The organism is Pseudazoarcus sp. NS34, assembly GCF_059703725.1.
The window spans coordinates 1-55,646 of the sequence record NZ_BAAKIZ010000003.1 but is presented as its reverse complement, the minus strand read 5'-3'; the positions used below and the strand labels follow the sequence as shown (position 1 = coordinate 55,646).

Annotated in this window: 52 protein-coding genes (1 of these 52 running past the window's edge); 20 read left to right on the top strand and 32 right to left on the bottom strand. The window is 63.6% G+C overall.

The window, feature by feature from the left end:
• The 6 genes from AC6H0N_RS10380 to pmbA form a co-directional block, all read right to left on the bottom strand.
• Window positions 1–596: the 5' portion of a TRAP transporter substrate-binding protein gene (locus AC6H0N_RS10380; RefSeq protein ID WP_497574040.1), read on the bottom strand. Its footprint begins 490 nt before the window's first position; the window shows 596 of its 1,086 coding nt (coding positions 1–596); its start codon is at window positions 594–596; its stop codon lies off the left edge, out of view.
• Between the two features lie 91 nt (window positions 597–687).
• The gene (locus tag AC6H0N_RS10375) at window positions 688–1,335 is read right to left on the bottom strand and encodes a histidine phosphatase family protein (protein WP_497574039.1); all 648 of its coding nucleotides are present in this window, start codon (window positions 1,333–1,335) and stop codon (window positions 688–690) included.
• A gap of 31 nt (window positions 1,336–1,366) precedes the next feature.
• Entirely contained in the window at window positions 1,367–3,154 is a 1,788-nt protein-coding gene (locus AC6H0N_RS10370; protein ID WP_497574591.1) for a TRAP transporter large permease, read from the bottom strand.
• Window positions 3,151–3,741 (bottom strand): TRAP transporter small permease subunit, encoded by a 591-nt coding sequence (locus AC6H0N_RS10365; RefSeq protein ID WP_497574038.1) that lies wholly within the window; start codon window positions 3,739–3,741, stop codon window positions 3,151–3,153. The genes AC6H0N_RS10370 and AC6H0N_RS10365 overlap by 4 nt, the downstream gene beginning before the upstream one ends.
• Before the next feature lie 136 nt (window positions 3,742–3,877).
• Window positions 3,878–4,906, bottom strand: a complete 1,029-nt coding sequence (locus AC6H0N_RS10360) for a TRAP transporter substrate-binding protein (protein ID WP_497574037.1) — start codon at window positions 4,904–4,906, stop codon at window positions 3,878–3,880.
• Window positions 4,907–5,046: 140 nt separating this feature from the next.
• Window positions 5,047–6,387, bottom strand: coding sequence for a metalloprotease PmbA (gene pmbA / locus AC6H0N_RS10355; RefSeq protein WP_497574036.1), 1,341 nt, complete (start codon window positions 6,385–6,387; stop codon window positions 5,047–5,049).
• A gap of 60 nt (window positions 6,388–6,447) precedes the next feature.
• Here pmbA and yjgA point away from each other — a divergent pair, with 60 nt between their 5' ends.
• The 3 genes from yjgA to aroG all read left to right on the top strand — a co-directional run bounded on the left by yjgA (window position 6,448) and on the right by aroG (window position 8,772).
• Entirely contained in the window at window positions 6,448–7,014 is a 567-nt protein-coding gene (yjgA, locus tag AC6H0N_RS10350) for a ribosome biogenesis factor YjgA (protein ID WP_497574035.1), read from the top strand.
• Window positions 7,011–7,601 (top strand): molybdopterin adenylyltransferase, encoded by a 591-nt coding sequence (gene mog, locus AC6H0N_RS10345; protein ID WP_497574034.1) that lies wholly within the window; start codon window positions 7,011–7,013, stop codon window positions 7,599–7,601. The genes yjgA and mog overlap by 4 nt, the downstream gene beginning before the upstream one ends.
• Before the next feature lie 82 nt (window positions 7,602–7,683).
• Window positions 7,684–8,772 carry a 3-deoxy-7-phosphoheptulonate synthase AroG gene (gene aroG, locus AC6H0N_RS10340; protein WP_497574590.1) on the top strand — a complete coding sequence of 363 codons (1,089 nt, stop codon included), beginning with the start codon at window positions 7,684–7,686 and terminating at the stop codon, window positions 8,770–8,772.
• 85 nt (window positions 8,773–8,857) lie between these two features.
• On the opposite strand, the gene AC6H0N_RS10335 is transcribed toward aroG, so the two are convergent.
• The 5 genes from AC6H0N_RS10335 to AC6H0N_RS10315 all read right to left on the bottom strand — a co-directional run bounded on the left by AC6H0N_RS10335 (window position 8,858) and on the right by AC6H0N_RS10315 (window position 14,771).
• Entirely contained in the window at window positions 8,858–9,865 is a 1,008-nt protein-coding gene (locus AC6H0N_RS10335) for a TAXI family TRAP transporter solute-binding subunit (protein ID WP_497574033.1), read from the bottom strand.
• Window positions 9,866–9,919: 54 nt separating this feature from the next.
• Window positions 9,920–12,103: a TRAP transporter permease gene (locus tag AC6H0N_RS10330; protein ID WP_497574032.1), complete on the bottom strand. Its 2,184-nt coding sequence runs from the start codon at window positions 12,101–12,103 to the stop codon at window positions 9,920–9,922.
• A gap of 114 nt (window positions 12,104–12,217) precedes the next feature.
• Entirely contained in the window at window positions 12,218–12,775 is a 558-nt protein-coding gene (locus AC6H0N_RS10325) for a cob(I)yrinic acid a,c-diamide adenosyltransferase (RefSeq protein WP_497574031.1), read from the bottom strand.
• Between the two features lie 26 nt (window positions 12,776–12,801).
• Window positions 12,802–14,088: a sensor histidine kinase gene (locus AC6H0N_RS10320; protein ID WP_497574030.1), complete on the bottom strand. Its 1,287-nt coding sequence runs from the start codon at window positions 14,086–14,088 to the stop codon at window positions 12,802–12,804.
• Window positions 14,085–14,771, bottom strand: a complete 687-nt coding sequence (locus AC6H0N_RS10315; protein WP_497574029.1) for a response regulator transcription factor — start codon at window positions 14,769–14,771, stop codon at window positions 14,085–14,087. Before AC6H0N_RS10315 ends, AC6H0N_RS10320 begins: the two co-directional genes overlap by 4 nt.
• A gap of 169 nt (window positions 14,772–14,940) precedes the next feature.
• Between AC6H0N_RS10315 and alaS the strand changes: the two genes are divergently transcribed.
• The gene (gene alaS, locus AC6H0N_RS10310) at window positions 14,941–17,565 is read left to right on the top strand and encodes an alanine--tRNA ligase (RefSeq protein ID WP_497574028.1); all 2,625 of its coding nucleotides are present in this window, start codon (window positions 14,941–14,943) and stop codon (window positions 17,563–17,565) included.
• A gap of 34 nt (window positions 17,566–17,599) precedes the next feature.
• Here the strand turns inward: alaS and AC6H0N_RS10305 are convergent, their stop codons facing one another.
• From AC6H0N_RS10305 to AC6H0N_RS10250, 12 genes are all read right to left on the bottom strand, one after another.
• Window positions 17,600–18,847 (bottom strand): EAL and HDOD domain-containing protein, encoded by a 1,248-nt coding sequence (locus tag AC6H0N_RS10305; protein WP_497574027.1) that lies wholly within the window; start codon window positions 18,845–18,847, stop codon window positions 17,600–17,602.
• 14 nt (window positions 18,848–18,861) lie between these two features.
• Complete coding sequence (locus tag AC6H0N_RS10300; RefSeq protein WP_497574026.1) at window positions 18,862–20,244, bottom strand: phosphomannomutase/phosphoglucomutase; 1,383 nt, start codon at window positions 20,242–20,244, stop codon at window positions 18,862–18,864.
• A gap of 47 nt (window positions 20,245–20,291) precedes the next feature.
• Window positions 20,292–21,251, bottom strand: a complete 960-nt coding sequence (locus tag AC6H0N_RS10295) for a hydrolase (protein WP_497574025.1) — start codon at window positions 21,249–21,251, stop codon at window positions 20,292–20,294.
• Window positions 21,252–21,267: 16 nt separating this feature from the next.
• Window positions 21,268–22,188: a branched-chain amino acid transaminase gene (locus tag AC6H0N_RS10290; protein ID WP_497574024.1), complete on the bottom strand. Its 921-nt coding sequence runs from the start codon at window positions 22,186–22,188 to the stop codon at window positions 21,268–21,270.
• Between the two features lie 135 nt (window positions 22,189–22,323).
• On the bottom strand, window positions 22,324–22,719 hold the full coding sequence (locus tag AC6H0N_RS10285; RefSeq protein WP_497574023.1) for a CBS domain-containing protein: 396 nt from the start codon (window positions 22,717–22,719) through the stop codon (window positions 22,324–22,326).
• A 22-nt stretch (window positions 22,720–22,741) separates the two neighbouring features.
• On the bottom strand, window positions 22,742–22,942 hold the full coding sequence (gene nqrM / locus AC6H0N_RS10280) for a (Na+)-NQR maturation NqrM (protein ID WP_497574022.1): 201 nt from the start codon (window positions 22,940–22,942) through the stop codon (window positions 22,742–22,744).
• 57 nt (window positions 22,943–22,999) lie between these two features.
• Entirely contained in the window at window positions 23,000–24,220 is a 1,221-nt protein-coding gene (gene nqrF / locus AC6H0N_RS10275; RefSeq protein WP_497574021.1) for an NADH:ubiquinone reductase (Na(+)-transporting) subunit F, read from the bottom strand.
• 19 nt (window positions 24,221–24,239) lie between these two features.
• Window positions 24,240–24,848, bottom strand: a complete 609-nt coding sequence (gene nqrE, locus AC6H0N_RS10270; protein WP_497574020.1) for an NADH:ubiquinone reductase (Na(+)-transporting) subunit E — start codon at window positions 24,846–24,848, stop codon at window positions 24,240–24,242.
• Window positions 24,848–25,504 carry an NADH:ubiquinone reductase (Na(+)-transporting) subunit D gene (locus tag AC6H0N_RS10265; protein WP_497574019.1) on the bottom strand — a complete coding sequence of 219 codons (657 nt, stop codon included), beginning with the start codon at window positions 25,502–25,504 and terminating at the stop codon, window positions 24,848–24,850. The genes nqrE and AC6H0N_RS10265 overlap by 1 nt, the downstream gene beginning before the upstream one ends.
• Window positions 25,505–25,507: 3 nt before the next feature.
• Window positions 25,508–26,338 carry a Na(+)-translocating NADH-quinone reductase subunit C gene (locus AC6H0N_RS10260; protein ID WP_497574018.1) on the bottom strand — a complete coding sequence of 277 codons (831 nt, stop codon included), beginning with the start codon at window positions 26,336–26,338 and terminating at the stop codon, window positions 25,508–25,510.
• On the bottom strand, window positions 26,325–27,536 hold the full coding sequence (locus AC6H0N_RS10255; RefSeq protein WP_497574017.1) for an NADH:ubiquinone reductase (Na(+)-transporting) subunit B: 1,212 nt from the start codon (window positions 27,534–27,536) through the stop codon (window positions 26,325–26,327). The genes AC6H0N_RS10260 and AC6H0N_RS10255 overlap by 14 nt, the downstream gene beginning before the upstream one ends.
• On the bottom strand, window positions 27,536–28,900 hold the full coding sequence (locus AC6H0N_RS10250) for a Na(+)-translocating NADH-quinone reductase subunit A (protein ID WP_497574016.1): 1,365 nt from the start codon (window positions 28,898–28,900) through the stop codon (window positions 27,536–27,538). Before AC6H0N_RS10250 ends, AC6H0N_RS10255 begins: the two co-directional genes overlap by 1 nt.
• Before the next feature lie 301 nt (window positions 28,901–29,201).
• Here AC6H0N_RS10250 and AC6H0N_RS10245 point away from each other — a divergent pair, with 301 nt between their 5' ends.
• From AC6H0N_RS10245 to mnmA, 3 genes are read left to right on the top strand one after another with little or no spacing between them, the layout of a single operon-like run.
• Window positions 29,202–29,654: an NUDIX hydrolase gene (locus tag AC6H0N_RS10245; RefSeq protein ID WP_497574015.1), complete on the top strand. Its 453-nt coding sequence runs from the start codon at window positions 29,202–29,204 to the stop codon at window positions 29,652–29,654.
• Window positions 29,651–30,199: a hypothetical protein gene (locus AC6H0N_RS10240; protein WP_497574014.1), complete on the top strand. Its 549-nt coding sequence runs from the start codon at window positions 29,651–29,653 to the stop codon at window positions 30,197–30,199. The genes AC6H0N_RS10245 and AC6H0N_RS10240 overlap by 4 nt, the downstream gene beginning before the upstream one ends.
• Window positions 30,200–30,215: 16 nt before the next feature.
• Window positions 30,216–31,313 carry a tRNA 2-thiouridine(34) synthase MnmA gene (gene mnmA, locus AC6H0N_RS10235; protein WP_497574589.1) on the top strand — a complete coding sequence of 366 codons (1,098 nt, stop codon included), beginning with the start codon at window positions 30,216–30,218 and terminating at the stop codon, window positions 31,311–31,313.
• 87 nt (window positions 31,314–31,400) lie between these two features.
• Here mnmA and AC6H0N_RS10230 read toward each other — a convergent pair whose 3' ends face one another.
• From AC6H0N_RS10230 to glnE, 5 genes are all read right to left on the bottom strand, one after another.
• Window positions 31,401–32,330 carry a hypothetical protein gene (locus AC6H0N_RS10230; RefSeq protein ID WP_497574013.1) on the bottom strand — a complete coding sequence of 310 codons (930 nt, stop codon included), beginning with the start codon at window positions 32,328–32,330 and terminating at the stop codon, window positions 31,401–31,403.
• A gap of 67 nt (window positions 32,331–32,397) precedes the next feature.
• Window positions 32,398–32,970, bottom strand: coding sequence for a DUF2062 domain-containing protein (locus AC6H0N_RS10225; RefSeq protein WP_497574012.1), 573 nt, complete (start codon window positions 32,968–32,970; stop codon window positions 32,398–32,400).
• A gap of 70 nt (window positions 32,971–33,040) precedes the next feature.
• Entirely contained in the window at window positions 33,041–33,493 is a 453-nt protein-coding gene (locus AC6H0N_RS10220) for a SixA phosphatase family protein (RefSeq protein WP_497574011.1), read from the bottom strand.
• 59 nt (window positions 33,494–33,552) lie between these two features.
• Complete coding sequence (locus AC6H0N_RS10215; protein ID WP_497574010.1) at window positions 33,553–35,085, bottom strand: CYTH and CHAD domain-containing protein; 1,533 nt, start codon at window positions 35,083–35,085, stop codon at window positions 33,553–33,555.
• Window positions 35,075–37,771, bottom strand: a complete 2,697-nt coding sequence (gene glnE / locus AC6H0N_RS10210) for a bifunctional [glutamate--ammonia ligase]-adenylyl-L-tyrosine phosphorylase/[glutamate--ammonia-ligase] adenylyltransferase (protein ID WP_497574009.1) — start codon at window positions 37,769–37,771, stop codon at window positions 35,075–35,077. Before glnE ends, AC6H0N_RS10215 begins: the two co-directional genes overlap by 11 nt.
• Window positions 37,772–38,064: 293 nt before the next feature.
• Here glnE and AC6H0N_RS10205 point away from each other — a divergent pair, with 293 nt between their 5' ends.
• The 4 genes from AC6H0N_RS10205 to AC6H0N_RS10190 all read left to right on the top strand — a co-directional run bounded on the left by AC6H0N_RS10205 (window position 38,065) and on the right by AC6H0N_RS10190 (window position 45,028).
• Window positions 38,065–41,829: a YhdP family protein gene (locus tag AC6H0N_RS10205; protein WP_497574008.1), complete on the top strand. Its 3,765-nt coding sequence runs from the start codon at window positions 38,065–38,067 to the stop codon at window positions 41,827–41,829.
• Window positions 41,826–42,653, top strand: coding sequence for a carbon-nitrogen hydrolase family protein (locus AC6H0N_RS10200; protein ID WP_497574007.1), 828 nt, complete (start codon window positions 41,826–41,828; stop codon window positions 42,651–42,653). The genes AC6H0N_RS10205 and AC6H0N_RS10200 overlap by 4 nt, the downstream gene beginning before the upstream one ends.
• 64 nt (window positions 42,654–42,717) lie before the next feature.
• The gene (gene tldD / locus AC6H0N_RS10195) at window positions 42,718–44,163 is read left to right on the top strand and encodes a metalloprotease TldD (RefSeq protein ID WP_497574006.1); all 1,446 of its coding nucleotides are present in this window, start codon (window positions 42,718–42,720) and stop codon (window positions 44,161–44,163) included.
• Between the two features lie 259 nt (window positions 44,164–44,422).
• The gene (locus tag AC6H0N_RS10190; protein WP_497574005.1) at window positions 44,423–45,028 is read left to right on the top strand and encodes a bactofilin family protein; all 606 of its coding nucleotides are present in this window, start codon (window positions 44,423–44,425) and stop codon (window positions 45,026–45,028) included.
• Here AC6H0N_RS10190 and AC6H0N_RS10185 read toward each other — a convergent pair whose 3' ends face one another.
• On the bottom strand, window positions 45,029–45,670 hold the full coding sequence (locus AC6H0N_RS10185; RefSeq protein WP_497574004.1) for a transglycosylase SLT domain-containing protein: 642 nt from the start codon (window positions 45,668–45,670) through the stop codon (window positions 45,029–45,031). It abuts the gene before it with no gap.
• A gap of 2 nt (window positions 45,671–45,672) precedes the next feature.
• The gene (locus tag AC6H0N_RS10180) at window positions 45,673–47,385 is read right to left on the bottom strand and encodes a proline--tRNA ligase (protein WP_497574003.1); all 1,713 of its coding nucleotides are present in this window, start codon (window positions 47,383–47,385) and stop codon (window positions 45,673–45,675) included.
• On the opposite strand from AC6H0N_RS10180, the gene AC6H0N_RS10175 reads away from it, so the two are divergent.
• The 4 genes from AC6H0N_RS10175 (at window position 47,363) to coq7 (ending at window position 49,304) form a co-directional block, all read left to right on the top strand.
• Window positions 47,363–47,515 (top strand): hypothetical protein, encoded by a 153-nt coding sequence (locus tag AC6H0N_RS10175; RefSeq protein WP_497574002.1) that lies wholly within the window; start codon window positions 47,363–47,365, stop codon window positions 47,513–47,515. The two genes, AC6H0N_RS10180 and AC6H0N_RS10175, sit on opposite strands and share 23 nt — an antisense overlap.
• Window positions 47,516–47,534: 19 nt before the next feature.
• On the top strand, window positions 47,535–48,065 hold the full coding sequence (locus tag AC6H0N_RS10170) for an RNA pyrophosphohydrolase (protein WP_497574001.1): 531 nt from the start codon (window positions 47,535–47,537) through the stop codon (window positions 48,063–48,065).
• 86 nt (window positions 48,066–48,151) lie between these two features.
• Window positions 48,152–48,676, top strand: a complete 525-nt coding sequence (locus AC6H0N_RS10165) for a CNP1-like family protein (RefSeq protein ID WP_497574000.1) — start codon at window positions 48,152–48,154, stop codon at window positions 48,674–48,676.
• The gene (coq7, locus tag AC6H0N_RS10160; protein ID WP_497573999.1) at window positions 48,651–49,304 is read left to right on the top strand and encodes a 2-polyprenyl-3-methyl-6-methoxy-1,4-benzoquinone monooxygenase; all 654 of its coding nucleotides are present in this window, start codon (window positions 48,651–48,653) and stop codon (window positions 49,302–49,304) included. Before AC6H0N_RS10165 ends, coq7 begins: the two co-directional genes overlap by 26 nt.
• 4 nt (window positions 49,305–49,308) lie before the next feature.
• Here coq7 and AC6H0N_RS10155 read toward each other — a convergent pair whose 3' ends face one another.
• Window positions 49,309–49,728 carry an OsmC family protein gene (locus tag AC6H0N_RS10155; protein WP_497573998.1) on the bottom strand — a complete coding sequence of 140 codons (420 nt, stop codon included), beginning with the start codon at window positions 49,726–49,728 and terminating at the stop codon, window positions 49,309–49,311.
• Window positions 49,729–50,145: 417 nt separating this feature from the next.
• On the opposite strand from AC6H0N_RS10155, the gene rplM reads away from it, so the two are divergent.
• The 4 genes from rplM to erpA all read left to right on the top strand — a co-directional run bounded on the left by rplM (window position 50,146) and on the right by erpA (window position 52,571).
• A complete protein-coding gene (gene rplM, locus AC6H0N_RS10150; protein ID WP_497573997.1) occupies window positions 50,146–50,574 on the top strand; it encodes a 50S ribosomal protein L13 in 429 nt (142 codons plus the stop codon).
• A gap of 13 nt (window positions 50,575–50,587) precedes the next feature.
• Window positions 50,588–50,980 carry a 30S ribosomal protein S9 gene (gene rpsI, locus AC6H0N_RS10145; protein WP_497574588.1) on the top strand — a complete coding sequence of 131 codons (393 nt, stop codon included), beginning with the start codon at window positions 50,588–50,590 and terminating at the stop codon, window positions 50,978–50,980.
• 92 nt (window positions 50,981–51,072) lie between these two features.
• On the top strand, window positions 51,073–52,101 hold the full coding sequence (gene argC, locus AC6H0N_RS10140) for an N-acetyl-gamma-glutamyl-phosphate reductase (protein ID WP_497573996.1): 1,029 nt from the start codon (window positions 51,073–51,075) through the stop codon (window positions 52,099–52,101).
• Window positions 52,102–52,220: 119 nt separating this feature from the next.
• Window positions 52,221–52,571, top strand: coding sequence for an iron-sulfur cluster insertion protein ErpA (erpA, locus tag AC6H0N_RS10135; protein WP_497573995.1), 351 nt, complete (start codon window positions 52,221–52,223; stop codon window positions 52,569–52,571).
• Window positions 52,572–52,637: 66 nt separating this feature from the next.
• Here erpA and AC6H0N_RS10130 read toward each other — a convergent pair whose 3' ends face one another.
• Window positions 52,638–53,996, bottom strand: coding sequence for a peptidoglycan DD-metalloendopeptidase family protein (locus AC6H0N_RS10130; RefSeq protein ID WP_497573994.1), 1,359 nt, complete (start codon window positions 53,994–53,996; stop codon window positions 52,638–52,640).
• 91 nt (window positions 53,997–54,087) lie between these two features.
• Here AC6H0N_RS10130 and tyrS point away from each other — a divergent pair, with 91 nt between their 5' ends.
• Window positions 54,088–55,287, top strand: coding sequence for a tyrosine--tRNA ligase (tyrS, locus tag AC6H0N_RS10125; protein WP_497573993.1), 1,200 nt, complete (start codon window positions 54,088–54,090; stop codon window positions 55,285–55,287).
• Window positions 55,288–55,646 lie beyond the last annotated feature (359 nt).

The following is a 55,646-nucleotide window of genomic DNA, read 5'->3' as shown; positions in this document are numbered from 1 at the left end:
CCGGCCGGGATGTTTTGCGGCAGCAGTCCGAGCTTGGACAGCACGCGCCCGCCGAAGCCGCCGATGCGCATGCGCAGGCCGTTCAGGTCGGCGGCCGATTTGATCTCCTTGCGGTACCAGCCGCCCATCTGCGCGCCGGTGTTGCCCATCGGGAAGTTCACGATGTTGTACTGCGCGTAGAACTCGCGCATCAGCTTCATGCCGTTGCCGTCGTACATCCACGACGTCATCTGGCGCGAGTTCATGCCGAAGGGGATGGCCGTGTCGAAGGCGAAGGTCTCGTCCTTGCCGAAGAAGTAGTAGGGCGCGGTGTGGGCGCAATCGACGGTGTGGTTCTGCACCGCGTCGACCACGCTGAAGGCCGGCACCAGCTCACCAGCGGCATACAGCGACACCTGGAAACGCCCGCCGGTGGCTGCGGCCACATTGCGCGCGAACAGCTCGGACGGCCCGAACAGGTTGTCGAGCGACTTCGGAAAACTCGAGGCCAGCCGCCAGCGGATGTTCTGTTGTGCCATGACGATGGCGGGCGCGGCGCCGGCGGCAAGGATGCCGGCGAGGCCGGAGCCTTTCAGGAACTGGCGGCGGTGGGTCATACGAGGTTTCCTCCAATGCATTCCGGGTGCGCGGCGTGCGCGATGGGCCGCAAGCCTACCGGAAACGCGGAAGGGCGCGAAGCGCGACGCCCTAGCTGCGCGGTAATTCGTCGCGAGTGTGGGTGAGGTGGTCCCGGTCGCCCCACACCAGCAGCCGCCAGCCGTTCGGCTCATGCTCGATCCAGTTCAGCGCGGCATTCGGGATGGTGAAGTCGCGCGGCTGCGACAGCGCTTTGCCGGTGGCCAGGCGATGGAGGATGTCGAGCACGCCGCCGTGCGTGACGATCAGCACGCGGCCGCCGGCGTGGGCGGCGGCAATGCGCCCTATGACGGCATGAATGCGCGCCGAGAACAGCGCAAGGCTCTCGCCGCCGGCGGGGAAGGCGTAATCGGGATCGCGCGCCCGATGGCGGGCAAAGTCCTGCGGGTGCTGCTGCTCGGCCTCGGCGTAGGTCAGCCCCTGGAAGATGCCGTAGTGGCGCTCGCGCAACTCCGGCTCGGCATTCAACGTAATGCCGAGCTGGCTGGCGGTGGCTTGAGCAGTGGCGTGGGCGCGGCTGAGGTCGCTGCTGAAGGCGGCATCAAAGTGCTGTGTCTGCAGCGCTGCCGCCGTGGCCAGCGCCTGGGCTTCGCCAATGGCGTTGAGTGGAATGTCGATCTGGCCCTGGATGCGGCGCTCGGCGTTCCAGGCGGTTTCACCGTGACGAATCAGGCAGAAGGTGGTCGGTAGTGTGCTCATCTACGCAATGGTAAATGAGCACACGTAAAGATCACCAGGCGCTGCGACCCCAGTTGTCGTCGGCCGGTGCAGCCGGAGCTTCCTCGCCCGGTGTGGCAGGAGCCTCGGGGGAGGCGCCCCAGCCGCTGCCGCTATCGCCCCATCCGCCTGAACCGCCGCCGCTGTCGCCCCAGCCGCCACCGCCCTCGGGGGCGATCTGGATGGTGTCGAGATCGACCTCGACCTTGGCGTCGAGGTTGCCGGTGACCAGTTGCGGGAAGGCCATCAGCAGGCCCAGCAAGGTGAGCTGGATGACCACGAAGGCGATCGAGCCGCGGTAGATGTCGGAGGTACGCATGCCTTCGATGCGCTTCTTGGTGATGCGGTCGAGGTAGGACGTGACCGGCGACACGCTGCGCAGATAGAACAGCGCGAAGCCGAAGGGCGGCGTCAGGAACGAAGTCTGCAGGTTGATCGCGATCATGATGCCGAACCAGATCAGGTCGATGCCGAGCTTGTCGGCAATCGGCGCGAGCAGCGGGATCAGGATGAAGGCGATCTCGAAGAAGTCGAGGAAGAAGCCGAGGAAGAAGATCACCACGTTCACGAAGATCAGGAAGCCGAGCTGCCCCCCCGGCAACTGATCGAACAGGTGCTCGACCCACTCCTTGCCGTCGGCCGCGGTGAAGGTGAAGCTGAACACCGTCGCGCCGATCAGGATGAACATCACGAACACCGACAGCCGGGTGGTCGATTCGAGTGCGTCGCGCAGGCGCTGCCAGCTCATGCGGCGGCGGGCCCAGGCCATCAGCAGGGCGCCAACCGCGCCCATGGCGCCGCCTTCGGTCGGCGTGGCAACGCCGATGAAGATGGTGCCGAGCACCAGGAAGATCAGCGCCAGCGGCGGGATCAGCACGAACACCACGCGTTCGGCGATGAGCGACAGCAGGCCGAGCTTGAGCGCCTTGTTGAGCAGCGCCAACACCAGGCCCAGCGCGGTGGATACCGTCAGCGCGACCACCACGGTTTCGTCGGTTGCCGGGGTGACTGCCGTGCCCTGCATCCAGCTGGCGATGTCGGCGTAGAAGTGACCGAAGCCGACACCGGTGACGGCCAGCAAAGCCATCAGAATGCCGAGCGAACGCATGCCGGCGCTGCCGTCGGGCTCCTTGTACTTGAGCGCTTCGGGCGGCAGTGCAGGTGCCGACTTGGGCGAGAAGATCGACAGCGCAACGACGTACAGCACATACATGCCGACCAGGATGAAGGCCGGCAGGAAGGCGCCCTTGTACATGTCGCCGACGCTGCGGCCGAGCTGGTCGGCCAGCACGATCAACACGATGGACGGCGGCAAGGCCTGCGCCAGCGTGCCGGAAGCCGTGATGACGCCTGCCGCGAGCGAACGCGAATAGCCGTAGCGCAGCATGATCGGCAGCGAGATGAGGCCCATCGAGATCACCGAGGCGGCAACCACGCCGGTGGTGGCTGCGAGCAGGGCACCGACGAAGATCACGGCCAGCGCCAGACCACCGCGCACCGGGCCGAACACCTGGCCGATGGTGTCGAGCAGGTCTTCGGCCATGCCGGAGCGTTCGAGAATCAAGCCCATCAGCGTGAAGAACGGAATCGCCAGCAGCGTCTCGTTCTGCATGATGCCGAACACGCGCAGCGGCAGGGCCTGGAACATGGAGCCGGGCAGCAGGCCGAGTTCCATGCCGATGAAACCGAAGAACAGGCCGCAAGCGGCCAGCGCGAAGGCCACCGGGAAGCCCGACAGCAGGAACAGCACGACGGCGCCGAACATGATCGGCGCGAGGTTGGCGGCGAGGAATTCCATCAGCGGCTCCCCCCGTCAGTGTCGTCTGCGGCGACGTCGGGAACAGCGGGTGCGCCGTGGGCTTCATCCAGCGCAAGCGGGTCAGGCGACTGCCCGGTCAGAAAGCCGAGGCGCTTGATCAGTTCGGAGATGGCCTGCAGCCCGAGCAGCGCGAAGCCGGCCGGCAGCATGGCGTACACCGGCCAGCGGATGAGGCCGCCAGCGTTGGAGGACATTTCCCCCGTTTCATAGGCGCGCATCACGAGCGGCATCGAGAAATCGACCATGAACCAGCACAGTGGCAGTAGGAAGATCAGGATGCCGCCGATGTCGATGAGGGCACGCTTGCGGCCCGAGAGCTTGCCGGCCAGCACGTCGATGCGTACGTGGCCATTGTTCAGAAAGGTGGCTGCCGCGCCGAGCATGAAGGCGGCTGCGAACAGATACCACTGGATCTCCAGCCAGGCGTTGGAGCCCAGGCTGAAGGCCTTGCGCGCGATGGCGTTGCCGGCACTGATCACGGCAGCAGCAAGGATCAACCAGATCATGGTCTTGCCGACCAGACGGTTGAGCGAATCAATCAGCGCGGAAATCTTGAGCAGAAATCCCATCGGGACTCCCTGATGAGGGCTGGATGGCCCGGCGGCAAAAAAAAGCCGCCCGCGCTGGTGAGCGCGGGCGGCCGGGTGACGCTTACAGCTTCTGGGCGGCCATGTACTGGTTGTAGCTGCCTTCAGCGATGCCTTCCTACTGGTACGCGTCGCGCATGAAGGCCTGATAGTCAGCGTAGATCTTGCGCCACTTCGGGTTCTTCTCGTTGAGCTCGGCGTACACCTCGTTGCGAGCCTTGAAGGCGGCGTCCATGACGTCCTTGGGCAGGCGGTTGAGCTTGGCGCCTTCGGCGATCAGCTGCTTGAGCGAGGTCGGGTTGAGCGCGTCGTAGCGGGCCTGCACGCGAACGTGGGCGTCGCTGGCAGCCTGACGGACGATGGCCTTGTATTCCGGCGACAGTGCGTTGAAGGCCTTGTCGTTCACGAACAGCGTGAACTGCGTGCTGCCTTCCCACCAGGCCGGGAAGTAGTAGTACGGCGCGACCTTGTGCAGGCCCAGACGCAGATCGTCGTAGGGACCAATCCACTCGGCAGCGTCGATCGTGCCTTTTTCCAGGGTCTGGTAGATCTCGCCGGCCGGGATGTTCTGCGGCAGGGCGCCGAGCTTGGCCAGCACGCGGCCGCCGAAGCCGCCGATACGCATTTTCAGGCCGTTGAAGTCGGCAACCGACTTGATTTCCTTGCGGTACCAGCCGCCCATCTGAGCGCCCGAGTTACCCATCGGGAAGTTCATGATGTTGTATTCGGCGTAGAACTCACGGAACAGCTTGAGGCCGTTGCCCTCGTACATCCACGCGGTCTGCTGGCGCGAGTTCATGCCGAAGGGGATGGAGCAGTCGAGCGCGAAGGTCTCGTCCTTGCCGAAGAAGTAGTACGGCGCGGTGTGCGCGCACTCGACGGTGCCGGACTGGGTGGCGTCGAGCACACCAAAGGCGGGCACCAGCTCGCCAGCGGCGTGAACGGAAACCTCGAACTTGCCGCCGGTGGCTTCCGAGACGTTCTTGGCGAAGGCTTCAGCACCGCCGTACAGCGTGGCGAGCGACTTCGGAAAGCTGGAGGCGAGGCGCCAGCGAATGTTCTGCTGGGCACTGACGATGGCCGGCGCGCTGGCGCTGGCGACGATGCCGGCGATGCCGGCCTGCTTCAGAAATTTGCGACGTTCCACTTCGACTCCTTCCCGTATCGGGTTGAATGGTGCGCCGGATTATAGGGACCACATCAGACGCAGGAACCTCGGATAACCCGTATTGCGCAGCTTGCAGGGCGATATTGAATCCTGCTCACGAAAGTGAACCGGAGAAAGCCTCAGCTTCCAGCCACCGTCATGCGCTCGATCAGCACCGAGCCGCAGCGTTTGGCGCTGCGCGGCAGGGCATCATTGCCGACCGCCACGATGTTTTTGAAGATGTCGCGAAGGTTGCCGGCGATGGTCACTTCCTCGACCGCATGCTGGATTTCGCCGTTCTCGACCCAGTAGCCTGCGGCACCGCGCGAGTAGTCGCCGGTGACGTAGTTGACGCCCTGGCCAAGCAGTTCGGTGACGACCAGGCCGCGGCCCATGCGGCGCACCAGCGCGTCGAAACCTTCATCGCCGCCGGCCATCACCAGATGATGCGAGCCGCCGGCGTTGCCGGTGGTCTGCATGCCGAGCTTGCGGGCTGAGTAGCTCGACAGGAAGTAGCCCTGCAGTACGCCATTGGCCACCACGTCGCGCGCATGAGTCGCCACGCCCTCGCTGTCGAACGGGGAAGAGCCGAAGACCTTGCGGTCATGCGGACGCTCGGAGATCGACACCAGCGGCGAGAAGATCTGTTCGCCGAGCGAATCGAGCAGGAAGCTGGACTTGCGGTACAGCGCGCCGCCGCTCACGGCGTGTGTGAAGTTGCCGAGCAGGGTCAGCGCCACCGGCGCCTCGAACAGCACCGGCACCTCGCAGGTGGACAGCTTGCGCGCGCCCAGACGGGCAATGGCGCGCTCGCCGGCCTTGCGGCCGATGGATTCGATACTGTCCAGCTCGGTCGCGTCGCGGCGCGAGTCATACCAGAACTCGCGCTGCATGCCGTCACCCTTGCCGGCGATGACCGAGCACGAAGCGCTGTGGCGCGACGAGGCGTAACCACCCAGGAAACCGAGACTGTTGGCCAGCACGAAATGCGCCTGCTGCGTTGATACGCTGGCGCCTTCGGAATTGGTGATCTGCGAGCCAGCCGCATAGGCGGCCTGCTCGCAACGACGTGCCAGTTCGATGGCCTCTTCGATGCTCAGCGGCCACGGGTGGTGCAGGTCGAGATCGGGCCAGTCTTTGGCCAGCAAGGCGGCCTCGGGCAGGCCGGCGGCGGGGTCGGGGGCGGTGAAGCGCGCGATGGACAGCGCCGCCTCGACGGTCGAGGCCAGCGCCGCGTCGCCGAAATCCGACGTGCTGGCGTGGCCGCGGCTCTGCCCCAGGTACACCGTGATGCCGACACCCTTGTCGCGGTTGTATTCGATGGTATCGACTTCGCTCTTGCGCACGCTGGCGGTCTGGCCGCAGCCTTCGGAGACCTCGACCTCGCAGGCGTCGGCGCCGCGGGCGCGGGCGAGTTCGACCACGCGGGCGGCGATCTCGCGCAGACGATCGTGGGAGAAGGAGAAACCTGAGTCGGACATGGGCGGTCTGCTGACGGTGAAAGGCTATAATCTTAACCCGATCCAGCCCCAGACCCCCCGATGAGCAACGCCTGGCGAGACCATGACGACGCGGCCGAAGATGAATTCGACGGCCCCCCCAGCAAGAGTGAGCGCAAGCGCGAGATGCATGCGCTGCAGGAAATCGGCGTGGAACTGGTCGAGCTTCCGGCAGACCGGCTCAAGCGTCTGGAGCTGCCCGAAGACCTGCGTGCAGCGGTGATGGACGCGCGTCGCATCACCAAGCACGAGGCGCGGCGACGCCAGATGCAATACATCGGCAAGCTGATGCGCAGCGTCGAGGCCGAGCCCATCCGGGCGGCGCTCGATGCCTTCAAGAACGTGTCCAAGGAAGAGATCGCGCGCCATCACCGGCTCGAACGCCTGCGCGACGAATTCCTGGCCGACGAGAAGGTGGCCGGCCGCATTGTTGAACTATGGCCGCAAGTCGACCTGCAGCATCTGCGGACGCAGCGCCGCAATGCGCTGAAAGAGCGCGAACAGAACAAGCCGCCGCGTGCCTACCGCGAGATCTTCCGCATCCTGCGGGACCTCGATGGCGCGCCGAAGCGCGACGACGAAGAACCCGACGAAACGGAGACTGAATGACCGATCACATCACTATCGGGCTGGTTTCGATCAGCGACCGCGCGTCCGAAGGGACCTACGAAGATCAGGGCATTCCGGCCCTGCGTGACTGGCTCGGCGGTGCGCTGACCTCGCCGTGGAGCGCCGAGACGCGCCTGATCCCGGACGAACGCCCGATCATCGAGGCGACGCTGAAGGAACTGGCCGACACCCACAATTGCTCGCTGATCCTGACCACCGGCGGCACCGGCCCGGCGCTGCGCGATGTCACGCCGGAAGCCACGCTGGCGGTTGGTGACAAGGAAATGCCGGGTTTCGGCGAAGAGATGCGCCGCATCAGCCTGAACTTCGTGCCGACCGCGATCCTGTCGCGTCAGGTGGCGGTGGTGCGTGGTTCGTGCCTGATCGTGAACCTGCCCGGCCAGCCGCGCGCCATTCGCGAAACGCTGGAAGGTCTGCGCGATGCCGACGGCAAGGTGGTGCACACCGGCGTGTTCGCCGCGATCCCGTATTGCATTGACCTGATCGGCGGGCCGTATGTCGAGGCCGACGAGAAGGTCATCAAGGTGTTCCGACCCAAGCACGCGCTGCGCCCCAAGGCCGGTTGATGCATTGCGGAAAACCCGGTTCGCGCCGGGTTGTGCCGACGGAGTAGAATCCGTCTTCCCCGAAATTGTGTTGGTGCACATGATGTCTGCAACGTCCAAGACCCCGATCGACGATACCCGCATCCAGGAAATCAAGGAGCTGGTGCCCCCGACGCACGTGCTGCGCGAGTTTCCGGCGACCGACGCCGCTGCGCAGACCGCGTACGAAGCGCGTCAGGCCATCCATCGCATCCTGTATGGCGCGGATGATCGCCTGCTGGTGGTGATCGGGCCGTGCTCGATTCACGATACCGAAGCGGCCATGGAGTACGCCCGCCGCCTCAAGGCCGAGGCCGATCGCCTGTCCGATGATCTGCTGATCGTGATGCGCGTGTATTTCGAGAAGCCGCGCACCACGGTGGGCTGGAAGGGGCTGATCAACGATCCCTTCCTCGACAACAGCTTCCGCATCAATGAAGGCCTGCGCATCGCGCGCAAGCTGCTGTGGGAAATCAACGAGATGGGCCTGCCGGCCGGCACCGAGTTCCTCGACATGATCACGCCGCAGTACGTGGCCGATCTGATCTCGTGGGGTGCCATCGGCGCGCGTACCACCGAGAGCCAGGTGCACCGCGAGCTGGCTTCGGGTCTGTCGTGCCCGGTCGGCTTCAAGAACGGTACGGACGGCAACGTGCGTATCGCCGTGGATGCGATCAAGGCTGCGCAGTCGCCGCACCATTTCCTGTCGGTGACCAAGGCCGGGCATTCGGCCATCGTGTCGACCAAGGGCAACGAGGATTGCCATGTGATCCTGCGCGGTGGCAGCGGCGGCCCGAACTTCGACGCGGGCAGCGTCGACATCGCCTGCAAGGCGCTGGCTGCCTCGGGCGTGCCGGCCAAGTTGATGATCGACTGTTCGCACGCCAACAGCCGCAAGCAGCACGCGCTGCAGATCGAGGTCGCGGAAGACGTGGCCGGCCAGATGTCCGCAGGCGAGGATCGCATCATCGGTCTGATGATCGAGTCGCATCTCAAGGAAGGTCGTCAGGATTTGGTGCCGGATCAGACGCTGGAGTACGGCAAGAGCATCACCGATGCCTGCATCAGCTGGGAGGACACCGTGCCGGTGCTCGATACGCTGGCCGAAGGCGTGCGCAAGCGTCGCGTGCGCAAGGCCTCCGAACTGGAGTGAGGGGCGAACAACCCCACGTAAAAAAAGCCCGACCGTGAGGTCGGGCTTTTTTTTGGCTGCTGGCGGGGCGATGCCCCGCGCAGGCTTAAGGCTTCTGCTTGTCGTCCAGCTTGAGGCCTTTTTCTTCCCAGAACTTGGCCGCACCGGCGTGCACCGGGGTGACGACGCCGAGCAGGGCGTTGTCGGCGACCATGGATTTGGCTGCCTTGGACACCGAGTGCATGAACTTCAGGCCAGCGTCCGAATAGACCTCGGACGTGTACTTGTACATGTCGTCAGCCGAAATGTGACGGCCAGCCACCCACAGAGCGGAGTCGGAAATGGAGTGCACGTCATAGTCGACGCCCGGGTAAGTGCCGGCCGGGATGGTCGTCTTGGCGTAGTACGGGTGGTCGGTCGGCAGGGAGCCTTTCTGAGCGGCGTCCCACACTTGCAGCAGGCGGATCTTGTTGCTGGTGGCAGCCTGGATCACCGAAGCGTTCGGGAAGCCGGCGAAGACCCACAGCGCGTCGATCTGCTTGTCGCCAAGGGCGGAAGCGCCCTGCGAGTAGCCGATGAACGAGGGCTTCATCTTGTCCCACAGACCAACGCTCTCGAAGAAACGCTGGGCCGAGGCGGCTGCGCCGGAGCCAGCGGGGCCTACGGCAACTTGCTTGCCTTCGAGTTGCGAAACTTCGGTGATGCCGGAGTCTTCGCGCACGATCAGGTGACCCGGAGCGCCGTACAGGTGGGCGACCACGTGCACGTTGCGGTACTTGTTGGTGTCGTTGGTCAGACGGCCGTTCATGCCGAGGAACAGGTCGCCCGAGTAAACGATGCCGAAGTCGGCGTCCTTGGAGTTCACGCGGCGCAGGTTCTCGACCGAGCCGGCCGACACCATGTTCGACACCTGGGTGTTCGGCAGGGCGCGCGACAGGTGCGTGGCCACGCCGTTCGAGAAGTACTGGAAGGTGCCGCCGTCCGGGCCGCCGGAGAAGCCGAGGCGGGTGGTCTGAGCGTCAGCCGTCGGCGAGACGGTCAGGGTGGCTGCTGCGACGGCCGCAACGGCGAAGCTGCCGAGCGTGGCCGGAAGTTTGAAGAATTTGCTCATCATGTTGATGGTCTCCTCTGGGTTTGTAGTGCTAGGGGTAAAAAGGGTGCAGGCCGGTCAGGCCGTAGCGCGTTTAACGGGCAAAGCGTCACGCTGCAGCCACCACACCAGTGCGACCATTGCAACGCCCGCAATATCTGTAATGAATGTGGGCCAGTAGAGCAGCAGGGTGGCCAGCGCCAGTACGATCCACTCATGCATGCGTGTTCTGCGGCGCAGGAAGCCCATGGCCAAGGCACCGAAGGCGATGGTGCCGAGCGTAGCCGAGAAGAAGGCCGAGAAGATGTCGAAGCCCGAACCTTCCAGCAGGATGCCTGGAACGTAGGCAAACAGCAGCGGCGTGACGTAGAGCATCTTCGCGAACTTGAACGATGTCCAGCCGGTTTTCCATGGATCGGCCTTGGCAATCGCGGCGCCAGCGTAGGCTGCCACGCACACCGGCGGGGTGATGTTCGAATCCTGTGACAGCCAGTACACGATCATGTGGGCGGCGATGATCGACACACCGTATTCGCCCAGCGCCGGCACGGCCAGCACCGCGATGATTAGATAGGAGGCGGTAACCGGCACGCCCATGCCCAGCACCAGCGAGGCGATGGCGATTAGCGCGATGGCCAGCAACAGGCTGTTGCCCGCCATCTGGATGATGAGGTCGGAAAACTTCAGGCCCATGCCGGTCAGCGAGATGACGCCGACGATGATGCCGATCACGCCCACGGTGGAGCCGATCACCAGTGTGTTGCGCGCGCCGACCAGGATGGCTTCCCAGATCTCCTTGGGCCCCATGCGCGTGTCCTTGTGCACCCAACTCACGGCAATGCACGACAGCGTGGCCCAGAAGGCGGCGTTGCCCGGTGAGCGGCCCATCATCATGAGGGCCGTGATGACCACCAGCGGCAGGGCGTAGAACCAGCCGTGCCGCAGTACGCCGCGCCAGTCCGGTACGTCATCGAGGCCATGCAGGCCGTTCTTGGCGGCATCGAAGTGCACCATGCAGAACACGGCCAGGAAGTAGAGGACCGCCGGGCCCAGCGCATACAGCATGATCTGGGTGTAGGGCAGGCCGGTCAGCTCGGCCATCAAGAAGCCGCCGGCCCCCATGATCGGGGGCAGGAAGGCACCACCGATGGAGGCCGCCGGCTCGATGGCGCCGGCCACGTGCGGCTTGAAGCCGGCGCGCTTCATCATCGGGATGGTGAAGGCACCGGAAGCCACGGTGTTGGCGATGGCGCTGCCGGAAACCGAGCCGAACAGCGCGGAGGACATCACCGCGACCTTGGCCGGACCACCGGTGGAGCGGCCGGCGATGGCCAGCGGCAGATCGATGAAGAACTTGCCGGCGCCGGATTTCTGCAGAAAGGCGCCGAAGAAGATGAACAGGATGACGTAGGTCGCCAGCACCCCGGCCATCACGCCGAACACGCCGTTGGTGGTGATGAACAGCGAGATGGCGAGGCGGTCGAACGAGAAGCCGCGGTGCGCGAACAGCTCCGGCAGATAAGGGCCGAACAGTGCGAAGGCGATGGCGCCAATGCCGACCAGCGTGATCGACCAGCCCAGCACGCGGCGGCACACCTCCAGCGACAGCAGCACACCGACAACGCCGATCAGCTTGTCGAGCTGGTTCTCGGCACCGGCGCGGTAGTTGAGCGCCTCAAACTGGCTGAGCCAGTAGATGATCGATACGACGGTGGCCGCGACGAGGATCAGGTCGCTGGCGGTCGGGGCCTGGGAAAAGCGGCTGGCCAGTTTCTGGTCGAGCGGCACCAGCACCGCAATGAAGGGCAGGGCCAGCACCAGCGGCACCCACAGCAGGCCGACATCCTGTGTCAGCGCCTGGCCGAGGCCGTCGTAGTCCCAGGTCTCGCGGAAAAGTGTGAGTTGATCCCACAGCGCAAAGGGCGAGTCGAATACCAGATAGCTCGACGCCAGCACCGACAGCAGCAAGCCGGCAAAGACTGACATCACACACAGGGCGGTGCGACTGCCGGCCGGGTAGAGCAGGAACACCAGCATGAAAGTGATCAGCACATACACGCCGAGGTGGTACTCGGTCGGCAGCGCCTGAAAGCCAGCGCCGTAGAAGTAGATCAGTACCAGCGCGGCGCCGAGCAGGGAGACGACCCACTGCCAGATGCCGGGCGGTTGCCGCTCGGCCTTGGCTTCCTTCTCGGCCAGTTCCTTGATCTGCTTGCGCTGCTCTTCGTCGAGCGCGTCGAGCGACTTGTCGTCGTCCGCCATGAATTCTCCAGGATTCGATTTTGACGCGCATGCGGATGCGCGTCAGATGCCGGGAGAATAGGGCGCGGGCTGCAGCCCGGATATTGTGGATTGTTCGGACTGCAAGCCTGGCTTTCAGGCGTTACGGCCCTTCTGCCACAGTACGTCTGGATGTCCGTCGGCGCGGTTGAGCACGCGGGCAAGCACGAACAGCAGGTCGGACAGTCGATTCAGATAGTGACGCGGCGCGTCATTGACTGGCTCATCTACGCCTTCGGCCAGCGCCACCACCATGCGCTCGGCGCGCCGGCAGACGGTGCGTGCCTGATGCGTCAGCGCCGCAGCGCGGGTGCCACCGGGCAGGATGAAATCCTTGAGCGGTGCGAGTGGTTCGTTGAGGCGGTCGAGCGTCTGTTCGAGGCGTTCGACGTGGTGCGTGGTGATCAGGCTCATGTCGGGAATGCACAGCTCGCCACCCAGATCGAACAGGTCGTGCTGCACGCCGGTCAGCAATTCGCGTATGTCTTCAGGCAGCGTTTCGCACAGCAGCACGCCGACCAGGGCGTTGAGCTCGTCAACGTCGCCCATGGCATGCACGCGCTGATTGTTCTTCGAGACGCGTTCGCCGTTGCCGAGGCCGGTGGTGCCGGCATCGCCGGTGCGGGTGTAGATCTTGCTGAGGCGATTGCCCATGAGGCTTCTCCGTTCGGGGAGCGAAATTATAAGGGGGTGGTTGGCGCCAGCGCATCGAACCGCAGTTCGATGTTGGTACCCGAGGGCCCGCTGCTGTCTGCCGCGATACGCCAGCCCAGGCGTTCGCAGATGAGACGCACGATGAACAGCCCGAGCCCGTCTTCAGGGACCGGTTGAACGGAAGATGGTTCTCCGAGGCGCGCTCGCGCCTGTTCCGGCAGGCCTTCGCCGTGATCGCAGATCAGCAGCCGGTCAGCCCGAATATGTACTTCCACGGTCGCGCGCGTGTGGCGCACGGCGTTCTGGACCAGGTTGCGCAACAGCATGCGCACCAGCGCCGGGTCGGCCATGACGAGGACCGGCTTGGCCGGCGCATGGCACGCGACGCGCTCGCTGGTGTCGGGCGCGAAGGTCTTGATGTCGGCCACCACTTCGCCGACACAGGCGGCCAGGTCGACGGCGCTGCTCTCGTCCTGATCGGTGTTGCGGCGGGCCAGCTTGAGCAGGGCGTCGACGTCGCTGCGCATTTCGTTGGTGGCACGCCGGATGCGCGTCAGCGTGCGGCGGTCGGCGTCGCCGAGCAAGTCGCGCTGCTCCAGCACGTCGAGCGCGCCGGTGATCACCGCGATCGGGGTGCGCAGTTCGTGGCTGGCCAGGCTGATGAGCGATTTCTCGCGCCGGATGTAGGCATCGAGTGCGCCGAGCAAGTCATTCAGCGTGCTGGCGATCTCGGCCAATTCGAGATCGCTGTAGGCGGATTCGATGCGGTTGATGTGTGAGCCCGGCTCGATGCGTCGGATGTCCTGCGTCAGCGTGTGCAGGGGGCGTACGACGCGGCGCGTGCCCTGGCGGGCGAGCAGCAGGCCGAGCAGCAACATGCCGGCGCACAGCAGCGCTGTGGCGATCTGCACGAAGTCCTCACGGTCTTCGAGGATGGAGATGTCCTGGGCGAGATACAGCACGCCGGGGTGGTGGCCAGCGCGCTCGATGGAGATCAGATAGCTCTTGTCGCCCTCAATGACTTCGGCCGAGAACGGAATCGGACGCCCGACGAACAACTCGGGCATGTTCTCCGGCGTTTGGCCGTCCGGAACGTACAGTCCGGTCAGCAAGGCGGTCTTCCAGACGTAGGGGCTCCCGCCTTCGATGCGCTCTTCGATGAAGGCGCGCTCCTGGGCCAGTTCAAGGCTGAGGATGGTGTCTTCGACGTCCTCGTAGATGACTTCGGTGGCGATCATGGTCACCGCCACGTTGATCGCCCCGATGGCGAAGATGATGCGGAATATCCGCCGGGCGAGTGAGCGGCTGCTCATGCTTCGGGCAGCTTCAGGCGGTAGCCGCGGGCGTGCACGGTGTCGACCAGCGAGCTGCCCAGCGCGGTATCGAGGGTGCGGCGCAGCACGTAGATGTGCGTGCGCAGGGTGTGCGGGTCGCCCTCGTCCGTGCCCCAAATGCTGCGGTTGAGCATTTCGTGCGTGACGATGCGCGGGTGACTGCGCACCAGCTGCTCGAAGATGCGTGCCGCCGTGCCACCCAGCATGACCTCACCGTGGCCGTCGAGGCGGGCCATCTGCGTGCCGGGGTCGTAGCTCACCGCACCGGCACGCACGGCGCCGTCGCGGCTGGCGCCCTCGCGCCGGGTCAGGGCGTCGATGCGCAGTTGCAGCTCGCGCAGGGCAAAGGGTTTGACCAGGTAGTCGTCACCGCCCAGGGAAAAGCCTTCTTCCTTGTCGGAGAGGTCGCCACGCGCCGTCATGAAGATCACCGGCACGCTGCTGCCCAGATCTGCGCGGATGCGGCGGCAGATCTCGAAGCCGTTCACGCCCGGCAGCATCACGTCGAGCACGATCACGTCGTATTCGTGCGTGGCGAGCAGATGCAGAGCGGTCAGGCCGTCGGCAGCGAAGTCCAGGACGTAGCGATGCTCGTCGAAGAATTCTTCGAGGTTGGCGGCAAGTGCGGACTGGTCTTCGACGATGAGAACGCGCGTGGTCATGAACTCGGATGAAGAATGCGTTGATGCAAGCCTAGCGCAGCGCACCTCAAGAAGGTGTCAATCGGGCCGCTTGCGGTTTGCACGAAGGCTCCGGAAGGCCTGCTCATGCTAGACTTCTGCGCTTTCCAGCATACTCCGGAATGCCTCGTCCACCGGGCCAGAATCCGCCATGAAAAGCGCCGAAATCCGCCAGAAATTCCTCGACTTCTTTGCCTCCAAAGGGCACCAGATCGTCGCATCGAGCTCGCTCGTGCCGCACGAGGATCCGACCCTGTTGTTTACCAACGCAGGCATGAACCAGTTCAAGGACGTGTTCCTGGGCTTCGACAAGCGCAGCTACACGCGCGCCACGACCTCGCAGAAATGCGTGCGTGCCGGCGGCAAGCACAACGACCTCGAAAACGTCGGCTACACCGCGCGCCACCACACCTTCTTCGAGATGCTGGGCAACTTCAGCTTCGGCGATTACTTCAAGCGCGATGCCATCACCTACGCCTGGGAGCTGCTGACTGAAGTCTTCAAGCTGCCGAAAGACAAGCTGTGGGTCACCGTGTATGCCGAGGACGACGAGGCCTACGACATCTGGACCAAGGAAGTCGGCGTGCCGGCCGAGCGGGTGATCCGCATCGGCGACAACAAGGGCGCGCGCTACGCATCCGACAACTTCTGGATGATGGGCGACACCGGCCCCTGTGGCCCGTGCACCGAGATCTTCTTTGATCACGGCGAGCACATCTGGGGTGGCCCGCCGGGTTCGCCCGAGGAAGACGGCGACCGCTACATCGAGATCTGGAACAACGTTTTCATGCAGTACAACCGCGACGACAAGGGCGTGATGCATCCGCTGCCCAAGCCGTCGGTGGACACCGGCATGGGCCTGGAGCGCGTTTCGGCCGTGCTGCAGGGCGTGCATGCCAACTACGAGATCGACCTGTTCCAGACGCTGATCGCCGCGGCTGCACGCGAGACCTCCGCTGCCGACATGGATTCGCCGTCGCTGAAGGTGCTGGCCGACCACATCCGCGCCTGTTCCTTTCTGATCGCCGACGGCGTGATTCCGGGCAACGAAGGCCGCGGCTATGTGCTGCGCCGCATCATCCGCCGCGCCATCCGCCACGGCTGGAAGTTGGGCGCCCGCGGCCCGTTCTTCCACCGCATGGTGGCTGATCTGGTGGCCGAGATGGGTCAGGCCTATCCGGAACTGGTGGCCGAACAGCAGCGCATCACGGCCGTGCTGCGTCAGGAGGAAGAGCGCTTCTTCGCCACCATCGAGAACGGCATGGCCATTGTCGAAGGCGAGCTCGATGCCATCGCCAAGGCCGGCGGCAAGACCTTCAATGGCGAAACCGCCTTCAAGCTGCACGACACCTATGGCTTCCCGCTCGATCTGACCGCCGACATCTGCCGCGAACGCGAAGTGGCGGTGGATGCCGCGGCCTTCGACGCCGCGATGGCGCGCCAGAAGGCGCAGGCCCGCGCCGCCGGCAAGTTCCGCATGGCTACGGCGCTGGAATACGCCGGCCCGGAGACGCAGTTCCATGGCTACGAAAGCCTGGAAGAGCAGGGCAAAGTGCTGGCCTTGTACCGCGACGGGGCCGAGGTCGACGCCCTGAACGAGGGTGAGCTGGGCGTGGTGGTGCTCGACGAAACGCCGTTCTACGCCGAATCGGGCGGTCAGATCGGCGACTGTGGTGAGCTGCGTGGTGGCGGAGGCATCTTCGTGGTCGAAGACACGCTGAAGATCCAGGCGGCCGTGTTCGGTCACCATGGCACTGTCACCACCGGGCGTATCGTAAAAGGGCAGAGCGTTGCGGCGCGCGTGGATGTCGCGGCGCGTGCGGCCACGGCGCGCAATCACTCGGTCACCCACATCATGCACAAGGCGCTGCGCGAAGTGCTGGGCGCGCATGTGCAGCAGAAGGGTTCGCTGGTCGACCCTGACAAGACGCGCTTCGACTTCACGCACAACGCACCGATGACGGCCGAGGAAATCCGCGAGGTCGAGGAAATCGTCAATCGCGAAGTGCTCGCCAACACCGCGACCAATGCCGAGAAGATGGCGCTCGATGCCGCGCAGCAGTCCGGTGCCGTGATGCTGTTCGGCGAAAAATACGCCGACGAGGTGCGCGTGCTCTCCATCGGGTCGTCCAAGGAGCTGTGCGGCGGCACCCACGTTGTCCGCACCGGCGACATCGGTCTGTTCAAGATCGTGTCCGAAGGCGGTGTGGCGGCTGGTATCCGCCGCGTGGAGGCCATCACCGGCGAGAACGCGCTGCGTTACCTGCAGGAGCAGGAGCGCCGTGTGCAGGGGCTGTCGGCAACGATGAAGGTTCAGCCCGATGAGGTCGTGGCGCGGGTGGCCGGCATCATGGACAACGTGCGGGCGCTGGAGAAGGAAATCGCACGTCTGAAGTCCAAGCTCGCGTCCAGCCAGGGCGACGACCTTGCCTCACAGGTAGTGGAGGTCAAGGGTATCAAGGTGCTGGCCGCGACGCTGGAAGGTGCCGACGTGGCGACCCTGCGCGAGACCATGGACAAGCTCAAGGACAAGCTCGGCTCGGCCGCCGTCGTGCTGGGCTCTGCCAGCGAGGGCAAGGTCAGCCTGATCGCGGGTGTGACGGCCGACCTGACCGGCAAGGTCAAGGCCGGAGAACTGGTCAACATGGTGGCCCAGCAGGTCGGCGGCAAGGGCGGCGGCCGTCCGGACATGGCGCAGGCCGGTGGTACGCAACCGGAGAATCTGGCGGCAGCGCTGGCCTCGGTGGCTGATTGGGTGGCTCAGCGCATCGGCTGATGCGGCGCGTTGCGGATGAAACAGGCGGGGCGGCTCAGGCCGCCCCGTTTTCGTCGTCGACGCGTGCGGCCCAGGCCATGGCGCGAGTCTGGGCCTGATTCAAGGCAGCGGCGCTGATGTTCAGTTCGTCCATGATTGCGCCGATGCCCGCAAGCTCTTCGCCTTCGCTGCTCTCACTGAGGTCGAGCAGCTTGCCCAGCCGGCCTTTGCGCCCACACAGAGCTTCTTGTACCGGGTCGGGGAGATTCAGCGGGGCGATGATCTCGTCGATGAGTACCCCGAACACCGCCGGCATCAGCGAAATGACGCCGACCATGAATGCGTGGTCACTCAGCGCGGAGTCGGCCGGGTCTGCGTGCGCAGCCAGCAGTTCCATCATGTGGCCACGGGCTGCGGCCATCATCAGCAGCGGGTTGCCCTGACCCGCGCTGCCGCCCGACGCGAAGATCAGCAATTGCAGCCAGCGTTGCAACTGGCGTCTGCCCAGCAGGGTGATGGCGTGTCGCAACGAGGTGATGCGCGCCGTGTTGCCCGAGCCGGCCGAGTTGATCATGCGCAACAGCTTCACGACCAGCGCCGGTTCATGCTTGAGTTCGTTCTCGAGCTCGGCGGTTTCGGCTTCACTGATGGCCATGCCGAGCAGCCGTACCAGCGTCAGCCGCGCGTAGTCGACGCGCTTGCCGGCGAGAACCGACGGGCGCGCGAAGAAATAGCCCTGAAACAGCGTAAACCCCAGCTCGCTGCAGAAATCGACGTCTTCCTGGGATTCGACCTTCTCGGCCAGCAACTGTTTGCCGAGCGGCACCAGCCGAGCTGCCAGGCTTGCCAGTTCGTCGCGATCGAGCGGGGAGACATCGACCTTGATGATGTCCACCAGTTCGACGAGCGCCTGATAGTCCGGGCGCACCTGGGTCACGTCGTCGAGGGCCAGGGTGTAACCGGCGGCCTGCAGTTCCCTGCAGCGTTCGATGACCTCGGGTGAAGCCGCAACGGTTTCGAGGATTTCGAGTACCACGGCCTGAGGTGGCAGCAACTCGAGGGTGTCGCTGAACAGGAAGGCTTCGTCGACGTTGATGAAGCCGCGCCGGTCACCCAGCGCAGCGTCCACACCCAGGCCGTTGAACGTGTTGACGATGACGGTGGCGGTGGCCTGAACGTTATCTTCTATCTCGGCGTAATCCAGCCGTCCGTTGCGGAACAGCAGTTCGTAGGCGAACAGGTGCTGACGCAGGTCCAGAATCGGCTGGCGGCCAAGAAAGATTTCGTCGTTGAGGTCATCCACTCGCGTCGTTCCGGTCAAAAGGGCAGGCTCACACCGGGCCAGGCGGTTTGTAGTGCTGAGCGGAATCCGGCCTGGATGCGCTGCAGCGCGGCTTCGTCATCGGCCTCGAAACGCAGGACGACGACGGGGGTGGTATTGGAGGCGCGGGCCAGTCCGAAGCCGTCGGGGTACTCAACGCGCACGCCATCAAGCGTGATGACTCGATCCGAGCCATCAAAGCGGGCATTTTCGCGCAGTCGGCGCACCAGCTCGAAAGGCTCGCCTTCCTGCATGCGGATGTTCAGTTCGGGCGTGCTCAGGGCGTCGGGCAGGGCGCTCAGCACCGCACTCGGGTCGTCGTAGCGCGAGAGGATTTCGAGCAGGCGTGCGGCGGCGTAAATGCCGTCGTCGAAGCCGTACCAGCGCTCCTTGAAGAACACGTGGCCGCTCATCTCCCCGGCCAGCGGCGCGCCGGTTTCGGCGAGCTTGCCCTTGATCAGCGCGTGGCCGGTGTTCCACATCGTCGGCTTGCCGCCGTGCTCGCGGATCCAGCTATCGAGCAGGCGCGTGCATTTGACGTCGTAAATGACCTCGCCGCCCGGCACGCGCGACAGCACGTCAGCGGCGAACAGCATGAGCTGGCGGTCAGGGTAGATGATGTGACCATCGCGGGTGACCACGCCGAGGCGGTCACCGTCGCCGTCGAAGGCCAGCCCGAGCTCAGCATCCGAGTTGCGCAGGGCCTCGATGACGTCTTGAAGGTTCTCGGGCTTGGACGGATCCGGGTGATGGTTCGGGAAGGTGCCGTCCACGTCGCAGAACAGCTCGATCAGTTCGCAGCCCAGGCCACGCAGCAGCTGCGGCGCGGTCGCGCCGGCAATGCCATTGCCGCAGTCGACGACGATCTTCATCGGGCGCGCGAGCTTGACGTCCGACAGCACGCGTTCGATGTAGGCAGCGCCCACCTCGGCACGGGAAAAGGCGCCGTTGCCGTGGGTCAGGTCATCCTCGGCGATGCGGCGGCGCAGGTCCTGGATCAGTTCACCGTGCAGCGTCTTGCCGCCCAGCACCATCTTCAAGCCGTTGTAGTCGGGCGGATTGTGGCTGCCGGTGACGCTGACGCAGGAATGCACGCCGAGGTGATGCGCGGCGAAGTAGGTGAGCGGCGTGGAAACGGCGCCGACATCAATGACGTCAACGCCGGCGGCGCGGATACCGTCTGCCAGTGCGCCAGCCAGTTCGGGCCCGGACAGGCGGCCGTCGCGGCCGATGGCAATGGCCTTCTGGCCTCGTGCGACGGCTTCCGAGCCGAGTGCATGGCCGATGGCCTTGACGGAGGCAGCGGTGAGACTGTGATCGACAATCCCCCGGATATCGTAGGCCTTGAAGATTTCAGGGGCTGGCAATGGGTAGGTCATGGGGCGCCTTTGCGGAAGTGGAAATGATAATCGCAGATGGCCCGGACTTAGGAAGTGCGACCGAAAAAGTCGAGTGCGCGTAACCCAAGCCAGGCAAGGCTTCCGGGGAAGGCGCCAGTTACGAAGCCTACGTGTCCGCCGGAATTGGTGTGATGATGCTGCAAGTGCAAAGAGTATTCCGTCACGGTTGGTAACGCCGCAGGCGGCACGAAGGGGTCGTTGGCTGCCGTCAGCAGCAAGGTCGGCACGGCGATGCCACGCAGCCAGGGGCGGGAAGAGGCGCGGCGCCAGTAGTCCTCGGCGCCCTGGAAGCCGTGCACAGGACCGGTGTACACCTCGTCGAAGTCATACAGCGTGCGTGCCGCCACCATGCGCTGCCGGTCGAACAGCGTCGGGAAGCGTTCAAGCTTGGCGAGTGTCTTGGGCTTGAGTGTTTCGAGGAAGTGCCGCGTGTAGACGCGGTTGAAACCGCGCGCGAGCGCATGGCCGGAGACGCTCAGATCGAGCGGCGGACAGATCGCCATGGCGGCGGCGATGTGCCGACTGGCGGCATGTTCCTGTTCGCCGAGCCATTTGAGCAGGGCATTACCGCCCAGCGATACGCCGGCAACGAACACCGGTGCGCCGTTGGCGTGCGTGCAGATCTGTTCGATGATCCAGCCGATTTCGGCGCTGTCGCCGGAGTGGTAGGCGCGCGCCAGCCGGTTGGCTTCGCCTGAGCAGCCACGGAAATGGGGTATGACGCCGCGCCAGCCGCGCTGTTGCAAAGCCTGCAGCAGGCTGCGTGCGTAGTGTGACTTGCTGGAGCCTTCGAGGCCGTGGAAGAGAATGACCAGCGGCGCCTCCGCGGGCGCGCCGCTCAGCCAGTCGCAATCAATGAAGTCGCCGTCGGGCGTTTCAAGCCGTTCGCGCTGCAGTGGCAGCGCTACCGGCTTGCGCAGCAGCGGATAGACCGTCTGGAGATGCGCGCCGAGCAGCCATAACGGAGTGTTCAGGCGGTTCGGCACGGCGCGCAGTGAGCCCTCAGATGTAGGTCAGCCAGTGGTCGTACTCGGGCGCACGGCCGTTGACGATGTCGAAGTAACGCGCCTGGATCTTCTGCGTGATCGGACCGCGGGAGCCGTTGCCGATGATGCGATCGTCGAGTTCGCGGATGGGCGTGACTTCGGCGGCGGTGCCCGTGAAGAAGGCTTCGTCAGCGATGTAGATGTCGTCGCGGGTCAGGCGGCGGGAGTGCACCTCCAAGCCGAACTCGCGTGCGATGTTGATGACCGAATCCCGCGTGATACCCGTCAGCGCCGAAGCGATTTCGGGCTCATAGATCTTGCCGTCCTTGATCACGAACAGGTTCTCGCCCGCGCCCTCGGCGACGAAGCCCTGGGTGTCTAGCAGCAGTGCCTCGTCGTAGCCCTGGGCGGTGACTTCCAGGTTGGCGAGGATAGAGTTGGCGTAGGTGCTGGCAACCTTGGCGCGCGGCATGGTCACGTTGACGTGATGGCGGGCGAACGAGGAAGTCTTCACGCGGATGCCGTTCTCGATTCCGTCTTCACCCAGGTACGCGCCCCACGGCCAAGCCGCGACGGAGACGTGCACCGTTGCGCCACGCGTGGAAATGCCCATCTTTTCCGAGCCGTAAAACGCGATCGGGCGCAGGTAGCAGGATTTGAGCTGGTTCGAACGGACCACCTCGCATTGCGCCTCCATCAGCTCTTCCCGGCTGTAGGGGATGTTCATCATGTAGATCTTGCCGGAGTTGAGCAGGCGCTGCGTGTGCTCGGCCAGACGGAAGATCGCCGTGCCGCGCTCGGTCTTGTACGCGCGTACGCCCTCGAACACCGCAACACCGTAGTGCAGGGAATGGGTCAGTACGTGAGTGGTTGCATCGCGCCAGGGCACGAGCTTTCCGTCGTACCAGATGAAACCGTCACGGTCGGCCATGGACATGTTCGAACTCTCCTGCGGGAATCGGGGCGGAAAAGCGTGAATTCTAGCGCAATCGCACCCCCGCGTTGCTCGCCAAAGACATGAAAAAAGCCGGCGCATGGCCGGCTTGTGTTCAGTAATGCCGCAGAGGGCTGCTTACCAAAGCTTCTCGAGTGCCTTCAGGATGTTGCGGCGGGAAAGCTGGCCCACCAGTTTGCCTTCCTGAACGACCGGATAGCAGCGGATCGGGCTGCCAACGAACATCTCGGCCGCTTCCATCAGGGACGAATTCGGCTCCAGAGTGATGACGTTGGGCGACATGAACTCGCTGACACGACCACCACGCTCTTCATGATACGAGGCGCTTACCGCCACCTTGATACAGTCCTTCTCGGACAGGAAGCCGATTACACGACCGGTCTGGTCGGTCACCGGGGCGCCAGTCATCTCGTGCTTGAGCAACAGGTGAATGGCATCGAGTACGTCCATGTCCGGCTTGAAGGACAGCGGATCACCGGACATATAGTCTTTGACGAGGAGCGACTTGAGCATGGTTCTCCCTTTTCGAATTCTTCTAGTGTTGTTGTTCAGCCTGCTCTTGGGCACGTGCTTCGCGCTTGGGGCAGGGCTTGTCGCAGCCGGCTACGCATTCGATGTTGAACTTGTTCAGGCCGCCGCAACTTCCGGCGATCGGCTTGCGACCGGCAAGAACACCCACCGCCATACCAAGAATGGCGATTCCCATGATCAGGAAGGTTACGAGGTAGATCGACATGCGCTCTCCTGTAGGGTTGCGAGGCCCGGCCGGTGAAGGCCGGGCCAACGGTAAGAATCAACCGCCGAAGTCGTCCAGCATGATGTTTTCGCGTTCCACGCCCAGATCAAGCAGCATCTGGATCACGGCAGCGTTCATCATCGGAGGTCCGCACATGTAGAACTCGCAGTCCTCGGGTGCCGGATGATCCTTCAGGTAGTTTTCGTAGAGAACATTGTGGATGAAGCCCGTGTAGCCCGTCCAGTTGTCTTCCGGCAGCGGATCGGACAGCGCGCAGTGCCAGACGAAGTTCTCGTTTTCGGCGGCGAGCGTGTCGAAGTCATTGACGTAGAACATCTCGCGCTTGGAGCGGGCGCCGTACCAGAAGCTGATCTTGCGCTTGGACTTGATGCGGCCCAGTTGGTCGAAGATGTGCGAACGCATCGGAGCCATACCGGCACCGCCGCCGATGAAGACCATTTCGGCTTCGGTATCGCGGGCGAAGAACTCGCCGAACGGGCCCGAAATCGTGACCTTGTCGCCAGCCTTCAGATTGAAGATGAAGGACGACATCTTGCCCGGCGGAACGCCTTCGGCGCGCGGCGGCGGGGTGGCGATCCGGACGTTGAGCATGATGATGCCGCGCTCTTCCGGATAGTTGGCCATCGAGTAGGCACGGATGGTCTCTTCGTCGACCTTGGACTTGTACTGCCACACGTTGAAGCGGTCCCAGTCGTCACGGAAACGCTCGGCGATCTCGAAATTCTTGAAGTCCACTTCGTGCGGCGGCGCTTCGATCTGGATGTAGCCACCGGCACGGAAGTCGACGTTCTCACCAGGGGGCAGTTCCAGCACCAGTTCCTTAATGAAGGTCGCGACGTTGTCATTGGAGCGCACCGTGCACGCCCACTTCTTGACGCCGAAGACCTCTTCAGGCACTTCGATCTTCATGTCCTGCTTGACTGCAACCTGGCAGGACAGACGCTCGCCTTCGCGGGCCTGACGCTTGTTGATGTGGCCGGTTTCGGTCGGGAGGATGGCGCCGCCGCCCTCGAAGACCTTGACCTTGCACTGGGCGCAGGTACCGCCGCCACCGCAGGCAGAGCCCACGAACAGCTTGGCGTTGGCGAGTGCGCCGAGCAGCTTGCCGCCGACCGGGACTTCGATGGTCTTTTCGTTGTTGATGGTGATCTTCACGTTGCCCGAAGCAACCAGCTTCGAGCGGGCCGCGAGAATCACGTACACCAGTACGATGACGATCGCGACGAAGAAGAAGACACCCAGAATGATTTCAGTCATGTGTTGATCCCTCGACGCGTCAGAGCTGGATGCCGGAGAAGGCCATGAAGCCCAGCGACATCAAACCGGTTGCGATGAACGTGATGCCGAGACCCTGCAGGCCGGCCGGAATGTCGGAGTACTTGAGCTTCTCGCGGATACCCGCCAGGGCGGTGATCGCCAGAGCCCAGCCCACGCCGGAGCCTACGCCGTAGGTCACACTCTCGGAGAAGTTGTAGTCACGTTCGACCATGAACAGGGTGCCGCCCAGAATGGCGCAGTTCACCGTGATCAGCGGCATGTACACGCCGAGCGCGTTGTAGAGCGCCGGCACGTACTTGTCGAGGAACATCTCGAGGATCTGCACGATGGCGGCGATGACGCCGATGTACACGATCAGGCCGAGGAAGTTCAGGTTGACGTCCGGCAGGCCGGCCCAGGCGAGCGCGCCGTCGCGCAACAGCCAGTAGTAGATCAGGTGGTTCGCGGGAACCGTGAGCACCTGAACTGCAACCACTGCAATGCCGAGGCCGAAGGCCGCGCCGATCTGTTTCGAGATGGCGAGGAAGGTGCACATCCCGAGGAAGAACGCGAGTGCCAGGTTTTCAACGAAAACCGCACTGATGAAGAGATTGAACAAGGCTTCCATTACGACACCTCGGCACGATGCTGAATCTGGAAATCGGGCTTCTCGACCTGGGCGGGCTTCCACGCACGCACGGCCCAGATGATCAGACCGATCAGGAAGAAGGCGCTGGGCGGCAGCAGCAGCATGCCGTTGGGGACATACCAGCCACCGTCCTTGGCGAGCGACAGGATCTGCACGCCGAACAGCGAGCCCGAACCGAACAGTTCGCGCACGAAGCCGACGATCAGCAGGATGGCGCTATAGCCCAGACCGTTGCCGATGCCGTCCATGAAGCTGGGCAGCGGCGGGTTCTTCAGCGCGAAGGCCTCGGCGCGACCAAGCACGATGCAGTTCGTGATGATCAGACCCACGAACACCGACATCTCTTTCGACAGGCCGAAGGCGAAAGCCTTCAGCAGCTGGTCGACCAGGATCACCAGCGAAGCGATGATGGTCATCTCGATGATGATGCGGATGCTGCCCGGAATGTGGTTCCGGATCATCGAGATCAGCAGGTTCGAGAAGGCCGTGACGAGGGTCAGTGCAATGCACATCGTGATGGCGGTCGACATTTTCGTCGTCACCGCAAGCGCCGAACAGATGCCCAGCACTTGCAGGATGATCGGGTTGTTGTCGACGACCGGACCCGTCAGGATTTTCTTCGTATCGTTGGCCATGGCTTAACCCCTTTCGTTACGCAGGCGTTCGATGAGCGGGCCGTAGCCGGCGTCACCGAGCCAGAAGTTGATCAGGTTCTCGACGCCGCGCGACGTCAGCGTGGCACCGGCAAGACCGTCGATCTTGTGTTCGGCGTTGGGCGTGGAGGAATCCACCGAGCCTTTGACAAGCTGAATGCTCGGTTCGCCTTGCTCGTCGAATGCCATCTTGCCGTCCCAGATCGCACGCCAGTTCGGGTTGTCGACTTCGCCGCCCAGACCCGGGGTTTCAGCATGCTGATAGAACTTCAGACCGCCCACGGTGTTGAGGTCACCCTCAAGTGCGAGGAAGCCATAGAGCGTCGACCACAGGCCGGCGCCGTGCACCGGCAGGATCAGGCGTTGGATGTCACCGGCTTCGTTCTTGACGATGTACACCGGCATGTGGGTCGGTTGGCGCTTGATGTTGGCCTTGTCTTCCGACTTGGGCAGCGCGCGCGATGTGGCCGAATCCTTCGATGCCTTTTCGATGTCAAAGCTTGCGATGTCGAATTCTTCGCTAACCGTGCCGTCTTCGAGTCGAATCAGGCGGGCCTCAACGTTCTGGCGGAACGCTTCGGCTGCGGTCTGACCGGGCTTGGCCACGCCCGCAACATCAACGATGTTGCGGATGCGGTCTGCTTCCTGGTTGGCGGCTTGGATCGGGCGCAGGCCAACCGCCGCCGAAGCGACGACGACCGAGCAGACGAGACACACGGCAACTGCCATGAAAATCGTCTTCTTGCCGCTATCGTTGGGCAGGGCGAGGATGGATGCCAGCGGGCCGCCGGCGGATTTTTGCTCAGGCGCTGACATGGCGGCGCTCCCTCCGTCGGATGTTCATCTGGATCACCACGTAGTCGATCAGTGGTGCGAAGAGGTTGGCGAACAGGATCGCCAGCATGATGCCTTCCGGGAAGGCGGGGTTGATGCAACGGATCACGACCGTCATGAAGCCGATCAGGATGCCGAAGGCCCAGCGACCGGTGTTGGTCATCGACGCCGAAACTGGGTCGGTAGCCATGAACACCGTGCCGAACGCCAGACCGCCAACCACGAAGTGCCAGTAGAACGGCATGGCCATCATCGGGCGCGCATCGCCGGCCAGCGCATTGAACAGCAACGAGGTCACGACCACGCCTGCGACCACGCCGGCCATGATGCGCCACGAGGCAATGCGGGTGTAGAGCAGGAACAGCGCGCCGATCAGGATCGCCAGGGTCGAGGTCTCGCCCAGCGAGCCGGGCATCATGCCCAGGAAGGCCTGCATCCAGCTCACGCTCTCCGTGATCGCCGCCATGCCGCCGGTCTCACCCAGACCCAGCGGGGTGGCGTAGGAGAAGCCATCAACGGCAACCCACACCTGGTCACCCGAGATTTCAGCCGGGTAGGCGAAGTACAGGAAGGCACGGCCGGTAAGTGCGGGGTTGAGGAAGTTCTTGCCCGTACCGCCGAAGGCTTCCTTGCCGATGACGACACCGAAGCTGATGCCCAGGGCGACCATCCACAACGGCATTTCGGGCGGCAGCGTCAGCGTGAACAGCATCGAGGTGACGAGGAAGCCCTCGTTCACTTCGTGATTGCGCACGGTGGCGAACAGCACTTCCCACAGACCGCCGGCGATCAGCGTCGTCAGGTAGATCGGCAGGAAGAGCAGGAAGCCATGCGCCAGGTTGGCGAAGATGCTGCCGGGGTTGAAGCCGATGCCGAGAGCCGAGAGCAGGGCGCCACGCCAGTCTTCGCGCACGACGTCGAGTTCGGTCAGTGCGAAGTTGGCCTGGTAGCCGCTGTTGTACCAGCTCCAGATGATGCACGGCAGGAGGGCGACGACCACATAGCTCATCATGCGCTTGAGGTCGATGCCGTCGCGTACGTGCGGCGCGGTACGCGTGGTGTCGGGAGGCGAATACAGGAAGGTATCCACCATCTCGTAGATCGCGTAGTACTTCTCGAATCGGCCGCCTTTATGGAACTGCGGCTCGATCCGGTCGAGGAAGCGTCGAATGCCTGACATCAGCCTTCCCTCTCAATCAAGCTAAGGTTTTGACGAAGCACCGGCGCGTAATCGTGCTTGCCGACACACACAAAGGAACACAGTGCCATGTCCTCTTCGTCCAGCTCGAGACAGCCAAGTTTCTGGGCCATGTCGGTGTCACTGACGAGGAGGTAGCGCAACAGCGGAGTCACGAGAATGTCCAGCGGCACGATGTTGTCGAAGGTCGTGATCGGGACCAGCGCGCGCGGGCTACCGTTCTGCGAGGAAGTGAAGTCGTACTCGCGGCCGCTGTTGCGGGAGAAGCTCGACAGCATCACGTTGAGCAGCGAGAACTTGGTGCTGCCGGCCGGGTTCAGCCAGCCCATGAATTCACGCGGCGTACCTTCCTGCAGCACGCTGACCTGCAGGTGATGGCGGCCGAGGTAGGCAGACCAGCCATTGACGCGACGACCGGACCATACCGAGCCCGAAACAACGCGAACGTTGCTGCCGTCGGAGGTCTCGCCTTCGAGCAGTTCGTCGAGGCTGGCACCCAGGCGGGTGCTCACGAGGCGCGGGTTCTTGGCGCGCGGGCCGGCGATCGAGATGACGCGGCCGGTCGGCAGCTTGCCGGTGGTGAACAGCTTGCCGAAGGCGATGACGTCCTGATAGTTCAGGTGCCAGACCGTCTTGCTTGCATTGACCGGATCAAGGTGGTGAATGTGGGTGCTCGGAAGACCGGCGGGGTGCGGGCCGTCGAAGCTGACGACGCGGACCTTGGCGCTGTCTGCAACGCCGTCGATTCGGGCCGCATCGGCCTTGCACACCCACAGCGGACCTTCGGTGAGGTGGCCCAGCACCGTCAGGCCGTTGTTGAAGGCTTCAGCATCGGCGTTGATGACGGCTTGCGGGTCGGCCGCGAGCGGGTTGGTGTCGATCGCAGTAACGAAGATCGACGCCGGACGCGACTCGGGGTTCGGGATCTTGCCAAAAGGGCGGGTCTTGAGCGCGGTCCAAAGACCTGAGGCGAGCAGCTTCTCGCGCACTTGCTCGTGCGTCAGCGAAGCCAGCTGGTCAGCGGCACAGGCGGTGAAGTCCACCGCTTCCTCGTTGTCGTCGAGGCGAATGACCACGGACTGCAACATGCGGCGGGCGCCACGATTGATCGCGACGATTTCGCCTGCACCGGGTGCCGTAAACACCACGCCCGGCAGCTTTTTGTGCTCGAACAGGGTTTGCCCCAGTTTGACCTTGTCACCTTCCGCCACGTGCATGGTGGGCTTGAGATCGACGTAATCGACGCCGATGACCGCCACGTGCCTGACCGCGCGAGCGTCTTCCACGCGCTGCTCAGGTTTTCCGCTGATGGGCAGATCCAGGCCTTTCTTGATCTTTATAAGCATAGAGGTCTGATCCTGGTTGTCGGGTGCCGACCGGAACCCCGAGTGATACTGCTACGCCTCCAGCCTCCCTGCTGCCTGGCGGCAGCGTCTGGAAGCGTTTTTGGTCGGCTGAACAAAACGTATCAATGTTACTGGCTAGGGCCGATTACATCAAATGTTGATGCCACTTTTGTCGTAGAAGGTTTGCCTATCCTTGACCTTGGTCAATTTGCGTCAAAGCCCTTGCAGTGCAGCATAAGCGGGCTCGCATGGACCCCCTCGGCGGCGGTAGAATCACGCTCTTTTTCGTGAGCGTGTGGGTATGGACGGCAGGTGGAAACCGAACGTCACCGTGGCTGCGGTGATCGAGCGCGCGGGACGCTTCCTGATGGTAGAGGAAGAAACGCAAAATGGCCTCCGGCTCAACCAGCCGGCGGGGCATCTCGACCAGGGTGAATCGCTGCTGGAGGCGGTGGTGCGTGAGACACGCGAGGAGACCGGGCATGTGTTCCAGCCCGAAGCACTGGTGGGAATCTATCAATGGCGTTTGCCGGACACCGACGTGAGCTATCTGCGCTTTACCTATACCGGCCAAGTGGGCGAAGCCTTGCCCGATGTCCGGCTGGACGAGGGCATCGTACGTGCGCTGTGGATGAGCGAGGCCGAGTTGCGCGAGAGCGCTGAACGGCATCGCAGCCCGCTCGTGCTGCGCTCGCTTGACGACTGGCGCGCGGGGCGACGCCATGCGCTTGATCTGATGTGGTACCAGTCATGAGGCGCCTCACCGTGTTGCTGCTGGGCGCGCTGCTTGCTGCGCCGGCGTTGGCGCAGACCCGCGTCGAGGTGTGCTTTAACCATGCCTGCGCGAGCCGTTCGGCCGTGCGATTTTCCGATGCCGTGCTTGCGCCGTTGAGCGCTCGACTGGCGCGTGCGCGCGATGCTGCTGATGAGCGAGCCCAGATCGCGTCGGTGATCGGGGCGCTGTATGCGGAGGCAGGCCGGCAGACGCCGGTGGGCGCTGATCGTCGAGGAAACCTGCTCGATGAGGGCGTTTACGGTCGGATGGACAGCACCGATCACGCGACCAGTACGACAGCGCTTCTGGAGATGCTGGCTCAGCGCGGATGGCTGCGTTTCCATGTGGTTCGAGCGCCGGCTGAACGTCCGTCCGTGATGTATTTCGTGCACAAGAGCGCGGTGATTCAGGAGAAGGGCGGGGCGCGCTATGCGGTCGACAGCTGGTTTGTCGACACCGGCAAGGCGGCCGTTGTCCTGCCGCTGGAGAATTGGTTGCGCGGGGAGGGGCCTGATGTCCATTGATCGAGATCCCGCAGGCATGCACGTCGTGGTTGGCATGTCCGGCGGTGTCGATTCGTCGGTCACGGCCTGGCTGCTCAAGCAGCAGGGCTATCGCGTTACCGGCCTGTTCATGAAGAACTGGGAAGACGACGACGACGATCAGTACTGCTCGTCGCGCCAGGATCTGGTGGATGTGGCGTCGGTGTGCGACGTGATCGGCATCGACCTCGAAGTGGTCAATTTCTCCAAGGAATACAAGGAGCGCGTGTTCGCCGATTTTCTGCGCGAATACGAGGCCGGCCGCACGCCCAACCCCGACATCCTGTGCAATTCCGAGATCAAGTTCCGCTGCTTTCTCGATCACGCGATGGAGTTGGGTGCCGAGCGTATCGCCACCGGGCACTACGCCCAGGTGCGGCGTTGGGAGAACGACGGCCGCGTCGACTATCAGTTGCTCAAGGCCGAGGACGGCACCAAGGATCAGAGCTACTTCCTGTATCGCCTGAACCAGGCGCAGCTGTCGAAGACGCTGTTTCCGCTCGGTGGCCTGTACAAGCGCGACGTTCGTCGCCTGGCCGTTGAAGCCGGTCTGCACGTTGCGACCAAGAAGGATTCGACCGGCATCTGCTTCATCGGCGAGCGACCCTTCCGCGAGTTCCTGATGCGCTATCTGCCGGTGCAACCAGGCGAAATTCGCTCGCTCGACGACGGCCGCGTGCTCGGCGAGCACGACGGGCTGATGTACCACACCATCGGCCAGCGCAAGGGCTTGCGCATTGGTGGCGTGAAGGGCCGGCAGGATGCCACCGGCGAGCACGAAGCCTGGTACGTGGCCTCTAAGGATGTCGCTGCCAACGTGCTGTATGCGGTGCAGGGGCACGACCATCCGGCGCTGCTGCGCGAGCGGCTGACCGCGATTGACCTCAACTGGATCGCCGGGCGCGACCCGCATACGCACTGGGTGTATTCGGCCAAGCCGCGTTACCGCGCCGCGGACGAGCCATGCGAGATCGATCGCGTGGATGCCGACAGCAGCGAGATCGTCTTTGCCCAGCCGCAATGGGCGCTCACGCCGGGGCAGAGCGTGGTGGTGTACGAATCGAAGGTGTGTCTGGGCGGCGGCATCATCGTCTGAGGATGCGCCGGGGAGGTTGCCGTCACCGGTTCATGACGGTGCCGCGCCAGATCTTCGAACGGTTTGCTGCACCCTCCCTCCGGGCCTTCAGGCGCCGAGCACTGCCGGATTCAGGTGCGCGCGGGCCAGTTCGCGGTAGCGCTCACAGCGTTCGACGAAATCCCGGGTGCTCTTAGGCATGGCCACACGCGCACGCGTGATGTCGCCGATCAGATCCCGGCCGCGCACGATGAGCTGGCATCCCTCGCCGGCGAACTGGATGGTTTCCAGCGTCGGGGCATTGATCATGCGTGGCGAGAATGCTGCGAGATGCTCGCCAGCGACCACGAAATCCGTCCAGATATCGAAGACGTCGTCGTCGGTGCGCAGGGTTTCGCATTTGAGCTTGGCCGCCTCGCAGAGTTGTGCGATCGGATGTTCGATACCCTGAAACAGCAGCGTGTTGCCGAAGGTCGCAGTCATCGCCGTGGCAATTCGGTCGATGCCCCGCAGGGCCTCGGCGATCTTGATGTAGCGGCTTTCGTAGAAGGCCTCGATCGGGATCGAGAAGGCGCGGAACGGCTCGCCCCACAGTTCGTCGATGCCTTCCTCGCCGCTGCGATGCAACACCATGCGGCCGAGTGACAGCGCTTCCTGCAGGCACTGGCCGCATTCGCGCATCAGCGCGCTGTCCTGCGCGACATCCCGGCCTGTGGCCTGGCGGTCCACCAGCTTGGTGAAGTTGTCCGCTGCGCGGTTGAACAGTGCGCCGGCGAGCATCGCGCCCTTGACGCGCTTGCGCTCGGGCACCGTTTCCGCATCGAAGGCCGCGCGGGCCTCGGCAAGTCTTGAGCCGGGCACGTTGATGCCATGCTCGACATGGTTGAACAGCCTGCGCGTCAGCGCCTCGATGAGGTGCCGTTTTTCCCTTAGCGAATCGGCCGGCGGATCGTAGGCCTTGATCCAGTAACCGTCATAGAAGACGCGGCGAACGCCGTCGATCACACGCGTCGTGCCGTTTTCAAGCGCTGCGTTCATCGAGTCGAGCATGCTCCGGGGGCGCAAGGGATGAGACGGCAAGGGTAGCGCACTGGCCGGCGCGCCGTCACGGGGGACCGCGGCGTGCCGAGGCGCGCTGCCGGCGTTGCCGGCTGCGCTTGAGGATGACGTTCAGGCGCCACCCCAGCAGTACGCCGAAGTAGCCGATGATCGCGCCAACGACCGCCATCAACAGCATGCCGAGCACAAGCGGACGGCCGATGCCGGTCAGCCAGTTGATGGCTTCGACAATCCATTGCAGCGCGGTGGTCGCGTGGTCGTCGGAGGCAGGGTTGTCGGTGGTGACGGGAGGCAGGATGCTCGCCCCGATGCGGTAGGCGAGGATGTAGATCGGGCCGTAGGTGAAGGGGTTGCTGACCAGTGTGGCGAGTGCCGCCACCCACAGGTTGGCGCGTACCGTAAGAGCTACGACTGCGGCGGCCGGAATCTGCATGACCGGTACGAGAAAGCCGAAGAACACACCGATCGCCACACCGCGCGCTACCGAGTTGCGGTTCACGTGCCACAGCAGGGGGTCGTGAATGCGCGGTCCGAGCCAGCGCAGTAGCCGGTTCTGCTTGAGACTCTCGCGGGTCGGAAGGTAGCGTTTGATCATCGGGCAGGCCAAGGAGTGGGGCATTCTACCGCGTAATCCCCAGCGGGCCAGCCTCCCCGGCGTGCTCCTCCAGTGCCCGTGGGAGCCGCGTCTTTCAGGCGAAGTCGGCGGGCAGGACGGTGCGCAGCACGGTCTGCGTTTCGCCGTCACGGACGCGGTTGGTGAACCACCACAATGCGCCTTTCTTGACCGTCCAGTCAGCTTCCTGGCCGGACAGCAGCAGGGCTGCCAGCCGGCCGAGCGCGGGTTGATGGCCCACGATCAGCACGGCACCGCCGGAATCGGGCCAACCGGCTGCGGCCAGTGCGCCGGCCACGTTGCCGTCGGGGGCCAGCGCAGCCACTTTCTCGAAATCATCTGTGAAGGCACGCACCGTCTGCAGCGTGCGTGTGGTCGGGCTGCAGAGCACGCGCAGCTTGCGCGGGCGGTGTTCCTTAAGCCAGGCGGCGACGGCGCGTGCCTGGTCATGTCCGCGCTGGCTCAGTTCGCGGCTGTGGTCTGGCGTGCCGTCAATCGCCTCGGCGTGTCGCCACAGAAGCAGGTCCATCCGGTCGGTATCCGTTGTCGTCAAAGCGCGGATTCTCCGTACATGTCGTTGCAGGGATGTTACGTGGCGCGCCGTTGCGGCACGGCGTCCGCCCACGGTGCGGCGGCGCGGCGCAGCAGCGGTGTGGCGTTTCGCACGGCACGACGGGACAGCTTGGTGTGGCGAGGTCCGTGCCAGCCGCAGACGAAGGCCGCGGCTTCGCGCAGGGCGGGCTCATCGGTGCTCCACATGGCAAAGCGCGCGCGCGCGACGTCGACATCGTTGACGAAGCCCAGCGCGTCCTGCGTGCGGACGAGCTCCGCAAGGTAGCTGGCGCAGGACTTCTTTGGCAGCAGCGGGGCAAAGAACTCCACGCCATAGCGCAGCTGCTTGAAGGCAATGCGCAGCGCGTGCAGGTGCTCGGGCACCAGATCGCGCGCCCTGGCCAGCCGCCTCGCCGCGCGCTTGCGCAGCCGTTCGAGCTGCAGGGCGGCGAAGGTGCGCAGATCAACCGCGCCGATCAGGTCATTGCTGGGCAGATCGAGCAGGTCGCACATCAGGTCGATCAGCAAGCGGCCCTGTTCAGCCGGGTCGAGCGCCGCCTGAACGTGCTTGCTTGCAGTCGCATACTCGCTGGTCAGGCGCTGACGCAGCAGGCGCAGCATCGAGCTCTCTGCCTCGTTGGTGCCGCGTACGGGGGGCAGCAGTTCGTCGCTCAGGACGTCGAGATCGCGGGTATCGCCAAAACGATTGGCGTTGTGTTTGAGCTCGCGCGACCAGCGCGCTACGAAGTTGCCGGGCAGCGCCGACTCGAACAGGCCGAGAAGCGAGCGCAGGCGGCGTTGCGAAACGCGCAGCTGGTGCACGAAGTCGGCACCACCCCCTTGCGCCGCGCCGCTGGCGTTCGTCTGCCATTGGCGTATGCAGGCAAAGGCCAGCGTGCGGAAAGCCTCGACGGGGCTCATCTCTGGCGTGATGTCGGACGGTTGCGCACGCGCCGCCTTTGGCTGCAGCCCGAGATGCAGCCGGAAGCCGCGTTCCGCCTTGCTGATGTCGTCAGGCAGGAGCGGCAAGTCGCTGGCGAGTTGCCGCGCGAACAGCAGCAGGTCGCGCGGCGTGCCGCGTGCCAGTTCCAGCTCGAGTTCGCAGATGGGCAGGCTGTGTTCTCCGACCATGACCTTGCCGGAGTCGATCATGAGCAGGATGCGCGTGTCGGGGTTGGGTTCCCAGACGCGCGTTTCGCGCCGAAAGTGCGTGCTGAACACCGGTTGCAGGTCGCCGGCATGGCGTGCAAGCTGCTTGCGGATCAGCGCGTTGTCGATGGCCGAGAAGTCAAAGGAGCCGTCGTACGGCTGCTCCCACTCGGGGCGGCTGGATAGCCCGCCAGTGGATACCGCGGCGGCCTTTACCGTTTGCAGCCAGCGCCGGCCGGCCTTGCGGGTGCGCAGCGCAATGCGTTGTTTTTTCAGGCCCAGGTCAGGCGTATCGAAATAAACGTTGTCGAGGGTCATCGCGCGCCCGAGTTGCGGGCAGGCGGCGATCAGCGGGTGACGGCGCAGTTGCGGCAGGGCACGCTGCGGTATCGCCAGTTTGAGTTCGATCTCATTCGGCATGGGGTTCGCTCCGCGACGATTCGTCGCCGAAGATGATTTTCCACAGGGCCAGTACCGGTGCGCGCGCGTCAGCGACGTCAGCCATCTTGGCGCGCGAGTGCTGGTCATTGAGGCGTTGGCGGTGTTGCAGGCGGCGCAGCAGACGGTAGCTGTCGCTGCACTGCTCGGCCAGTTCCGACGGGATCAGACCGAGTTCGCCGCACATGCGCAGCAGCGCGATGTTGCCTAGGTTGCGGGCGAGCTCGGGGTGCTGGTGGGCATGGCCCAGCACCAGATACTGGATCATGAATTCCACGTCGACGAGGCCGCCGGCGTCGTGCTTGAGCTCGAAATCCTCGCCCTTGCCGGAATGCGCGTCGCGCATCTTGCGGCGCATCGTCAGGACTTCGTCGCGCAGTTTGGTGAGCTCGCGTGGCTGGCGCAACACCTCGCAGCGGATCTGTTCGAAGGCTTCGCCGACGCGTTTGTCGCCGGCGGAAAAACGCGCTCGGGTGAGCGCTTGATGTTCCCACGGCCAGGCCGATTCGAGCTGGTATTTGCGGAAGGCCTCGATCGAGGTCACCAGCAGGCCGGCGTCGCCGTTGGGGCGCAGGCGCAGATCGGTTTCGAACAGGATGCCGGCGGCAGTGCGCGTCGATAGCCAGGTGTTCACGCGCTGGGCGAAACGCGAATACACCTCCATGGCCTCGGGCGCGTCGTCGTCGAACAGGAACACGATGTCGAGGTCCGAGGCATAGCCCAGTTCCTTGCCGCCGAGCTTGCCGTAGGCGATGACAGCAAAGGCTGGGTCGTCACGGTGGCGCGTGCGGATCTTGCGCCACACCAGTGGCAGGCTGAGCTCCAGGATCAGGTCGGCCAGCGCCGAGAGGTGATCCGCCAGGCGCTCGACGGTGAGCTTGCCGGCGATGTCGCGGGTGAGCAGCCGGAACACCTGGGCGTGATGGTGTTCGCGCATCATGTCCATCTGATGTTCCATGTCCGGTTCGATGGCGTCGAGCGCGGTGCCCAGTTCGGCCGTGAAATCCGGCCAGTCGGGCTCCTCGTCGAGGTGGCGGTCATCGAGCAGTTCGTCGAGCAGGATGGGGTGGCGCGTGAGGTAGTCGCTGGCCCAGCTTGACGCGCTCATCAGGTCGGCAACGCGCTTGAGGGCGTGAGGGTATTGCTGCAGCAGCGCCAGATAGGCGCCGCGACGGCTGATGGTTTCGAGCAGCTTGAGGCAGCGCGTCAGCGTCTGATCGGGTAGCGCAGTGCCGGCGGCCATTTCGACGATGCGCGGCACCAGGGCGTCGAGACGGCAGCGGATATCGCTCGGCAACTGCTGATAGCGCGGGCTGTCGTGGATCTCGGCAAGCTTGTGAGCGACGGCTTGCGGGTCGGCATAACCGAGCTGGGCGATCACCGGATCGAAGGCGTCTTCGCGTCCCGAGGCCCAGACCTCGCCGAGTTCGTCTTTCTCTTGACGGTCGGTGGGGTCGCTGAACACCTCGTCGAAGTGACGGCTGACGACGCGCCGGTGTGCGTCCAGTTGCGCCATCAGCGCGGCGACCGATTCGAAATTCATCGCGCGCGCGATGATCTCCATATCTGCGGCGGACTCCGGCAGATCGTGCGTCTGTGCGTCATCGAGATACTGCAAGCGGTGCTCGAGCCGGCGCAGGAAATCGTAGGCCTGCGACAGCTCGTCGACGGTGGCCTGGGCAAGAATGTTGCGCTCGGCCAGACGCTCGAGCACCCGCAGCGTCGGGCGGATCTGCAGGGCGCGGTCGCGTCCGCCGCGGATGAGCTGGAACACCTGTGCGATGAACTCGATCTCGCGGATGCCGCCCGGCCCGATCTTGACGTTGTTGGCACGGTCGCGCCGCGTGACTTCGCGGCGGATCTGCGCATGCAGGTTGCGCATGGCGTTGAATGAGCCGTAATCGAGGTACTTGCGGAACACGAAGGGGCGGGCGACGCCGTCGAGTTCGAGGAAACGCTCGCCATTGAGCGCGCGCGCCTTGATCCACGCATAACGCTCCCATTCGCGGCCCTGGGTGATGAAATAGTTTTCCAGCGCGTCGAAGGAGCACACCAGCGCGCCGGAATCGCCGTTCGGGCGCAGCCGCATGTCGACGCGGAACACCTGTCCGTGTTCGGTGACATCGGCAAGGGTCTTGATGATGCGTTTGCCCAGCCGCTCGAAGAACTCGAAGTTGCTGATGACTTTGGTGCCGCCGGTGTCGCCGTCTTCCGGATAGACAAAGATCAGGTCGATGTCGGACGAGACGTTGAGCTCGCGCCCGCCGAGCTTGCCCATGCCGATGATGATGAGTTCCTGCTCCCACCCCACCGACGACAGTGGGCGGCCGTGACGGGCAATCAGGGCTTCAAGGTGTACTTCGTGGCTGATCTGGATGGCGATTTCCGCCAGCGTGGTCATGGTTTCGGTGACTTCAGCCAGATCCGCCAGCCCGTTCAGGTCGCGCACGGCGAGATGGCCGAGCACCCACGTGCGCAGTCGCCGCAAGGCGCTTGGCAGGGCGTCTTCGCTGCGCGCCTCGTCACCAAGAAATGCGCGCATCGCGTCGGCATCCAGGGCGGCGCCGGCCGAGGTGTTCAGGCTGTCGCGCAGCCACGCTCGGCTGTCGAGCATGCGGGCGAGGTAACGCGACAGTCCGGCGGCGTGGGCGATGTGGGCATCGTGCATGGGTGAATCCTGCGTTGTGGAGCCTGGGCAGCGGTCATGATGAAGGCAGGCGGTCGCGCCGACAAGCGCGTCCCGACAGGCTTTCGCGCACTTGCGGCAAGTCACGCTGCTAGAATGGCGCACGCCTGAGCAGGGCCGCTTCCGGTGCTGCGCAGCGGCGCAGCCAATGCTGTTTAAATTTTTGCGTTGGCCGGACCGTGCCAGTTCATTCGACCATGACCGATCGCCCTCCTGACCCTGCCTCCACCGATGTCGCTGTCCCGGCCCCTGGCCGCGGTGGGCGTAGTGTCGCGATGCGTTGGTTGCTGCGCTTGGTGGTGCTTGCGTTCTTTGCCGTGGGCTTTGCCTTGCTGGCCGTGCGCGAGCTGGTCTTGCCGCATATTGACGAGCATCGCGAATGGATCGCCCAGCGGCTGTCCGAGGCCGTCGGGGTGGAGGTTCGTATCGGCCAACTCCGCGCCGATCTGCCCGGGCCGGCTTTGCGTCTGCACGCCAGTGCAATCGAGATCGGTTCAGGCGAGTCAGCACTGCGGCTGGAGCAGGTGGAGGCTGATCTGGGCTGGTCGTCCTTGCTTACGGGCAGGCCGTACTTCCGCCGTCTGGCCCTGATCGGCCCGGAACTCACGGTGCTGCGTGAGCCCGACGGCAACATCCACGTCGCCGGATTCGAGCTCGGCGACGGCGCGGGCGGCGGCGGGCTGGCCGCCTGGCTGTTCGCCCAGGGCGAGATCGCCGTCCTGAATGCCCGCCTGTTCTGGGACGATCGCCAACGTGGCGCGCCCCTGCTGAGCCTGGAAGACTTTGATTTGCGCATTGAGCGCACCGCGGGCCGCTACCGTTTCGGCCTGCAGGCGCGCCCTGACGCCGCATTGGCCAGTCGCATCGATGTGCGTGGCGACCTGGTGTCCGACCAGCCGGCGGATGTCAGCCGTTGGGAGGGGCAGGTCTATGTGCGGCTCATCGGCGCGCAGCTCGAGGGCCTGAAGCCGTGGGTCGATTATCCGCTGCCCTTGTCGGGCGCCGGCGATGTCGAGGCCTGGATGTCGATTGCGGGCGGCGCCTTGGGCTCGGCGAACGTCGACTTTTCCCTGGTCGATTTCGCCATGCAGCTCAGCGACGAACTGCCGCAGATCACGGCGCACAGCGCCCGCGGCCGACTCACCGGCACCCGCAATGCAGAGGGGCAGACGCTGAGTTTGCGTGGTTTCGAGCTGGAGACCGGCGACGGACTGCGCATCGGCCCGACCGACATGGAGTTGCATCTGGCTTCGTCGGGGGGTGGATCGCTGCAGGCGAGCAGTGCCGATCTGGGCGTTGTCGTGCAGTTGTCCGCGCATCTGCCGATGTCGCAGGACATGCGTCAGGACATCGCCGCGCACGATCCGCGCGGACGGGTCGAAGACCTGCGCCTCGATTGGGTCACTGATTCCGGCCAAGCTGCCCTGACGCGTCTGGAAGCGCGTTTCAGTGATCTGGCGTTGCAACCGACCGATGCGCTGCCCGGCGGCGAAGGCCTCAGCGGCGAGGTGCGCGGCGACGGGAAGCAGGGCCGTTTCGTGCTGGCAAGCCGCGCAGCGGTGCTGGATATTCCTCAGGTTTTTTCGGAATCTCGACTGGAGTTTGATCGCCTTGATGCCGAAGGCGGCTGGAGCCAGGGTGCGCAGGGACTTGAAGTGCGCCTGGAGCGCGGTGCCTTCGAGAATGCGGATGTCACCGGGCAGGTGAGCGGTGTTTATCGGCCGGGCGTTGGTGAGCATGGTGAGGTCGACATCGCCGCGCGTTTGACACGCGCCGAGGGGCCGAGCGTGTGGCGCTACGTGCCGGACTACGTTGGCGAGTACACGCGCCGCTGGCTGCAAAGCTCGATCCGCGAAGCGCATGTGGATGACGCGCGCTTGAGTTTGCGCGGCGGCCTGGCGGACTTCCCCTTCGAGGATGGCTCGGGCGAGTTTGTAGTGACCGTCAACCTGCGCGACGGTTTGCTCGAATACGCCCCCGGCTGGCCGGCGATCGAAGGCATTGCTGCAACGCTGCGTTTCGAAGGGGCTGGAGCACGCATCTCGGCCACCGCCGGCAGCATTCTGGGGGTGCAGTTGCACGACGTGGTCGCGGACCTGCCCGATCTCGACATGCGGCGCCGCCAGCCAATGACCATACGCGGCGTCGCGCGCGGTGCCACCGCCGATTTCCTGCGCTTTGTTTCGGCCAGCCCGGTGCGTGAAAGCGTCAATGGCTTCACCGACGACATGACGGCTGATGGCGATGGCGAGTTGGAACTGACCCTGACCATGCCCTTGCACGACGTTGATGCAACGGCGGTGGAGGGCAGTTTTCGCTTTTCCGGAAACCGCATCGGCGTGGCCGACTGGCTGCCACCGGTCGAGAACGCCAGCGGCCGTGTGCAGTTTACCGAGAGCAGCTTCGGCATCGAGGAGGCCCGCGGTCAGGCCTTCGGTCGGCCCGTCCAGATCGCGGCGCGCACGGTTGCGCCGGGACAGGTGCGCTTCAAGGTCGACGGCGGTGTGTCGTCCCGCGCCCTGGGCGCGCTGTACGGCTGGCCGGCGTTGTCGCATTTGTCCGGCACCACTGGTTGGCAGGCGGAGGTGGCGGTGGGCGACGGCAAGACCCGGGTGGACGTGCGCTCGGATCTCGCCGGGATTTCGTCGAGCCTGCCGCACCCGTTCAACAAGCGCGCGAGCGAGGCATGGCCCGTCAAGGTCGAGGTGGGTTTCGCCGGGGAAACGCGCGATTTCGTCGGAAGTGTCGGCGACCGGCTGGCGTTTTCGATTTCGGGCCAGGGGGCGGACGAGCGGTTTCGTATCTCGCGTGGCGGGATCGCGGCGCGGGCGCCGTTGGACGTTCCACAGCGCGGCTTGTCGCTGGCGATGACGCTCGATGAACTCGATCTCGACGCTTGGCGTACGTTGCAGGAAGGCACAGCGGTCAGCGAAGCGCTGCCGTGGGCAAACGTCGACGTGGAGGTGGCCCGTCTGCGGGCCTTCGGCTATGAATTCACGGAATTTGAGTTGTCTGCAAGTGCCAGCGAAGGCGCGTGGGGCGGGCGTGTAGCCAGTGACGTGATCGGTGGCGGCTTCGCCTGGCATGACGAGGGCAAGGGGACGCTTGCCCTGCGTCTGGATCACTTGCGGTTGGGACGCCGGGACGCCGTCGAGACCGACCTGGTCAAGCTGTTGCGCGAAGAGGCCGCGCAGACCTCGCTGCCTAACATGGACGTGATTGCCGAACGCTTTTACCTCGGCGAGCGGTCTCTCGGGCGGCTTGATCTGCAAGCGCGCAATGAGGGCGGCGAGTGGCTGATCGACTCGGCCTCGATCGAAAGTGGTGATGCTCATCTCGTGGCCCGCGGCCGCTGGTTGCCGGGTGAAACGCCGACCACGCAGCTTGCGCTACGGCTCGAAAGCCCCGATCTCGGTGCGTTTCTGGGACGCATGGGGTATCCCGACATGGTGCGCGGGGGCACGGCGCTGCTCAGCGGTGATCTGGAGTGGCAGGGCGTGCCGACCCGCATCGACTACCCCAGCCTCAACGGCGCCTTCCGTGTAGATGCGCGGAAGGGCCGGTTTGCCCAGCTGGAACCCGGCGTTGGCCGCCTGCTCGGGGTGCTCAGCCTGCAGGCCTTGCCGCGTCGTCTGGTGCTTGATTTCCGTGACGTCTTCAGCGAAGGCTTTGCATTTGACCGGATCGGCGGCAACGTGAGCCTGCGCTCCGGCATCCTCAATTCGGAAGATTTCGAGATCGCCGGTCCGGCCGCCCGGGTTTGGATTGCCGGCACCGCTGACGTGATGAGCGAAACGCAGGATCTGAAAGTCGTCGTCCAGCCGACCCTGACCGATTCCGTGGCCATCGGGGCTGCCGCAGGAATGGTCAACCCGGTGGCCGGGCTGGTGGCGTATCTCGCCCAGAAGATCATGAACGACCCCATCGAACGGATGTTTGCCTACGGTTATGCGATCACCGGCAAATGGGATGATCCCCAGATTGTCGAGCTACCGGTGGGCAAGGGCCGGAGAGAACCGGAAGGGAAATCTGCCCAATGAGTCTGCCTGCGCCACTTCGCGTTGCTGCCTTGCAAACCGTTTCCGGTCCGGACGTCGATTCGAATCTGGAGCAGGTCGCGGCGCTCATTGAGCAGGCCGTGGGGCAGGGCGCGCAGGTGCTTGCGCTGCCCGAGTATTTCGCGCTGCTGTCGTCTGATGAACTGGCGAAAGTACGGGCCTGCGAGCGCCCGGGCGATGGCCCGATCCAGCGCTTTCTCGCTTCTGCCGCCTTGCGTCACGGAGTGTGGATTGTCGGTGGCACCATGCCGCTGACAGCCAGCGTGCCGGGCAAGGTGCGCAACAGCGTGCTGGTGTTCGATGCGCAGGGCCGGCAGGCTGCGCGCTACGACAAGATCCACCTGTTCGGTTTCGACAACGGTGGTGAGCGCTACGACGAGTCGCGTACCATCGAGCCAGGCGCGCACCCGGTGGCGCTGGAATCGCCGCATGGTCGCATGGGCCTTTCGGTGTGTTACGACCTGCGCTTTCCGGAGCTGTATCGTGCGCTGGGGCTGCCCGACATGATCTTCGTGCCGTCGGCCTTCACGGCAACGACGGGGCGAGCACACTGGGAAATCTTGCTGCGCGCGCGGGCAATCGAGAACCAGTGTTACGTCATCGCGCCGGCCCAGGGCGGCGAACATCCGGGCGGTCGGCGAACCTGGGGGCACACGATGATCATCGATCCATGGGGCGAAGTCCTGGCCTGCCGGGCCGAAGACGGCGCCGGGGTGGTCGTCGCCGACCTCCACCCGCAACGTCTGGCTACCGTGCGTCAGCAGCTACCCGCGCTGGCGCATCGCCGGATCGGTGCGGGAAACTGATACGACGGGATCGATCGCGCCACGCAGCGGTCCACTGCCGAAGCATTCACTACACGGAACAGACATGAATATCGCCACTCCTGCCCTTGCGGTCGCCGAACAGTACCTTCTCGCACCCTATGGTCTCGTCGATGGCGACATCGAGCGGGTGCTGGGCAAGCTGATGGGGCATCGGCTGGACTACGCCGACCTGTATTTCCAATATCACCGTGCCGAGAGCTGGAGCCTGGAAGAGGGCATCGTCAAATCGGGCAGTTTCGACATCGAGCAGGGCGTGGGGGTGCGCGCGATCAGCGGCGAGAAAACCGCCTTCGCCTATTCCGACGATATCTCGATGCCCGCGCTGGATGCGGCAGCCAATGCCACGCGGGCGATTGCCGACGCTGGCGAGGAGCGACGTATTGCGGTCGGTCGCGCAGCGGCACGCCCGCCGCTGTATCGCGGTGACGACCCTCTGGCTTCGCTGGGCGATACCGACAAGGTGCGCCTGTTGGAGCGGCTGGAGGGTTTCGCGCGGGCCGAGGATGCGCGCGTGACCCAGGTCATGGCCCATGTTGCGGGCTCGTGGGAAGTGGTCATGGTGGCGCGCAGCGACGGCCACATGGCGGCCGACGTGCGCCCGCTGGTGCGTGTTTCGCTGTCGGTCATCATGGAAGACGGCACGCGCCGCGAACAAGGCAGTGCCGGTGGCGGTGGGCGCTTTGACTACGCCTATTTCAGCGACGAGCGCTTGTGCGAATACGCCCGCGCGGCGGTGCATCAGGCGCGCACCAACCTGGATGCCGTGGCCGCCCCGGCCGGCACCATGACGGTCGTGCTGGGCTCCGGCTGGCCCGGAATCCTGTTGCACGAAGCCATTGGCCACGGGCTGGAGGGCGACTTCAACCGCAAGGGTAGTTCGGCCTTCTCGGGTCGCATGGGGCAGCAAGTGGCTTCACGTGGCGTCACCGTGGTGGACGACGGAACCCTGGCCGATCGCCGCGGTTCGCTCACCGTGGATGACGAGGGCAATCCGACTAATCGCACGGTGCTGATCGAGGATGGCATCCTCACCGGCTACATGCAGGACATGCTGAATGCGCGCCTGATGGGCGTGGCGCCAACCGGCAACGGCCGGCGCGAGTCCTATGCGCATCTGCCGATGCCGCGCATGACGAATACCTACATGCTGGGCGGCGACAAGCATCCTGAGGAAATCCTGCGTTCGGTCAAGAAGGGTCTGTACGCGGCGAACTTCGGTGGCGGTCAGGTCGATATCACCTCCGGGAAGTTCGTGTTCTCGGCGTCCGAGGCCTATCTGATCGAAGACGGCAAGGTGACACGTCCTGTGAAAGGCGCGACGCTGATCGGCAATGGCCCGGACGCGCTGACGCGCGTATCGATGATCGGCAACGATATGGCGCTCGATCCCGGCGTCGGCACATGCGGCAAGGATGGGCAGAGCGTACCTGTGGGGGTTGGTCAGCCGACGCTGCGCATCGACGGCCTGACGGTGGGCGGTACGGCTTGACGCACCGACTCCGGGTCACTCGACAGGCGATGTAAGGCGATGTTTGTAAGCGTCAGGCCAATGTCCTGATCGCGGCCCCGTCGGATCTCTTCCCTCCGGTGGAATCCGGCGTGGTTACGGCGTGTCAGACCGTGCAGGCCCACTCCGCGACTGGCTCAGCACGAGCCCAGGTACTTACCACCTTGAAACAAGTCATGGCGTCCGCGGCCTAGGGCGGCCTCTAGACTGCGTTCTTTGTAACCGCAGCCAGGAGTTCGCCATGTTCAACAAGCCCAATCTGTTTCCCAAGGCCGCAGAGAACGCAGCCAGCCGCAGCGCTGGACAGCGCAGCCCGGCGACGCCGTCGGCACAAGAGGCTTCGACGCAGCGTCGCCCGGCTGCAGGCGTTGCAAGTGCTGCGCCGAGCGCACCGCCGGCAGCCGCCGCGGCAGGGGAGGCTTCCGGGCGTGTACGTGATGACGGGGGCAAGCGCGATAGTCGCTTGATCGTCGGCCCGGACGTCAAACTCAAGGGCGCACAGATCCTCGACTGCGACACGCTGGTGGTGGAAGGGCGAGTCGACGCCACCATGGACAGCCGTGTGCTGCGCATCTCAGAGGGCGGCGCCTTTGAAGGCAAGGTCGGCGTGGACCTGGCGGAAATTCACGGTCGCTTCGACGGCGAGTTGACCGTGCGCGAACAGCTTGTGATCCACGCCAGCGGGCGCGTCAGCGGCAAGATCCGTTACGGCTCGATCTTCATCGAAGAAGGTGGCCAGATCTGCGGCGACATCATGGCCGCCGAGGCTGAGAAGGATGCTGCGCGAGGTGCCGAGCGCGGCGCTGCGCGTGAGGATGCGCAGGAAAGCGAAGCGCTGGCGGTCTGATCAGGGATTGGCCGCAACGCGTGCCGGTTGTTGTACGGGCGCGCTCGCGAACGACCATGCGCCTTCCCAGGCGTTGCGCACCTTGTTGGGATAGACGGCCTTGCCGAGGCTGCCGTTGTAGCGTCCCAGTGCGCGAAACAGGTCGCCCTTTTCGATGTCGAGGTAGTGCCTGAGGATGGTGCAGCCGTAACGCAGGTTCGTGCGACGGTGGAACAGGTTGTCGGCCGGGCGACCGATGACGTCGATCCAGAACGGCATGATCTGCATGTAGCCCTTCGCCCCGGCAGAGGAAACGGCGTATTTGCGAAAGCCGCTCTCGATCTGGATCAGGCCGAGCACGAGCTGAGGGTCGAGCCCTGCGCGGGTGGCCTCGTAATGCACGGTGTCGAGCAGGTCGAGGCGATCCGCTTCGTCCGGTAACCAGCGCTTCAGGCGCTGAGCCATCTCGGCACGCCAGGCTTGGTACTGCTGGTCCTCGCGCACGAGTAAAGGCGGCTGGTCGCTGATCGAGGCGTGCAGCGCAGCCCGCACGCTCTCGGACATCGGCTCGTACATCTGTGGCCCTGCCAGCGAGGACTGACCAGACCCCAGCAGCGCTGCAGCGCTGAGGGTCAGGACGGTTCGGCGGGCGAGGCGGCGCATGGTCAGTTGGCCTCGCGCAGGCAGGCCAGCACTTCGGCCGGTGCGACACGTCGGGCTTCGGCTTCACGACGGCCCTGGACTTCAACTACGCCTTCCTTCAGCCCGCGATCACCGACCACGACGCGCTGCGGCACACCGATCAGTTCCCAGTCGGCAAACATCGCGCCGGGGCGCTCGCCGCGGTCGTCGAGAATGACATCCACGCCGGCAGCAAGCAGCTCTTCGTAGAGCCGCGTTGCGGTTTCGCGCACGGCATCGGATTTGTCGAAGCCAACCGGGCAGATCACCACTTCGAACGGGGCGATGGCCGCAGGCCAGATGATGCCGCGCTCGTCATGGTTCTGTTCGATTGCGGCGCCAAGAATGCGCGAAACACCGATGCCGTAGCAGCCCATCTCCATGACCTGCTCGCGACCGCCTTCATCGACGAATTTGCAGTCAAGCGCGGCTGCGTACTTGCTGCGCAGCTGGAAGATATGGCCGACTTCAATGCCACGGCAGATCGCGAGCTGTCCTTTGCCATCGGGTGATGGGTCGCCGGCCACCACATTGCGCAGGTCGGCGACTTCCGGTTCGGCAAAATCGCGGCCGATATTGGCGCCGGTGTAGTGCCAGTCGTCCTGGTTGGCACCGACGACGAAGTCGGCCATCGCCGCGACGCTGCGATCCATTACCACGCGCCCCTTGAAGCCGACCGGGCCGAGTGAGCCAGGGGCTGCACCAAAGGCGGCCTGGATAGCCTCGGCGCTGGCGAACACCAGCGGGTCAGCAATGCCGTCCAGTTTCTGCGCCTTGATCTCGTTGAGCTCATGGTCACCACGCACCAGCAACAGCGCCGGGGCGCGACCGGCGTCGTCGTCACTTTCGACGACGATTGCCTTGACGGTATTTTCGGCGGGGATATTGAGGAAGCCAGCCAGGTCGGCGATGGTCTTGATGCCGGGAGTATGCACCTTCTTCAGGCCCGTGCCCGGAGCCGGGCGCGCGCTGGTCGGTGCCAGTGCTTCGGCCAGCTCGACGTTGGCGGCGTAGTCGGAATCGGGGTTGTAGGCGATGTCGTCTTCGCCGGTTTCTGCGATGACGTGAAATTCGTGCGAGCCGGTGCCGCCGATCGAGCCGGTGTCGGCCGCTACCGCGCGGAACTGCAGACCGATGCGCGAGAAGATGCGGTGATAGGTGTCGTACATGTTGCCGTACTCGCGCACCAGGTCGTCGTAACTGGCGTGGAAGGAATAGCCGTCCTTCATCAGGAACTCGCGCCCGCGCATGACGCCGAAGCGCGGACGAATCTCGTCACGGAACTTGGTCTGGATCTGATAGAAGTGGCGCGGCAGCTGGCGGTAACTCTTGAGCTCGCGGCGTGCCATGTCGGTAATCACTTCCTCATGCGTCGGGCCGACGACAAAGTCGCGGTCATGGCGATCCTTGAAACGTAGCAGTTCAGGGCCGTAATGCGCCCAGCGGCCGGACTCCTGCCACAACTCGGCCGGCTGCACGGCGGGCATCAACACTTCGATGGCGCCCGCGCCATTCATCTCGTCGCGCACGATGTTCTCGACCTTGCGCAGGCAACGCAGCCCCATCGGCATCCAGGTGTAGATGCCTGCTGCGACCTTGCGGATCAGGCCGGCGCGCAGCATCAGTTTGTGGCTGGCGACTTCGGCGTCCGAAGGGGCTTCCTTGAGGGTGGAGATGAAGAACCTGCTGGCGAACATCGTGGGCTTCCGGGAAAAGTGGTTGTGTAAATCGTGGGCATTCTATCAGCGGGCCGCCGGCAAGCGCCTTAACACAGCGGGTGCCGTGCTTTCCAAGCCCCCGCAAGTGTGGAAAAATCAACCCAACTGAACGAATCAAGGGTTCCGGCATGCTCGATCGTGAGGGCTATCGCCCAAACGTCGGCATCATCCTGGTCAACGGGCGCAACGAGGTTTTCTGGGGCAAGCGGATTCGCGAGCATTCCTGGCAGTTCCCGCAAGGTGGCATCAAGCACGGCGAAAGCCCGCAGCAGGCCATGTACCGGGAGTTGTTTGAGGAAGTCGGGCTCAAACCCGAACATGTGAAGATCCTCGGGCGCACGCGTGGCTGGTTGAGGTACGACGTCCCGAAAAACTGGATACGCCGTGAGTGGCGTAGTTCCTATCGTGGGCAGAAGCAGATCTGGTTCCTGCTGCGGCTGACTGGGCGCGACAGTGATGTTTCGCTGCGCGCCAGCAAACATCCGGAGTTCGATGCTTGGCGCTGGCATGAGTACTGGGTGCCGCTGAATACCGTCATCGAGTTCAAACGTCAGGTGTACCAACAGGCCTTGTCCGAGCTGTCGGCCATCCTGTTCCGGCCGGTCTTGCCGGAACTGCCACCGGAGTACAGGGATTTTGCGGTCGAACGCGAAACCTGAATCCATCAGGCGCCGGATCGGGTAGGGGCGGCAGAAGGGCGTGCGGACCCGGTCTGCCGTCGAGAGGGCGAACAGAGGATTAGTGGATGTTGAGCAGAGCAAAGTGTGGCTTTGCCGGTGTGTTGTTTGCAGCCGGCTTGCTGGCGCCGTTTTCGGCGTTGGCGCAGGGATTTCTGGTGGATCCGGATGAGAACTGGCAGGAGGCCGAGGTGCCGATGCCGCCCCCAGTGCAAACCGATCACTTGCGGGAGTTCGAGGTCAGCGCGGCTTCTTCCAACCGTTTCTTTGTCGATGAATCTTCGCTGGACGTTGGTCCTGACTATGTCGTGCGTTTCGTGATGCTCATCCGGGGCAGCGGCGGGGCGGAAATGGTGACCTACGAAGGCATTCGCTGCACCACCGCCGAATACAAGCTGTACGCTCACGGGCGCCCCGATGGCGAGTGGGTGCCGCCACGGCGCTCCGAGTGGAAGCCCTTGCGCTCAGCGCGCGCGTATCTTCCTCAGGCTGCGCTCGCCATAAACTACCTGTGTGACGGCGTTGCCCCGCCAGCTTCGCGCGACGCCGCCTTGCGTGGCCTGAGAAATGGCGTCGATCGGTGGCGAAGCTGACGTGATGAGCGTGGATAACTTCATCATCCATTTCGACAAGGTCTTGCGCACGCTTGGCGCGCCGGCCAGGACGGTTCGTCCGCTACCGGGGGCAGAGCTTCCAGACATCGAGATGTCGGCTCAGGAGCGTTCGCTGACCGCTGCGCTGATGCGTGTGAATCATTGCGGAGAGGTCTGCGCTCAGGCCTTGTACCAAGGGCAGGCCATTACGGCACGCGATCCGGCCATCTGTGCAGAGTTGGAGCGCGCGGCCGTAGAAGAGACCGAGCACCTCGCCTGGACCGAGCATCGTATCTCCGAGCTGGGAGGGCGCAAGAGTGCGCTCAATCCGCTGTGGTATGCAGGTTCGCTCGCCATGGGAATGCTTGCCGGCCGGGCAGGGGACCGATGGAATCTGGGTTTTTTGGCCGAAACCGAGCGCCAGGTTGAGGCGCACCTCAATGGGCATCTCGGTCGGGTCCGTCAGGATGACCGGCGGACCCGGGCAATCCTTGAGCAGATGTCCGAAGATGAAGTCAAGCACGCCCAAACCGCTACGCGTCTGGGGGCGGCCGAGTTGCCGACTCCGGTAAAGACCGGGATGCGCTGGATGGGCCGGCTGATGACCACGCTGGCCCATCGCATTTAGTTCGTCAGTCTGCTTCGACGATTTCCCAAGTGTGCTCGATGCTCGCGGTCTTTCCGAGCATCACGGATGCTGAGCAGTACTTCTCGGCAGACAAGTGTACGGCGCGTTCTACTGCCTCTGGCTTGAGGTTCTTGCCGGTGACGGTGAAGTGGAAGCCGATCCGGGTGAACACCTTGGGGTCGCTGTCGGCGCGTTCTGCAACCAGCTTTGCAGTGCAGCCGCGAATGTCGTGGCGCCCGCGGCGCAGAATCATAACTACGTCGAATGCACTGCAGCCGCCTGCACCGACCAGCATCATTTCCATCGGTCGCGGCGCCATATTGCGGCCGCCTGCATCTGGCGCCCCGTCCATCGTCACGAGGTGGCCGGAGCCGGTCTCTGCGACGAAGCTCGCGCCATCAAGCCATTTGATCGTGCACTCCATTCTTGAATCCTCTCGGGTTGTTCGCCCTGCAGGTGGGCTTTATAAGAGCACGATTCTAGCGGAAGCAGGGGGCGCGGCGGCCTGTTGTAGCAGGGCAAAGGGCATCAAATCCGCGATAAGAGTCTTTTATATTCGCATCAGAACATTTGTTGTGCATTGCACAAATTTTTCTTGCTACGTATCGGCTCAGCGGAGATAATTCTCCTCAGTGAGATCGGGCTTGCCCAATCTCGACCGATGTCTCCTCCACCCTCCTCCTTTGGTGTGGATTTACGCAGTCCGGTAAACTCCGGGCTGCGTTTTTTTTACCTACGGTCTGACGAAGGAGTGGTTTGACATCACGCTCCAGAGTCCTATATCATCCCGTGCTTTCCGTTTGATGGCCCTCGCGTGGCCGGACAAGAATCGAGGATTCAAATGAAAACGTTTTCTGCCAAGCCGCATGAGGTCAAGCGCGACTGGTTTGTTGTCGATGCGTCAGACAAGGTGCTTGGTCGTCTTGCGGCTGAAGTTGCTCGTCGCCTGCGCGGCAAACACAAGGCGATTTACACGCCTCACGTTGATACCGGTGACTTCATTGTCGTCGTCAACGTCGACAAGCTGCGCGTGACCGGCAACAAAGCCCAGGATAAGAAGTACTACCGTCACAGTGGCTTCCCGGGCGGTATTTACGAAACCACTTTTGCAAAGATGCAGCAGCGTTTTCCCGGCCGTGCGCTTGAGAAAGCTGTCAAGGGCATGCTGCCGAAGGGCCCGCTGGGCTACGCCATGCTGAAGAAGCTGAAGTGCTATGCCGGTGCCGAGCACCCGCATGCTGCGCAGCAGCCCAAAGTTCTCGAGATCTGACAGGAGCCCATCAATGGCTGTGAGCTACAATTACGGCACCGGTCGTCGCAAGACGGCGGTAGCACGTGTTTTCATGAAGCCGGGTTCCGGCAGCATCGTTGTCAACGGCAAGCCGGTTGACGAGTTCTTTTCGCGCGAAACGGGTCGTATGGTCGTTCGTCAGCCTCTGGTGCTGACCGACAACGCCACTCGTTTCGACATCATGGTGAACGTCACCGGTGGTGGTGAGTCGGGGCAGGCTGGCGCAGTCCGTCATGGCATTACCCGCGCGCTGATCGATTTCGACGTGGATTTGAAGCAGGTTCTGCGTAAAGCCGGTTTCGTAACGCGTGATGCCCGCGAAGTTGAGCGTAAGAAAGTCGGCTTCCGCAAGGCGCGTCGCCGCAAGCAGTTCTCCAAGCGCTGATCGCGTCTGGATGCTTGTCAAAGGCCGCCCATGGGCGGCCTTTGTCTTTTCAGGTTCGCGCATTACTCGCTCAGGCGAAGACAGGAGGAGCAATGATCAAGGTTGGAGTTGTCGGAGGTACGGGCTACACCGGTGTGGAGTTGCTCAGATTGCTGAGCATGCATCAAGGCGTTGAGCTCTCGGCGATTACGTCACGAGGCGAGGCGGGGATGCCGGTTGCCGACATGTTTCCGAGCTTGCGTGGGCGCGTGGGCCTGTCATTCGTGACGCCGCAGGAAGCCGGGCTTGACCAGTGCGATGTCGTGTTCTTCGCCACTCCCAACGGCATTGCAATGCAGCAGGCTGCAGAGTTGGTTGCTGCGGGTGTCCGAGTCATTGACCTTGCTGCTGACTTCCGTATTCGTGATGTGGCTGAGTGGCAGAAGTGGTATGGCATGGAGCATGTGTCGCCCGAGCTGGTGGCCGAGGCCGTTTATGGTCTGCCCGAAGTCAACCGTCAAGCCATCCGTACAGCGCGCGTTCTGGCGAATCCCGGGTGCTATCCAACTGCCGTTCAATTGGGTTTCCTCCCTCTGGTAGAGGCAGGCGCAGTCGAGCTCGGAAATCTGATTGCTGATTCAAAATCAGGGGTTTCCGGTGCAGGGCGGAAAGCTGAAGTACGCACCTTGTTTGCTGAGGCTGCCGACAACTTTCAGGCGTATGGCGTGTCGGGACATCGGCACCTGCCTGAAATCCGTCAGGGCCTGGGCAGTGTTGCTGGCTCTCCGGTCGGCCTGACGTTTGTGCCGCACCTCGTGCCAATGATCCGCGGTATTCATGCCACGCTTTACGGTCGTCTGACGCGCGACATCGACGTGCAAGCGCTTTTCGAAGCGCGCTTCAAGGACGAGCCGTTTGTCGATGTCATGCCGGCAGGGCGGCATCCGGAGACTCGTTCGGTGCGGGCGAGCAATATCTGCAGGATTGCGGTGCATAGACCGCAAGGCGGCGATACGGTCGTGGTTCTCTCGGTGATCGATAATCTTGTCAAAGGCGCCGCGGGGCAAGCCGTTCAGAACATGAACATCATGTTCGGCTTTGATGAGCGAAGCGGCCTGGAGGTGGTTCCCGTCAGCCCCTGACGAGCGTAAGCTTGACGCATTGCTGAGATGGCGTCGGAACTTGCCGTCGTGGTCCGCATCAAATGCACAAACAGAGCGTTTGCGAAGTTTCGCGGCGCCGTGGTTCCCCAGGAGAGAATATGAGTACGACAACCGACATGCAGGACCTGCTGGTATTTACCGACAGCGCAGCCAACAAGGTTCGAGAGTTGATTGACGAGGAAGGCAACCCGGATCTCAAGCTGAGAGTTTTTGTCTCCGGTGGTGGCTGCTCCGGATTCCAGTACGGCTTCACCTTCGACGAAGAAGTTGCGGAGGATGACACTGCGCTGGAGAAGAACGGGGTGACATTGCTAATCGACTCGATGAGCTATCAGTACCTGTCTGGCGCCGAAATCGATTACTCGGAAGGCCTGGAAGGTGCCCAGTTCGTGATTCGCAACCCGAATGCGACGAGTACCTGCGGCTGTGGCTCTTCGTTCTCGGTTTGATTGGCAGGACGCAGCGCAAAAAAAAGAGGGCTTAGGCCCTCTTTTTTTGCGTGCTCTCTTTGGCGGTCAGCGTGCGGTGTTCTCTGCAACGCGCGTCGGCTCGTGGTTGAGCAGATCAAGTCGCGCCATCATTGCTTCGGCTCCGCGTTTGAAGTTGGCCAACTCCTTCTTCTCGAGCGGCTTGACCGGGGGAAGGGCAACCTTCAGAGGATCGCGCGGCACGTTGTTGACGCGGATCTCGTAATGCAGGTGCGGGCCGGTGGCCCAACCGGTCATGCCAACATAGCCGATCATGTCGCCTTGCCGAACGCGCTGTCCGCTTTTCAGGCCGCGCGCAAAACCGTTGAGGTGCGCATAAAGGGTGGAGTAGCCGTCGCGATGTTCGACAATGATCGTTTTGCCGTAACCATTCTGGTTGCCGACAAAGCGAACCCGACCATCCGATGACGCCATGATCGGTGTGCCCGACGGTGCCGCAAAGTCGGTCCCGTTGTGGCTGCGCCAGCGCTTGTGAATGGGGTGCATGCGGCGCCCAAAATTCGAAGAGATACGCGTGAATTCAAGCGGATAACGCAGAAACGCCTGGTTCAAGCCCCGTCCGTCCGGAGTGTAATATGCCTCGTTGCCATCGGCCTCGCGATGCAGGATTACCCGGTGCGCCTTGCCTTGGTTCTTGAATTCGGCGGCAAGAATGCGCCCTGTGCGGATCGGAATCCCGTTGTCGTAAACTGTCTCGTAGACCACGCTGAACTGGTCGCCACTGCGGATGTCGCGGGAGAAGTCGATCTGCGTGCCGAAGATTTCGGCAAAGCGGCTTGCGACGCTGTCCGGTACACCAGCCGAGTCGGTGGCGCCGAAAAGCGAATGCGTAATCGTGGCGGAGCGCATTTCGACCAGCGTTTCGATTGCAAGCGCATCGCCGCCCGAAACTGCAAAGGCCTCGCCGTCACGTTTGACGATGAAGCGCTCGCTGCCGCGCGAGATGGGCATGTTCAGCGAGACGAGCTTGCCGCCCGGGGCAACCATGGCCACCAGCGATCGACCGGCACGCAGCTGCCGCAGCACGTCGCGCATTTCACTGTTGTTGTTCAGGAAGGCCCAGGCTTCACTGTCTTCGACCCCTAGGCGGCGGAAGATGGACTGCAGGGTGTCGCCGGGCTGAATTCGCTCATTGAAGACGTAGGGGAGGGTCGAGGCGAGTTCAATGGCTTCAATGCCGGGCGTGCCGAGTCGCTCGACAACGGTCTCCTGCTCAAACGGCGGCGCGCTGTTGCCCGGAGGGTCGGCGGTTGCGGCCACGACAGCAAGCGCAGAGGCTATGAAAAACGCGATTGAAAGCGGAATCCGCTTGGGTCTGCTGGGCAGTTGAGTTGATTCCGTTAGAATCCCGTTTTCTCTGAGCCGCATGAGAATCCTTTGAAGCAAAAAAATTTTGTGAATTCTAGCAAACGCGTAGGAAAAAGTACAAAGCAATCAAGTCGTTCGCGACGTTTCGGAAGGTAAATCGGAGATTTTCATGATCGATGTCGAAGCTTCGCTCGATTTCATCAAGCGTGGGGCCGAAGAATTGCTCGTCGAGAGCGAACTGATTGACAAGCTGAAGAGCGGCCGCCCGCTCCGGGTGAAGGCCGGTTTCGACCCCACTGCGCCGGATCTGCATCTCGGTCATACGGTGCTGATCAACAAGCTCCGGCACTTTCAGGAGCTTGGCCATCACGTCATGTTCCTGATCGGCGACTTCACCGGCATGATCGGTGACCCGTCGGGCAAGAACGCGACGCGCCCGCCGCTGTCGCGGGAGCAGATTGAGGCTAACGCCCGCACTTACTGCGATCAGGTCTTCAAGATTCTCGATCCGGATCGCACTGAGGTCTGCTTCAATTCCACATGGATGGAGCAGCTTGGCTCCGCCGGGATGATCCGTCTGGCCTCTCACTACTCAGTTGCCCGGATGCTGGAGCGGGATGATTTCTCGAAGCGCTACGCCGGCGGTCAATCAATCGCGATTCACGAGTTCCTGTACCCGCTGTGTCAGGGATATGACTCCGTCGCGATGAAGGCCGACGTCGAGTTGGGCGGCACCGACCAGAAGTTCAACCTCCTGGTCGGTCGGGAGCTGCAGCGCCACTACGGGGTCGTGCCGCAGTGCGTTCTGACGATGCCGCTGCTGGAAGGTCTCGATGGCGTGAACAAGATGTCGAAGTCCCTCGGCAACTACATCGGAATCGCTGAGCCTGCGCGGGAGATCTTCGGGAAATTGATGTCCATCTCGGACGATCTGATGTGGCGTTACTACGAGCTTTTGTCGTTCCGCTCCTCGGCGGAGATTGCTCGTTTGCGTGAAGAGGTTTCCGGCGGTCGTAATCCCCGCGACGTCAAGGTGCTACTTGCGCAGGAGATCGTCGAGCGTTTCCATGATCGCAGGGCTGCGGAGGAGGCGCTTGAAGAGTTTGATGCCCGTTTCCGCCGCGGAGCGTTGCCCGACGATATGCCGGAGCTCGTGTTGCAGGGGGAGGGCGGTGGTCTTGCCATCGTTCAGGTGCTGAAGCAGTCCGGGTTGACGGCCAGTACCTCCGAAGCCATTCGGATGATCGAGCAGGGGGGGGTGCGGCTGGATGGAGACAAGGTCGATGATCGCGGCCTGATGGTGGCGGTTGGCAGCAAGGTTGTTCTGCAGGTTGGGAAGCGTCGTTTTGCTGCCGTCGAAATTGTTTGAGCTTGGCCGCTTGACACCTTCGGTTTGGTCTATATACTGCGCCCCTCTTCGCCGCTGAAAGTGTTGTGTTTAGCGGAGTTGAGGGGTTTGAGGGGTTCTTCAGCGGGTTGTAGAAATTGTGCTGAGGGGCTTGACGAGGTGGGGTAGTTTGTACATAATCTCGCTTCTTCGCTGCCGGGTGGCAGCGGTTCTTTAAAAATTTGGACAATCGATAAGTGTGGGTGCTTGGTTGATTGTGGATCCACGGAGCCTTCGGGCTCCGAGAATCACAAAGATTGAGTGCTCATATGTCAGTTTTGACTTTGAGTGCTGTGGATTGAACTTAAGAGTTTGATCCTGGCTCAGATTGAACGCTGGCG

Bases quoted from the DNA above. Each gene is read 5' to 3' on its own strand.
- AC6H0N_RS10170 (WP_497574001.1), top strand. From the start codon at position 47,535: ATGCTCGATCGTGAGGGCTATCGCCCAAACGTCGGCATCATCCTGGTC.
- AC6H0N_RS10265 (WP_497574019.1), bottom strand. From the start codon at position 25,504: ATGGCCAACGATACGAAGAAAATCCTGACGGGTCCGGTCGTCGACAAC.
- nqrF (WP_497574021.1), bottom strand. From the start codon at position 24,220: ATGACTGAAATCATTCTGGGTGTCTTCTTCTTCGTCGCGATCGTCATC.
- glnE (WP_497574009.1), bottom strand. From the start codon at position 37,771: ATGCACGATGCCCACATCGCCCACGCCGCCGGACTGTCGCGTTACCTC.
- AC6H0N_RS10200 (WP_497574007.1), top strand. From the start codon at position 41,826: ATGAGTCTGCCTGCGCCACTTCGCGTTGCTGCCTTGCAAACCGTTTCC.
- nqrM (WP_497574022.1), bottom strand. From the start codon at position 22,942: ATGTCGATCTACCTCGTAACCTTCCTGATCATGGGAATCGCCATTCTT.
- AC6H0N_RS10225 (WP_497574012.1), bottom strand. From the start codon at position 32,970: ATGCCCCACTCCTTGGCCTGCCCGATGATCAAACGCTACCTTCCGACC.
- mnmA (WP_497574589.1), top strand. From the start codon at position 30,216: ATGCACGTCGTGGTTGGCATGTCCGGCGGTGTCGATTCGTCGGTCACG.
- argC (WP_497573996.1), top strand. From the start codon at position 51,073: ATGATCAAGGTTGGAGTTGTCGGAGGTACGGGCTACACCGGTGTGGAG.
- AC6H0N_RS10325 (WP_497574031.1), bottom strand. From the start codon at position 12,775: ATGGGCAATCGCCTCAGCAAGATCTACACCCGCACCGGCGATGCCGGC.
- rplM (WP_497573997.1), top strand. From the start codon at position 50,146: ATGAAAACGTTTTCTGCCAAGCCGCATGAGGTCAAGCGCGACTGGTTT.
- AC6H0N_RS10175 (WP_497574002.1), top strand. From the start codon at position 47,363: ATGAAGAACCTGCTGGCGAACATCGTGGGCTTCCGGGAAAAGTGGTTG.
- AC6H0N_RS10290 (WP_497574024.1), bottom strand. From the start codon at position 22,188: ATGTCCATGGCCGACCGTGACGGTTTCATCTGGTACGACGGAAAGCTC.
- AC6H0N_RS10285 (WP_497574023.1), bottom strand. From the start codon at position 22,719: ATGCTCAAGTCGCTCCTCGTCAAAGACTATATGTCCGGTGATCCGCTG.
- AC6H0N_RS10155 (WP_497573998.1), bottom strand. From the start codon at position 49,728: ATGGAGTGCACGATCAAATGGCTTGATGGCGCGAGCTTCGTCGCAGAG.
- AC6H0N_RS10185 (WP_497574004.1), bottom strand. From the start codon at position 45,670: ATGCGCCGCCTCGCCCGCCGAACCGTCCTGACCCTCAGCGCTGCAGCG.
- AC6H0N_RS10205 (WP_497574008.1), top strand. From the start codon at position 38,065: ATGCGTTGGTTGCTGCGCTTGGTGGTGCTTGCGTTCTTTGCCGTGGGC.
- AC6H0N_RS10300 (WP_497574026.1), bottom strand. From the start codon at position 20,244: ATGACCTACCCATTGCCAGCCCCTGAAATCTTCAAGGCCTACGATATC.
- AC6H0N_RS10320 (WP_497574030.1), bottom strand. From the start codon at position 14,088: ATGAGCAGCCGCTCACTCGCCCGGCGGATATTCCGCATCATCTTCGCC.
- erpA (WP_497573995.1), top strand. From the start codon at position 52,221: ATGAGTACGACAACCGACATGCAGGACCTGCTGGTATTTACCGACAGC.
- AC6H0N_RS10215 (WP_497574010.1), bottom strand. From the start codon at position 35,085: ATGCCGAATGAGATCGAACTCAAACTGGCGATACCGCAGCGTGCCCTG.
- AC6H0N_RS10180 (WP_497574003.1), bottom strand. From the start codon at position 47,385: ATGTTCGCCAGCAGGTTCTTCATCTCCACCCTCAAGGAAGCCCCTTCG.
- tyrS (WP_497573993.1), top strand. From the start codon at position 54,088: ATGATCGATGTCGAAGCTTCGCTCGATTTCATCAAGCGTGGGGCCGAA.
- nqrE (WP_497574020.1), bottom strand. From the start codon at position 24,848: ATGGAAGCCTTGTTCAATCTCTTCATCAGTGCGGTTTTCGTTGAAAAC.
- AC6H0N_RS10250 (WP_497574016.1), bottom strand. From the start codon at position 28,900: ATGCTTATAAAGATCAAGAAAGGCCTGGATCTGCCCATCAGCGGAAAA.
- tldD (WP_497574006.1), top strand. From the start codon at position 42,718: ATGAATATCGCCACTCCTGCCCTTGCGGTCGCCGAACAGTACCTTCTC.
- AC6H0N_RS10230 (WP_497574013.1), bottom strand. From the start codon at position 32,330: ATGAACGCAGCGCTTGAAAACGGCACGACGCGTGTGATCGACGGCGTT.
- rpsI (WP_497574588.1), top strand. From the start codon at position 50,588: ATGGCTGTGAGCTACAATTACGGCACCGGTCGTCGCAAGACGGCGGTA.
- AC6H0N_RS10190 (WP_497574005.1), top strand. From the start codon at position 44,423: ATGTTCAACAAGCCCAATCTGTTTCCCAAGGCCGCAGAGAACGCAGCC.
- AC6H0N_RS10255 (WP_497574017.1), bottom strand. From the start codon at position 27,536: ATGTCAGGCATTCGACGCTTCCTCGACCGGATCGAGCCGCAGTTCCAT.
- alaS (WP_497574028.1), top strand. From the start codon at position 14,941: ATGAAAAGCGCCGAAATCCGCCAGAAATTCCTCGACTTCTTTGCCTCC.
- AC6H0N_RS10335 (WP_497574033.1), bottom strand. From the start codon at position 9,865: ATGATGAGCAAATTCTTCAAACTTCCGGCCACGCTCGGCAGCTTCGCC.
- AC6H0N_RS10245 (WP_497574015.1), top strand. From the start codon at position 29,202: ATGGACGGCAGGTGGAAACCGAACGTCACCGTGGCTGCGGTGATCGAG.
- AC6H0N_RS10375 (WP_497574039.1), bottom strand. From the start codon at position 1,335: ATGAGCACACTACCGACCACCTTCTGCCTGATTCGTCACGGTGAAACC.
- AC6H0N_RS10165 (WP_497574000.1), top strand. From the start codon at position 48,152: ATGTTGAGCAGAGCAAAGTGTGGCTTTGCCGGTGTGTTGTTTGCAGCC.
- yjgA (WP_497574035.1), top strand. From the start codon at position 6,448: ATGAGCAACGCCTGGCGAGACCATGACGACGCGGCCGAAGATGAATTC.
- pmbA (WP_497574036.1), bottom strand. From the start codon at position 6,387: ATGTCCGACTCAGGTTTCTCCTTCTCCCACGATCGTCTGCGCGAGATC.
- AC6H0N_RS10240 (WP_497574014.1), top strand. From the start codon at position 29,651: ATGAGGCGCCTCACCGTGTTGCTGCTGGGCGCGCTGCTTGCTGCGCCG.
- coq7 (WP_497573999.1), top strand. From the start codon at position 48,651: ATGGCGTCGATCGGTGGCGAAGCTGACGTGATGAGCGTGGATAACTTC.
- AC6H0N_RS10220 (WP_497574011.1), bottom strand. From the start codon at position 33,493: ATGGACCTGCTTCTGTGGCGACACGCCGAGGCGATTGACGGCACGCCA.
- mog (WP_497574034.1), top strand. From the start codon at position 7,011: ATGACCGATCACATCACTATCGGGCTGGTTTCGATCAGCGACCGCGCG.
- AC6H0N_RS10330 (WP_497574032.1), bottom strand. From the start codon at position 12,103: ATGGCGGACGACGACAAGTCGCTCGACGCGCTCGACGAAGAGCAGCGC.
- AC6H0N_RS10315 (WP_497574029.1), bottom strand. From the start codon at position 14,771: ATGACCACGCGCGTTCTCATCGTCGAAGACCAGTCCGCACTTGCCGCC.
- AC6H0N_RS10260 (WP_497574018.1), bottom strand. From the start codon at position 26,338: ATGTCAGCGCCTGAGCAAAAATCCGCCGGCGGCCCGCTGGCATCCATC.
- AC6H0N_RS10365 (WP_497574038.1), bottom strand. From the start codon at position 3,741: ATGGGATTTCTGCTCAAGATTTCCGCGCTGATTGATTCGCTCAACCGT.
- aroG (WP_497574590.1), top strand. From the start codon at position 7,684: ATGTCTGCAACGTCCAAGACCCCGATCGACGATACCCGCATCCAGGAA.